53 protein-coding genes (2 of these 53 cut by a window edge) are annotated in these 57,671 nt (G+C 51.7%); 5 read left to right on the top strand and 48 right to left on the bottom strand.

The window, feature by feature from the left end; genetic code table 11:
- Together AC2TF6_RS21050 and fucU are read right to left on the bottom strand one after the other, a co-directional pair.
- Positions 1-42, bottom strand: the 5' end (the start) of a protein-coding gene (locus AC2TF6_RS21050) for an L-fucose isomerase (protein WP_491308340.1). It extends 1,749 nt beyond the left edge of the window; 42 of the gene's 1,791 nt are visible here — the first part of the coding sequence; it begins with the start codon at positions 40-42; its stop codon lies off the left edge, out of view.
- A gap of 64 nt (positions 43-106) precedes the next feature.
- Positions 107-532, bottom strand: coding sequence for an L-fucose mutarotase (fucU, locus tag AC2TF6_RS21055; RefSeq protein WP_491308341.1), 426 nt, complete (start codon positions 530-532; stop codon positions 107-109).
- A gap of 132 nt (positions 533-664) precedes the next feature.
- Between fucU and AC2TF6_RS21060 the strand changes: the two genes are divergently transcribed.
- Positions 665-1,675: a LacI family DNA-binding transcriptional regulator gene (locus AC2TF6_RS21060; protein ID WP_491308342.1), complete on the top strand. Its 1,011-nt coding sequence runs from the start codon at positions 665-667 to the stop codon at positions 1,673-1,675.
- A gap of 11 nt (positions 1,676-1,686) precedes the next feature.
- On the opposite strand, the gene AC2TF6_RS21065 is transcribed toward AC2TF6_RS21060, so the two are convergent.
- The 5 genes from AC2TF6_RS21065 to AC2TF6_RS21085 form a co-directional block, all read right to left on the bottom strand.
- Positions 1,687-2,742 carry a CotH kinase family protein gene (locus AC2TF6_RS21065; protein ID WP_491308343.1) on the bottom strand — a complete coding sequence of 352 codons (1,056 nt, stop codon included), beginning with the start codon at positions 2,740-2,742 and terminating at the stop codon, positions 1,687-1,689.
- Positions 2,743-2,862: 120 nt separating this feature from the next.
- Positions 2,863-3,357, bottom strand: a complete 495-nt coding sequence (locus AC2TF6_RS21070) for a hypothetical protein (protein WP_491308344.1) — start codon at positions 3,355-3,357, stop codon at positions 2,863-2,865.
- Positions 3,358-3,647: 290 nt separating this feature from the next.
- The gene (locus AC2TF6_RS21075) at positions 3,648-4,514 is read right to left on the bottom strand and encodes a MetQ/NlpA family ABC transporter substrate-binding protein (protein WP_491308345.1); all 867 of its coding nucleotides are present in this window, start codon (positions 4,512-4,514) and stop codon (positions 3,648-3,650) included.
- 59 nt (positions 4,515-4,573) lie between these two features.
- Positions 4,574-5,242: a methionine ABC transporter permease gene (locus AC2TF6_RS21080; protein WP_491308346.1), complete on the bottom strand. Its 669-nt coding sequence runs from the start codon at positions 5,240-5,242 to the stop codon at positions 4,574-4,576.
- The gene (locus tag AC2TF6_RS21085) at positions 5,239-6,024 is read right to left on the bottom strand and encodes a methionine ABC transporter ATP-binding protein (RefSeq protein WP_491308347.1); all 786 of its coding nucleotides are present in this window, start codon (positions 6,022-6,024) and stop codon (positions 5,239-5,241) included. The genes AC2TF6_RS21080 and AC2TF6_RS21085 overlap by 4 nt, the downstream gene beginning before the upstream one ends.
- A 277-nt stretch (positions 6,025-6,301) precedes the next feature.
- On the opposite strand from AC2TF6_RS21085, the gene AC2TF6_RS21090 reads away from it, so the two are divergent.
- A complete protein-coding gene (locus tag AC2TF6_RS21090; RefSeq protein ID WP_491308348.1) occupies positions 6,302-7,648 on the top strand; it encodes an LLM class flavin-dependent oxidoreductase in 1,347 nt (448 codons plus the stop codon).
- Between the two features lie 409 nt (positions 7,649-8,057).
- Here the strand turns inward: AC2TF6_RS21090 and cysK are convergent, their stop codons facing one another.
- The 15 genes from cysK to AC2TF6_RS21165 form a co-directional block, all read right to left on the bottom strand.
- On the bottom strand, positions 8,058-9,023 hold the full coding sequence (gene cysK, locus AC2TF6_RS21095; RefSeq protein ID WP_491308349.1) for a cysteine synthase A: 966 nt from the start codon (positions 9,021-9,023) through the stop codon (positions 8,058-8,060).
- A gap of 35 nt (positions 9,024-9,058) precedes the next feature.
- On the bottom strand, positions 9,059-9,622 hold the full coding sequence (locus AC2TF6_RS21100) for an OsmC family protein (protein ID WP_491308350.1): 564 nt from the start codon (positions 9,620-9,622) through the stop codon (positions 9,059-9,061).
- 187 nt (positions 9,623-9,809) lie between these two features.
- Complete coding sequence (locus AC2TF6_RS21105; RefSeq protein ID WP_491308351.1) at positions 9,810-11,135, bottom strand: LLM class flavin-dependent oxidoreductase; 1,326 nt, start codon at positions 11,133-11,135, stop codon at positions 9,810-9,812.
- Between the two features lie 25 nt (positions 11,136-11,160).
- Complete coding sequence (locus AC2TF6_RS21110) at positions 11,161-11,643, bottom strand: DinB family protein (RefSeq protein WP_491308352.1); 483 nt, start codon at positions 11,641-11,643, stop codon at positions 11,161-11,163.
- A gap of 12 nt (positions 11,644-11,655) precedes the next feature.
- Positions 11,656-12,816 carry an N-methyl-L-tryptophan oxidase gene (solA, locus tag AC2TF6_RS21115; protein WP_491308353.1) on the bottom strand — a complete coding sequence of 387 codons (1,161 nt, stop codon included), beginning with the start codon at positions 12,814-12,816 and terminating at the stop codon, positions 11,656-11,658.
- Positions 12,813-14,006, bottom strand: coding sequence for an amidohydrolase (locus AC2TF6_RS21120; protein ID WP_491308354.1), 1,194 nt, complete (start codon positions 14,004-14,006; stop codon positions 12,813-12,815). Before AC2TF6_RS21120 ends, solA begins: the two co-directional genes overlap by 4 nt.
- 86 nt (positions 14,007-14,092) lie before the next feature.
- Positions 14,093-15,154, bottom strand: a complete 1,062-nt coding sequence (locus AC2TF6_RS21125) for an LLM class flavin-dependent oxidoreductase (RefSeq protein ID WP_491308355.1) — start codon at positions 15,152-15,154, stop codon at positions 14,093-14,095.
- Positions 15,155-15,285: 131 nt separating this feature from the next.
- Entirely contained in the window at positions 15,286-16,038 is a 753-nt protein-coding gene (locus AC2TF6_RS21130) for an amino acid ABC transporter ATP-binding protein (RefSeq protein ID WP_491308356.1), read from the bottom strand.
- Complete coding sequence (locus AC2TF6_RS21135) at positions 16,035-16,745, bottom strand: amino acid ABC transporter permease (protein ID WP_009675286.1); 711 nt, start codon at positions 16,743-16,745, stop codon at positions 16,035-16,037. The genes AC2TF6_RS21130 and AC2TF6_RS21135 overlap by 4 nt, the downstream gene beginning before the upstream one ends.
- On the bottom strand, positions 16,735-17,517 hold the full coding sequence (locus AC2TF6_RS21140; RefSeq protein WP_369994812.1) for an amino acid ABC transporter permease: 783 nt from the start codon (positions 17,515-17,517) through the stop codon (positions 16,735-16,737). Before AC2TF6_RS21140 ends, AC2TF6_RS21135 begins: the two co-directional genes overlap by 11 nt.
- Before the next feature lie 33 nt (positions 17,518-17,550).
- Positions 17,551-18,420: a transporter substrate-binding domain-containing protein gene (locus AC2TF6_RS21145; RefSeq protein WP_491308357.1), complete on the bottom strand. Its 870-nt coding sequence runs from the start codon at positions 18,418-18,420 to the stop codon at positions 17,551-17,553.
- 207 nt (positions 18,421-18,627) lie between these two features.
- Positions 18,628-19,167, bottom strand: a complete 540-nt coding sequence (locus AC2TF6_RS21150) for a GNAT family N-acetyltransferase (protein ID WP_491308358.1) — start codon at positions 19,165-19,167, stop codon at positions 18,628-18,630.
- Between the two features lie 276 nt (positions 19,168-19,443).
- The gene (locus tag AC2TF6_RS21155) at positions 19,444-19,956 is read right to left on the bottom strand and encodes a GNAT family N-acetyltransferase (RefSeq protein ID WP_491308359.1); all 513 of its coding nucleotides are present in this window, start codon (positions 19,954-19,956) and stop codon (positions 19,444-19,446) included.
- 41 nt (positions 19,957-19,997) lie between these two features.
- Positions 19,998-20,789: a phosphotransferase enzyme family protein gene (locus AC2TF6_RS21160; protein ID WP_491308360.1), complete on the bottom strand. Its 792-nt coding sequence runs from the start codon at positions 20,787-20,789 to the stop codon at positions 19,998-20,000.
- Positions 20,790-20,850: 61 nt separating this feature from the next.
- On the bottom strand, positions 20,851-21,411 hold the full coding sequence (locus tag AC2TF6_RS21165) for an AAA family ATPase (protein WP_491308361.1): 561 nt from the start codon (positions 21,409-21,411) through the stop codon (positions 20,851-20,853).
- Between the two features lie 197 nt (positions 21,412-21,608).
- Between AC2TF6_RS21165 and AC2TF6_RS21170 the strand changes: the two genes are divergently transcribed.
- Positions 21,609-22,283: an SIMPL domain-containing protein gene (locus AC2TF6_RS21170; RefSeq protein ID WP_491308362.1), complete on the top strand. Its 675-nt coding sequence runs from the start codon at positions 21,609-21,611 to the stop codon at positions 22,281-22,283.
- Between the two features lie 578 nt (positions 22,284-22,861).
- Here the strand turns inward: AC2TF6_RS21170 and AC2TF6_RS21175 are convergent.
- From AC2TF6_RS21175 to AC2TF6_RS21190, 4 genes are all read right to left on the bottom strand, one after another.
- Positions 22,862-23,773 (bottom strand): TauD/TfdA dioxygenase family protein, encoded by a 912-nt coding sequence (locus AC2TF6_RS21175; protein WP_491308363.1) that lies wholly within the window; start codon positions 23,771-23,773, stop codon positions 22,862-22,864.
- Between the two features lie 78 nt (positions 23,774-23,851).
- Entirely contained in the window at positions 23,852-24,607 is a 756-nt protein-coding gene (locus AC2TF6_RS21180; RefSeq protein WP_491311699.1) for an ABC transporter permease, read from the bottom strand.
- A gap of 130 nt (positions 24,608-24,737) precedes the next feature.
- Entirely contained in the window at positions 24,738-25,754 is a 1,017-nt protein-coding gene (locus AC2TF6_RS21185; protein ID WP_491308364.1) for an aliphatic sulfonate ABC transporter substrate-binding protein, read from the bottom strand.
- Positions 25,755-26,047: 293 nt separating this feature from the next.
- Complete coding sequence (locus AC2TF6_RS21190; protein WP_491308365.1) at positions 26,048-26,641, bottom strand: TetR/AcrR family transcriptional regulator; 594 nt, start codon at positions 26,639-26,641, stop codon at positions 26,048-26,050.
- Between the two features lie 171 nt (positions 26,642-26,812).
- Here AC2TF6_RS21190 and AC2TF6_RS21195 point away from each other — a divergent pair, with 171 nt between their 5' ends.
- Positions 26,813-28,084: an ATP-binding protein gene (locus tag AC2TF6_RS21195; RefSeq protein ID WP_491308366.1), complete on the top strand. Its 1,272-nt coding sequence runs from the start codon at positions 26,813-26,815 to the stop codon at positions 28,082-28,084.
- A 113-nt stretch (positions 28,085-28,197) separates the two neighbouring features.
- On the opposite strand, the gene AC2TF6_RS21200 is transcribed toward AC2TF6_RS21195, so the two are convergent.
- The 21 genes from AC2TF6_RS21200 to AC2TF6_RS21300 all read right to left on the bottom strand — a co-directional run bounded on the left by AC2TF6_RS21200 (position 28,198) and on the right by AC2TF6_RS21300 (position 56,537).
- Positions 28,198-29,145, bottom strand: a complete 948-nt coding sequence (locus AC2TF6_RS21200) for an aminopeptidase (protein ID WP_491308367.1) — start codon at positions 29,143-29,145, stop codon at positions 28,198-28,200.
- Positions 29,146-29,235: 90 nt separating this feature from the next.
- Positions 29,236-29,907: an AroM family protein gene (locus AC2TF6_RS21205; protein WP_491308368.1), complete on the bottom strand. Its 672-nt coding sequence runs from the start codon at positions 29,905-29,907 to the stop codon at positions 29,236-29,238.
- 85 nt (positions 29,908-29,992) lie between these two features.
- On the bottom strand, positions 29,993-30,925 hold the full coding sequence (locus AC2TF6_RS21210) for a DUF1177 domain-containing protein (protein WP_491308369.1): 933 nt from the start codon (positions 30,923-30,925) through the stop codon (positions 29,993-29,995).
- Between the two features lie 53 nt (positions 30,926-30,978).
- Positions 30,979-32,040 (bottom strand): S-methyl thiohydantoin desulfurase family protein, encoded by a 1,062-nt coding sequence (locus tag AC2TF6_RS21215; protein ID WP_491308370.1) that lies wholly within the window; start codon positions 32,038-32,040, stop codon positions 30,979-30,981.
- A gap of 10 nt (positions 32,041-32,050) precedes the next feature.
- On the bottom strand, positions 32,051-33,661 hold the full coding sequence (locus AC2TF6_RS21220) for an OPT/YSL family transporter (protein WP_491308371.1): 1,611 nt from the start codon (positions 33,659-33,661) through the stop codon (positions 32,051-32,053).
- A gap of 387 nt (positions 33,662-34,048) precedes the next feature.
- Positions 34,049-34,972, bottom strand: coding sequence for a DMT family transporter (locus AC2TF6_RS21225; RefSeq protein ID WP_491308372.1), 924 nt, complete (start codon positions 34,970-34,972; stop codon positions 34,049-34,051).
- Positions 34,973-34,981: 9 nt separating this feature from the next.
- On the bottom strand, positions 34,982-35,641 hold the full coding sequence (locus AC2TF6_RS21230; protein ID WP_491308373.1) for an aspartate/glutamate racemase family protein: 660 nt from the start codon (positions 35,639-35,641) through the stop codon (positions 34,982-34,984).
- Positions 35,642-35,803: 162 nt separating this feature from the next.
- Positions 35,804-37,348: a PucR family transcriptional regulator gene (locus AC2TF6_RS21235; protein WP_491308374.1), complete on the bottom strand. Its 1,545-nt coding sequence runs from the start codon at positions 37,346-37,348 to the stop codon at positions 35,804-35,806.
- 617 nt (positions 37,349-37,965) lie between these two features.
- Positions 37,966-38,421, bottom strand: coding sequence for a hypothetical protein (locus tag AC2TF6_RS21240; protein ID WP_491308375.1), 456 nt, complete (start codon positions 38,419-38,421; stop codon positions 37,966-37,968).
- A gap of 74 nt (positions 38,422-38,495) precedes the next feature.
- Positions 38,496-40,148: a restriction endonuclease gene (locus AC2TF6_RS21245; RefSeq protein WP_491308376.1), complete on the bottom strand. Its 1,653-nt coding sequence runs from the start codon at positions 40,146-40,148 to the stop codon at positions 38,496-38,498.
- Positions 40,149-40,228: 80 nt separating this feature from the next.
- Complete coding sequence (locus tag AC2TF6_RS21250; protein WP_491308377.1) at positions 40,229-40,762, bottom strand: hypothetical protein; 534 nt, start codon at positions 40,760-40,762, stop codon at positions 40,229-40,231.
- Between the two features lie 366 nt (positions 40,763-41,128).
- The gene (locus tag AC2TF6_RS21255; protein ID WP_491308378.1) at positions 41,129-41,668 is read right to left on the bottom strand and encodes a hypothetical protein; all 540 of its coding nucleotides are present in this window, start codon (positions 41,666-41,668) and stop codon (positions 41,129-41,131) included.
- Positions 41,665-47,244, bottom strand: coding sequence for a polymorphic toxin-type HINT domain-containing protein (locus AC2TF6_RS21260; RefSeq protein ID WP_491308379.1), 5,580 nt, complete (start codon positions 47,242-47,244; stop codon positions 41,665-41,667). Before AC2TF6_RS21260 ends, AC2TF6_RS21255 begins: the two co-directional genes overlap by 4 nt.
- Before the next feature lie 15 nt (positions 47,245-47,259).
- Positions 47,260-49,986, bottom strand: coding sequence for a GBS Bsp-like repeat-containing protein (locus tag AC2TF6_RS21265; RefSeq protein WP_491308380.1), 2,727 nt, complete (start codon positions 49,984-49,986; stop codon positions 47,260-47,262).
- A 420-nt stretch (positions 49,987-50,406) separates the two neighbouring features.
- Positions 50,407-52,719, bottom strand: coding sequence for a M4 family metallopeptidase (locus AC2TF6_RS21270; RefSeq protein WP_491308381.1), 2,313 nt, complete (start codon positions 52,717-52,719; stop codon positions 50,407-50,409).
- A gap of 377 nt (positions 52,720-53,096) precedes the next feature.
- The gene (locus AC2TF6_RS21275) at positions 53,097-53,354 is read right to left on the bottom strand and encodes a hypothetical protein (protein WP_491308382.1); all 258 of its coding nucleotides are present in this window, start codon (positions 53,352-53,354) and stop codon (positions 53,097-53,099) included.
- A gap of 75 nt (positions 53,355-53,429) precedes the next feature.
- Complete coding sequence (locus tag AC2TF6_RS21280; RefSeq protein ID WP_454235619.1) at positions 53,430-53,948, bottom strand: hypothetical protein; 519 nt, start codon at positions 53,946-53,948, stop codon at positions 53,430-53,432.
- A gap of 1 nt (position 53,949) precedes the next feature.
- Complete coding sequence (locus AC2TF6_RS21285; RefSeq protein ID WP_491308383.1) at positions 53,950-54,618, bottom strand: P-loop NTPase family protein; 669 nt, start codon at positions 54,616-54,618, stop codon at positions 53,950-53,952.
- Between the two features lie 521 nt (positions 54,619-55,139).
- Positions 55,140-55,622 carry a hypothetical protein gene (locus tag AC2TF6_RS21290; RefSeq protein ID WP_491308384.1) on the bottom strand — a complete coding sequence of 161 codons (483 nt, stop codon included), beginning with the start codon at positions 55,620-55,622 and terminating at the stop codon, positions 55,140-55,142.
- Positions 55,623-55,643: 21 nt separating this feature from the next.
- Positions 55,644-56,159, bottom strand: coding sequence for an Imm64 family immunity protein (locus AC2TF6_RS21295; RefSeq protein ID WP_491308385.1), 516 nt, complete (start codon positions 56,157-56,159; stop codon positions 55,644-55,646).
- A gap of 87 nt (positions 56,160-56,246) precedes the next feature.
- Positions 56,247-56,537, bottom strand: a complete 291-nt coding sequence (locus AC2TF6_RS21300; RefSeq protein WP_491308386.1) for an immunity 53 family protein — start codon at positions 56,535-56,537, stop codon at positions 56,247-56,249.
- A 378-nt stretch (positions 56,538-56,915) separates the two neighbouring features.
- Between AC2TF6_RS21300 and AC2TF6_RS21305 the strand changes: the two genes are divergently transcribed.
- Positions 56,916-57,281, top strand: a complete 366-nt coding sequence (locus tag AC2TF6_RS21305; protein WP_491308387.1) for a hypothetical protein — start codon at positions 56,916-56,918, stop codon at positions 57,279-57,281.
- Between the two features lie 203 nt (positions 57,282-57,484).
- Here the strand turns inward: AC2TF6_RS21305 and AC2TF6_RS21310 are convergent, their stop codons facing one another.
- Positions 57,485-57,671, bottom strand: the 3' portion of a protein-coding gene (locus AC2TF6_RS21310) for an immunity 53 family protein (protein ID WP_372010366.1). The gene runs 104 nt beyond the window's last position; the window shows 187 of its 291 coding nt (coding positions 105-291); its start codon lies beyond the right edge, outside the window; it ends in the stop codon at positions 57,485-57,487.

Genomic DNA, 57,671 nt, shown 5'->3' on the forward strand with positions numbered 1-57,671 from the left:
TTTCGGAAAAGGACGGCTCCATCTGTGTTCGCGGTTGTTCATTTGATCTTCCTCCTCATTGAGTTATCGATAAACCATTTCGTAAAAAATATCCTTCACAGACACGTCACGTAACGACGCCTTTTCTCAAAATAACGTTGGCATATAAAGCGCTTTCACTTGTGGCGACAATGGCATAAGCTTCTTTAGCCCGTGCGTAGAAAGCGAATCGTTCCAGCTGTCCCATCGGGGCGCCAGGCAAATGCCTTCCGACCAATTCGCCATACGTTTCCCAAATCACCGGCTGAACCGGATCGCCCGGAACGACCGCCATAAGCGCAACCGGCTGATCTCCGTATGTATCGAGCGGGAACAAGGCAAGAACCGCCTCCAGAAGCTCGGGCACGCCGTGACCGTCGCAGCGGACCAGACGTTTGGCATGGCTCGCCGCCGGAAAGTTGCCGTCCCCCAGAACGATTTCGTCCCCATGGCCCATTTCCATCAGCACTTTCAGAAGCTCCGGCGAAAGAATGGATGGAATTCCTTTCAACATCCGCTTGTCTCCTCTCTGCAATTCAGGTAGAGTTAGAGTTACCGATAACACAAAATTAACAGCTGCCTCTCTTGCTGTCAACGGTTTTCTTTTATACAATAAACTCACTCAAGCATGAAAAGGTGATAACGATTGATTACCATCTATGATATAGCCGAAAAAGCAAATGTCTCCGCCATGACCGTTTCCAGAGTTATCAATAACTCCGGAAGAATCAGCGAGGCGACCCGCAAGCGCGTCCGCAAGGTGATGGAAGAGCTGAATTATATCCCCAACTCCATGGCCCGCGGCCTCGTTCTGCAAAAAACGAAGCTGTTGTCGCTGTTGATCACGGATATTACGAATCCTTTTTACACCACGATTGCGCGGGGAGCCGAGGATACGGCGAAGCGGTCGGGATACAAGCTTCTCTTCGGCAACAGCGACGAGGATTACGGCAAGGAAAAAGACTACGTGGAGATGATTCTCTCCACTCGGGTGGACGGCGTCCTGTTCGCGCCTACCGGAGACGCCTCCCTTGAGCAGCTCCGGCAGCTGCAGAAGCACGGGATTCCGTTCGTGATTCTGGACCGTGAAGTGCCCGGCATCGAAACGGATGTCGTCCTCGGCGACAGCAAAGAAGGGGCGAGAAAACTGGTCGAGCACCTGATCGGCCTCGGCCATCGGCGCATCGCCCTGGTCAACGGCTCGCCCGATGTATCTACGGCCCGGCTCCGGTATACCGGCTACCGGGAAGCTCATCTGCTCGGCGGACTGCCTCTCGACGAGAGCCTGGTTGTGTCGCTGAACTACCGCGAGTTTCAGGACGAGGCCTCGCTGCAGGCGCTGCTCGCGCTTCCTTCCCCGCCGACGGCGATTTTCGCGGCCAACAACCTGCTCGCCGTGGGGATTATTCAAGCGCTCCGTCAGAGAGGCTTGTCCGTTCCGGAAGATGTATCGGTTGTCTGCTTCGACGATTTCGGTCCCGCCGAGACCGTCAATCCTTTTCTGACGGTAGCCTCCCAGCCCGCGTATCAGTTCGGTGCCCTCGGCATGCAGCTTCTGATCGAACGGATCGAGAACGGCCCCGGTTCCGAAAGCCGCAAAATCATGCTGCCCTCCGAACTACTCATCCGTTCCTCGACCCGCACATGGGACAGGTAAGCCGGACTGACTTATAACAGCCGGATTCCTTCTTGGATGTCTTTCCGCCGGTCTTCGATATACTGCTCGATCACTTCAGGCTCCGACCGGAATAGGGACAGACTTTTTTGACGGCCGGTGTCCTTATATACATCCCGGGCAATGCGTCCGTGCATCTCGTACACTACGGGCATAATCCGGTCCTTCGTAAACGCCGTGCCCGTAAGGTGTTTCAAAAGAGCCTTGTACCGCTGGCGCGCCTCCTTGCTTTCCAGCACTTTTTCGGTCAAGTCGTTATACCCGGTGATCCTCACGAGATTACTGTTTACTCTTTTCCCGTAACAATTCCGCCCCCAAGTGCCTTCATAGTCCCACGGAATCATCCGGTACCTCCGGGTCGGTTTATGCTCGTAGATCGCATAGTTATGCTCGAAACCGTCATAATTCCCCGTCATCACGGCCCCGGCCAGCCACCGCAAGTAATTGTCGAGATCCACGTGCTTACCCAGAAAAGCCTTCAGCCGGTCTCCTTTAAGCGCATGCATGGATCGGATGAACGCTTTCATCTTGTCCCTGTCCTGACCCGTTCCGATCATGAGATCGTAGCCGGCAAACAAGGTCTTTTTTCGCTTGCGGGTATCCGGTTCTTTCAGTGAAAAATTCGCACGGTCGTTGCTTGCATACAGGAGAGACTTCATGAGAATCCCCCTCCGCCGGAAAAAAGACCGCTTAACCGCCTCGATCAGCACATACACGCCTTCGTTTCTGCCGTCGATCGTCAGTACGACATGGCGGGTATGCGGACTCGGCACGCCGATCATCCGGAAAAACCGGAACGACAGCGCATTGCGGATCAGCGAAGGATCGTCGTATTCGGCATTCAGATGATAGGTCCTGCCCTTCATCCGGATTTCATACGACTTTTTCGCATATTCGCGGGTATGCCCGCCCCGGTATCCGATCCGGATAGGCACGCTGCTGCTCCCGTCCGATAAAATCGCCGGTACGAAGCGGCTGCTCCATACGTTTTGCCGGAGTTTATGGTCCGCTCCGGAACCGATTGTCAGTTGAAAATGAGGAAGCGACATCAGATTCCTCCGCCTTTCGCTATAAGAAAACAGCCTATCCGTCAGGATAGGCTGTTCTTGTTACGTTACCTTATGCGAAATGCAGGCGCCGCGGCACAGCGCGGACCGACAAAGTTCAGCCTAACGTTTTCTGGTCGCTTTAGATACGGGAGCGGCCAGGCGTGCGGGGAGCCCGTGTGCCCGGCGGCCAGGCGTGCGGTTTTCTCCCGCACGGCCCCCTTCGGTTCGGTTTCCTCTCGTACGGCTGCCTTCGGTACGACTGCCTCCGGTATGCCTGTCCCCGGTGCGATCTTCCCTCGCGAACTCCCACTCCGGTCGATCCGCAGGTGCGTTCCAGGGATTCGACCAGATTCCTCCGGGATGGTTTTGCGGGTACTGCCCGCCGTAATAGTCTCTCCGCCCTTCCGTCCGGTTACCCCGCGTGCGATTTCCTTCGTTTCGGTTTCCTTCGCTCCGGCCACCTGCTGTACGATGGCCTAAGGTCCGACTGCCGCCTGTGCGGTTACCCGAAGTCCGGTGATCTGTGGAACGGCTTCCCCTTGTCCGGTGATCTGCGGAACGGCTTCCCCTTGTCCGGTTGTCCCTTGCCGGATCCCCTGTTGTACGCCAGTCCAAACGATCCCCCTGAAAACCGGGAGGTTCTTTTATACCTTCAACCGACTGAGCTCGTTCATCCTTTGCCCACCAACTTTCAAATAAATCGGGATACTCGCTCATTTGAACTACCCTCCATCTATCAAGATAGTATATACATATGAGCTTACTTGCAGATTGGTATGGTCAATGGTGTACCCTTATCCCGTTTTTGAAATATCCGCCGCTAAAAACCGAGCTAATAGACAAAAAAACGCCCCAGCCCGGAATTCGGTCTGTGCGTCTTTTTTTCGGACATACGATTAGGGCCTTTAAAAAGCCGGGACAACGGCAACGCCGTATTTGTCCTGGATAAATTTCTTCACTTCCGGACCGGTAAGCGCCGCATCAAGCTTTTTGATTTCGTCCCGGCTCTCATCGCCTTTGCGGACTACGATCACATTCGCGTAAGGAGAGTTGGCATCCTCCCGGAATAAGGCCGATTTGGGATCGAGCTTGGCTTCCAGGACTAGATTGGTATTAATAATCGCACCGTCCAAATCCGGTAGCGCCCTCGGCAGAGTGGCGGAGTCCGTTTCGAAAAACTTCAGGTTTTTCGGATTATCCGCGATATCCTTCGGCGTAGCCTCGTAGGTGGTTAGCCCCTCTTTCAGCTTGATAAGACCCTGCTGCTGCAGGAGGACCAGCGCCCGGTATTCATTGGAGGGATTGTTCGGAATACCGATCTTCGCGCCGTCTTTGATCTCGTCCTTGGATTTCAGCTTGCTCGAATAAAATCCGATGGGTTCCACATGAACCTTGGCGGCCACCGCAAAGTCAAAGCCTTTCTCTTTCTTGACCGAATCCAGATACGGCACGTGCTGAAAATAGTTCGCGTCGATCTGTTTGTCTTTCAAAGCCGGATTCAACTGGCCTTCGTCATCGAACACTTTAATGTCCAGGTTGATTCCCTGCTCTTTCAATTTCGGTTTTACGACTTCCAGGATCTCCGCATGCGGAACGGCCGCTGCTCCTACGGTAAGTTTCACCTCTTTGGCGGGTTCTTTGGACGCTCCCGGCGTACTGCCGGTTTTCTCCGAAGCGGTAACCTCGCCTTTGCCTTGACTTCCGCATCCGGCAGCCGTCAACGTGACAGCCAGCAGAATGGCCGCAAGTGCGCTTAATCGTGTCTGTGTCATGGAATACGCCTTCTTTCTTCTATGTAATGAATAAAAAACAGATAAAACGGACAGACCGTTTATTCCAGTTTGTAGCGTTTGCGGATGACCGATTTGGCGATGGAGTCGCCGGACCACTGGATAATCTGGACAATCAGAATAATAAGAATAACGGTGGCAATCAGGATATCTTCCCGGAAGCGCTGGTAACCGAACCGGATGGCCAGGCTGCCGAGGCCTCCCGCGCCGATGGCGCCCGCTACCGCCGTAAATTCCGTGATCGCGATGACGCCGATCGTGACCGCCCGAATCAGGGCCGGAAGCGCCTCCGGAATCAGCACGCGGAGTATGATGGTCCACGGCGAGGCGCCGACCGATTTGGCCGCTTCGATTTTGCCGGAGCTGACTTCTTTCAGCGAGTTTTCGATAATCCGTCCCAGAAAAGGAGCGGCTCCGATCGAAAGGGACACAATCGCCGCCGTTGGTCCCAGTGTCGTGCCGACAATGAGCCTGGCAAGCGGGAGGAGCAGCACGATCAGAATAATGAACGGCAGGGACCGTACCGCATTGATCGCGGTCCCGATCACTTTATTCAGCTTCGGGGCCGCAAGAATGCCGCCTTTTTCCGTAACCACCAGAGTGATGCCGAGCGCGCTGCCCAGCAGGAAAGCGAACAGGGAAGACCAGACGACCATGAAAAGCGTCTCCTGCAGCCCTTCGACCAGCAAATCGACCAAATCGTCTCTCATATGCCTGCCCCCGCTCCTTCCAGAACCGTCCGCTTGCTGCGGTAATGGTCGATAATGCTGACGAATCTTCTTGCGGTATCGCTCTCCGGCTGGAGAAAGAACTTATCCACGGTTCCGGTCTCTACAATTCTACCTTTTTCTATGACCGCCATATTGCGGCAGATGTGCTGGAGAACGTCCAGCTCGTGCGTGATCAGCACAATCGTCAAATTCAGCTGGCGGTTAATGTCTTTGAGCAGCTCCAGCGTGGAATAAGTCGTTTGCGGATCGAGCGCCGAGGTCGCTTCATCGCTCAGAAGCACATCGGGTTCGTTCACAAGCGCCCGGGCAATCCCGACCCGCTGCTTCTGGCCACCGCTGAGCTGGGACGGGTAGACGTTCTCTTTGTCCCCCAGCTGCACCAGATCCAGAATCTCCCTCACTCTCTCAGCCAGAAGCGGTTTGGGAACTCCCGCCACTTTAAGAGGAAACGCCACGTTCTGGAACACGGTTTTGGAATCGAGCAGATTAAACTGTTGAAAAATCATGCCGATTTTGCGGCGGGCCATCCGCAGTTCCTTCTCGCCCAGATCGGTGATACGCAGTCCCTCGATATCTACTGTGCCCGAATCGGGCTCCTCCAGCCGGTTGAGGCAGCGGATTAATGTGGATTTCCCCGCCCCGCTAAATCCGATGATGCCGAAAATATCCCCCTTTTGGATGCGCAGATTGATGTTTTCCAGGGCCGTTACGGGACCGCTGGCGCTTTTGTACGACTTGGTCAGATTTTCTACGAGAATCATGTGCCTACACCTGCCCGGAAATTTTTTCAATAAAAAAAACCAAGCCCATCTTACCGGCCGTCCGGTAAAGAGCTTAGTTTCCAGCTATCTGGTCAACTAACGACTTATGAAGTTATTTCCGACTAAACCAATGTCTTTTGTTTAATTTATATCAGCTTTCCCCTCTTGTCAACTGCCTTTTGAGAATAAAAAACGAGGATTGACGGCCTCCGGAGCTTGATGTTAATGTTTAACATATTATTCCTATGAAATAACTAGGTTATAAGGAGGAACCCCCTTGGCAGCCAACAGACAAATCAAGCTATCCGCCTACCTCGTGGGCACCGGAATGCATGTCGCCTCGTGGAAACATCCGAACGCGCAACGAAGCGCCAGCATCTCCATCGATTATTACAAAGCGCTCGCCCAAACGGCCGAACGCGGCAAGTTCGATATCGCTTTTATCGCGGACAGTCTCGCCATCAATGAGGATTCCCATCCGAATATCCTGAACCGTTTCGAACCGCTCACTCTCATTACCGCGCTTGCGGGCGCCACATCCAAGATCGGCGTCGTCGCCACCGCTTCCACGTCCTACATCGAGCCGTTCAATCTGGCGCGTTCCCTGCTGTCCGTCGATCAGATCAGCAAAGGCCGGGCAGGCTGGAATATCGTGACGACACGCGATCTGTCCGGCAGCACGGCCCGGAATTTCGGAGCGCAGGATCATCTGGAGCACGGCTTCCGTTACAAAAGGGCGGAGGAATTCGTCGAGGTCGTGACGGGGCTCTGGGATTCGTGGGAGGACGACGCCTTCGTGCAGGACAAGGAAAGCGGTGTCTTCTTCCATCCGGGTAAAATGCACCGCCTTAACCACCGGGGCGAATTCTTCTCCGTCGAGGGGCCGCTGAATATCGCGCGTTCACCTCAGGGGTATCCAGTGCTGGTGCAGGCGGGGACCTCCGAATCCGGCCAGCAGTTCGCCGCCAAGCGGGCGGAAGTGATTTTCTCCATCAAGTACAGCAAACAGGAAGCCCGGGAGTTTTACGACACGTTCAAAAGCAAAGTCGCCTCTTTCGGCCGTTCACCCGACGAGGTCGTCATTTTGCAGGGAATTTTTCCGGTAATCGGCCGAACCCAGGAAGAAGCGGACGAGAAATACAGGCAGCTCGAGTCGTATATTTCCGAGGAAACGGGTTTCAGCTTCCTGCAAGACTATTTCCCGGGTGTCGATTTCGCGGGCTTAACGCTGGAATCCCGTGCCGCCGATGCGGGACTGGACCGCCTTGAGCTGGACAAATCCGATTACTGGAAGCACCAGCCTGTCATTACCCGGGAGAATCCGACGCTCCGTGAAGTCTACTCCCTTCTTACGGGCTCCTTCAGCCGGGAAGACTGGGTCGGCACGCCGGAGAAAATTGCGGATACGCTCGAAGAGTGGTTTACGGAGCGCGCAGCCGACGGCTTTATGCTGATGGCCCCGCTGCTGCCGGACGGACTTCACGATTTCGTGGAGGAAGTCGTCCCGCTTCTCCAGCAGCGCGGGCTGTTCCGCACGGAGTATGCGGGGGATATGCTCAGAGAGCACCTCGGTCTGCGCGTGCCGGAGAACCGCTATGCCCGGGAGGAAGTATCCCGCCCGTAAACGGGCGCTCGCGAGCGCGCCGGAAGGCGGCCGCTTGCTTCGTGGCGGGCTTTTGCAGCGGGTATGTGCCGCCGCAAAAGCCCATAGAAAAGGAGCCCGGATTCCACGGGCTCCTTTTGGCGCGTGCGGGCTCGATGCGATCTTGTATACTCGCTTGGACGCGTGCGCACTCGCTCTGTGTTCTTTATGCTAGCTGGGCTTATGCTGCTTGCTACGCTCTTGATGCCGGCTTTGCCGCATACGCGCTTCGCTGCCTGGATGACCGTCGCATCGGCACGTAAGCGGTTCGCTGTTACGCTGGAGCGTGTGTGTTTCTCCGGGCCCCGCCCGGCGTGATGTCATTCGCTGCGCGTTCACGCCCCCGCTTCCCGGCGATGCAGTAGCTGCTAAGGTAAACGGAGACATGGCTTCAAGCATCGTATAGCCCCGTGCTTAAATATCGCTCCCCCGTATCGGGAGCGATGCAGAGCACCTTCTTCCCTCTTCCGAGCTTCCGGGCAATCCGCATACCCGCCCACACGGCCGCTCCCGAGGAAGGCCCGAGAAGCAGCCCTTCCCGGCGGGCCAGCTCTCTGGCCGTCTCATGCGCGTCCTCGTCCCCGATCTGCAGCACCTCGTCGTAGAGCTGCGTGTTGAGAACCGGCGGAATAAAGCTGGGACTGATTCCCGGGATACGGTGAGTCCCCGGCTCGCCGCCGGAGAGTAGAGGCGAACAGCGCGATTCGACGACATAAATGCGCAAATCCGGCAGTCTGGATTTAAGCGACTCCCCCGTGCCCGTTATCGTGCCTCCGGTGCCCGAGGTACATACGAATGCGTCCAGCCTTCCCTGCATCTGCTCCCATATTTCCGAAGCGGTCGTAAACCGGTGAACGTCGGCGTTGCCGGCATTCTCGAACTGGACGGGAACGAAGCTGCCGGGAATCCGCTTTTCCAGCTCCCTGGCCCTGCGGAGGCCGCCTTCGATCTTTTCTTCCGCCGGGTAGAGGACAACTTCCGCCCCATACGCTTGCAGAATTCCCGTACGCTCCGCCGACATGTTATCGGACATGATTACGATAAGCCTGTATCCCTTGACGGCCGCCACCATCGCCATGCCGATGCCCGTGTTTCCGCTGGTCACTTCGATGATCGTTCCGCCGGGGAGCAGCCTGCCGTCCCGTTCGGCCTGCCCGATCATGTGCCGGGCCGCACGATCTTTCACGCTTCCGCCGGGGTTGAACGACTCCAGCTTGACGTAAAGCTCGGCGTCGTTCTCACCCGACAGCCTCCGGATACGGACGACCGGAGTATCCCCGATCAGCTCCAGTACGCTGCCCGCCATTGCGGGACTGTGTCCGGCGCCTTCAACCTTTTCTCCGTCTCTTGCAGACATGAGAGCCGCCTCCTCCCGCCTCCCGGATCGTGATGTCAGCTTCCGATCGTTACTTCTCCCGCCTCTCCGTTGCCGGAAGAATGCAGGACCTTGCCCGTTATTTCCTGAGGTCTTTGAAGCAAATTTAAGATAGGGCAGACTTCCTCAACTCCCCGGTGAAGCTCGGCGATTTCTTCCTTGGAAGCGGCCGACTCGATGTGCAGGGTGTAGCGGATGTTGTGAGGCCAGAAAGGAATCTCCTCGTAGCCGTCTTTTCCGGCAAACTTATGCAGCTCGCCTTCGACCTCCACTTCCAGCGATTCCAGCGGAACTCCGCGCAGGGCGGCCTGAATCAGCGTGATGTGCGTCAGGCAGCTTCCGAGAACGCCGAGCTGAATCTCCGCCGAATTCGGCCCGAGGTCGAATCCGGCGAAATCCGGCAGGCTGTCGCTAAGAATTTGGAAATTCCGGATACGGATTTCCCTTACGCCGCTCCGGTCCTTGGCTCTTACCTTGGCCTTCAGCACGTCCGACGGCTGATTCGCGACTCGTTTGCGCTCCTCCTCGCGCTCCTCCAGAGACTTCTTTTTGGCGGCTAAATAATCGTTTAACTGGCTCATATCGCTCACTCCCGTTCCCATGGATTGAACTGCTGCTCCTTAACTAGCCCCGCCCGCCCTAAAGAACCCCTTCAGAACGGGTCAGGTTACGACCGCCCGACGAGCGGACTCCCCGCCCACGGCACTGATTCCACACGCATAATCTACGCAACAGCGCAGCAACGCAGCCAAACTCTATCAAACCGGTTCAAACTGTCTCCGGCTGTTTCGTATACCGGTTGGCCGGTATCGGCAGCCCGAGGTTGCCCCGGAGCGTATCGCTTTCGTACTCCGTACGGAAAATGCCGCGCTGCTGAAGGATCGGCACCACATGATCCACGAAATCCTCCAGCCCGCTCGGTACGGCGGCGGAAAGCATAAAGCCGTCCACGGCGCCCGCTTCGAAATACTCCTGGATAAGGTCCGCGACCTTCTCGGGCGTTCCGACGAAACGTCCTTTGGGCGTTGCGGCCTGCAAAGCTACCTGACGAAGCGTGAGGTTTTTCTCTTTCGCTTCCTGCTTGATTTTGTCGGTCCCGCTTTGGAAGCTGTTCTTGCCAAGATCGCCGAGATCCGGGAACGGCTCATCCAGGGGATACTGCGAGAAATCGTGATGCTCGAAAAAACGGCCCAAATAATCGAGCGCCGTCTCGATCGTCACCAGGTCCGCAACCTCCTGGTACTTGCGCTCCGCTTCCTCCTCGGTCGATCCGATAATCGGCCCGATGCCCGGGAAAATAAGCACTTCGTCCGGCGAACGCCCGTGCGAAGCGGCCCTCTCCTTCACTTCCTTGTAGAAACGGACGGCGTCTTCCAGGTTTTCGTGCCCGGCGAAAATGGCGTCCGCCACTTTAGCCGCATAGTTTTTGCCCACTTCAGAGGCTCCCGCCTGGAAAATAACCGGCTGCCCCTGTCTGGAACGGGCAATGTTCAGCGGTCCCCGGACGGAGAAAAATTCCCCCTGGTGATTCAAGGTGTGCAGCTTCTCCGGATCGAAAAATACGCCGGATTCCTTATCCCGTACGAAAGCGTCGTCTTCCCACGAATCCCACAATCCTTTCGTCACATCCAAGTATTCTTCCGCGATTTTGTAGCGCAGATCGTGTTCGGGATGCGATTTGCCGTAATTTAACGCGGACCCTTCGAGCGGTGAAGTGACGACGTTCCACCCCGCGCGCCCGCCGCTGATGGCGTCGAGGGAAGCGAACTGCCGGGCGACCGTAAACGGTTCGCTGTACGAGGTCGACAGGGTTCCGACGAGGCCGATGTGTGTACTCACGGCAGCCAGAGCGCTCAGAATCGTAATCGGTTCAAAACGGTTCAGGAAATGCGGGATCGACTTCTCGTTGATATACAAGCCGTCGGCAATGAAGATCAGATCGAACTTGCCCGCTTCCGCCTTCCGCACCCATTTTTTGTACAGCTCGATATTCACGCTCGCGTCCGGCTGCGCATCCGGGTGTCTCCACATCGCCGGGTTACCGCCGACCCCATGCAGAAGCGCGCCCAGCTTTAACTGTCTTTTTTTACTCATAATCGTTCCTCCCCTTCCGCTTTTCTTATACAGCCGCTACCCGTGATTTGATCCGTTCGATTTGCGCCAGATGAGTTTGCACGTGCGCCGTAAAAGCATTCACGACAGACGCCAGGGTGACGGTCTCCCCTTTGAAATTGACACCGGTTTTCTCCCAGTCTTCCTCCGTAAGCCGCCGGAACAATACCGCGTTGTAGTGCAGCAGTGCCGCATAAGCGTCCAATATATCGGAAGCGCCGCTTTCGTTCGCCCGCTGTCCTTCCACCCACGGGTCCTGGGCGAATCCCGGCAGGGTCTTATCCGAGCCCGCCAAAATTTCGCGGATGCGAAACGAGACCACGATATTGTGGTCGGCCAGATGCGCCAGCACCTCCGTAATGCTCCATTTTCCCGGAGCTTCTTTCCGCTTGAGCTGCTCTTCGTCCAGTCCCGCGACCGCCAGTTTCAATTGATCGTAAACCGATAAATAAAGTTGGATATCTACGTTTAAAATGCCGGAACCGCTCATTGTTCTACCTCCTTATGCAGTCGTCCGGGGACTCTGGGCCCCTTGTGTAAAACGCGTCAAAGCAAACGGCCGGATATCGAACGGCGTCCGTCCGTACAGTGTCAGATCGGCGAGAATCTCCCCGACGACACTGGCAAATTTGAATCCGTGACCGGAAAATCCTCCCGCCAGAAGAACGGACGGATGGGCCGGATGACGGTCGATCATAAACTGTTCGTCGGGGGAAAGCTCGTATTTGCAGACGGCGCCCCGGTTCAGCCGGCCAGCTGCCTGGGGCATATAAGCTTCCAGCGCCCGGCGCAGATCCCCTTCATCCTCTTCGTAACGGCCGAAAGGCTCCAGGGCCTCACCCGCCGTCCATTCCACGCCGGTGTCGTGTCTGCCGATTTTGACCCCCGCGCCGCCGATGTCCGGAAAGCCGTAGTAGCCCCCCTCGCCGCCGCCGATGGTGAAGCCCGGGAAGCGGCCCGCACCGAACAGGGGCTGTTTCGGCTGAAACCAGCCTACCGCTTTGCGGACCGCCCGGACGGGCAGCTTCACGAACGGCTCCAGCGTCCGGAACCAGGCGCCGGTGGCGAGGATGGCCTGCTGCGCATAGTACACGCCCTGGTCCGTACGAACGGCGACGCCGCCTTCCCGCGCGTTCAGCTGGCGCACGGGCGTATCCGTCAGCAGCCGGGCTCCCGCCTCTTCGGCCAGCCTCCGGTAGGCGGCGACGCACTTCTCGCTGAAGAGATAGCCGGCGTCCGGCTCATACATCCCGGCGAAATGCTCCGGCAGCTCGAAGCCCGGCCAGCGTCGGCCGATCTCGGCCGCGTCCAGCAGCTCGGCACGGACGCCGAACTTCCGGGCGTCTTCGGCCCGGGTGCGGAACGCGTCCGAACCCGCGATGTTGATCACCCCGGACGGGACCATCAGCTCCGCGCCGGTCTCCGCCTGGAGCTCCTCCCAGAGCTCCTGGGCGCGCAGCGCCATCGTGATGTAGGCGGGCCCTCCGCTGTAAGCGTGGCGGATAAGCCGGGGCTCTCCGTGATGGCTGCCTTCCCCGTGCGGCGGGTTGAAGGCGTCGATGAGCAGCGTCCGCACCCCCTGCTTCGCCAGGTGATAGCCTGCGCTCATGCCCATCGAGCCCGCTCCGACCACGATGACGTCATACGTCATCCCGCCGTTCATCCGTTTGCTCCGCCTGCGGGCTGCCCGGAGAGTTCCAGGAGCGCACGCCGGGCCAGCTCCGAGAAAAATTGCGCGCTCACCGGAAGGGCCGCTTCATCCAGGTCGAACGCCGGATGATGCCACTCGTGCTGTCCGTCCGTCCCGACGAAGACGAAAAGCCCGGGCACTTCCCGCTGATAGAAGGCGAAGTCTTCGCCTGCGGGAGACGGGAGCGGCGTAACCGCGCTGTAGCCGAGAGCGTCCGCCGTGGTTCTCGCAAGCTCGGCCAGCTCGGCCGAATTGTTCACGGGAGGCGGACCCTGGATCCAGCGAAGCGATGCTTTCGTCCCGCTGGCCGCCGCCACTCCCTCGACGACCTCGCGGAATCGCGCCAGCACACGGCTCCGTACGCCTTCGTCGAAGGTGCGGATCGTGCCCTCCAGCAGCGCTTTCTCCGGAATCACGTTCCAGGCGGTTCCGCTGTGCAGCTTCGTCACGCTGACGACGGCGCTGTCCAGCGAGCTGATGTTGCGGCTGACGATGGACTGGACCGCCGAAACGATCTGCGCGGACGCCACGATCGGATCGCTGCCGGCTTCGGGCAGGGCCGCGTGCGAGCCCCGGCCTTCTATCTCGGCGACGAAGCCGTCCGCGGCCGCCATCAGCGGGCCTACTTTGATGCCCAGCGTCCCGACCGGCAGATCGGGTTTGTTGTGCAGCCCGAATACGGCCCGCACGTTCTCCAGCGCTCCGCTGCCGATCACTTTGAGAGCGCCGCTCGCTTTCTCTTCGGCCGGCTGGAACAGGAAGCGGACTGTGCCCGGAAGCTCCTCTTCCTTTTGCTTGAGCAGATAAGCCGCTCCGAGAACGGCCGCCGTGTGAAAATCGTGGCCGCAGGCGTGCATTTTTCCCGGAATCTTGGACGCGTAAGGAAGGCCGGTCTCTTCCCGGATCGGCAGCGCGTCAATGTCCGCCCGGATGGCGACCACAGGTCCCGGACGCAGCCCCCCCACTTCGGCAATGAGCCCGGTCCGCAGGGAATAAGGGGCGATGCGGATGCCGGCCTCCTCCAGCCAGGCTTTAATAAAAGCCGTCGTTTCGAATTCTTCGTGAGACAGCTCGGGATTCTCGTGCAGATGACGCCGGACCGCGACGAGTCTTGCGGCCAGCTCTTCCAGTTGCTCTTGCTGTGTCAGCGTTTCGCTAGTCATGGCTTTCACCCTCCTTTTGACTGAGACTGCTTAAGGCTGCTTAAGAAGCGCGATGCGGCGGATTGCCGCCCGCCAATCGCGGCAGCTCAAGCCTCTACCGATACGCGCTGATCGGCCGTTTCCGCTTCCGTTTCAGCCGCCGTGTCCGCACCCGACAGCGCTTCGATCAGCAGCTCGAACGACCGCAGCCGCTTCGCAAAATCTTTGACCGCGGTCAAAACGATAAATTCGTCCACGCCGGTAGCCCGCTGCAGCTCCAGCAGCTCTTTCTTCACGGTTTCGATCGTCCCTTTCGTCACCGAAGGCTCCTTCACCTCGATCGTGAAGTTCTCGCTGCTCTGTTTACCGAATTCCTCCGCATGCTCCAAGGTGCTGACCGTAATCGTCCGGCCGCTCTCCAGATGGATCTTGACCAGCTTATGGTCCCCGGCCAGCTCCTCCGCTTCTTCCTCGCTTCCGGCCGCAATGACGGACAAAGCGAGTATGGCCGCCGGTTCGGCGCCGTCCGCGTAATTGAACTCGCTCCGGTACGTCCCGATGGCTTCCACGGCCGTCTGCGGGTCCCCGTTAATAAACAGCGAGAACACGTAAGGCAGACCCAGTTCCGCCGCAATCCGGGCGCTTCCCGTACTCGCTCCGAGCACGTAAAGATCCGCGGGCCGCTCAGGTACCGGATTCGCACGGAGACCGGCCAGCGGGTGATCTTCTTCCAGCCGGTTGTGCAGAAATTTGCGCAGCTCGACGATTTTGTCGGTCAGGGAATCGGCGTCCACGACGTTTTTTTGGAGCGCCTGCGTCGATCTCGGCAGGCCGCCGGGAGCGCGGCCGATCCCCAGATCGATCCTTCCCGGTCCGAGCGCGGACAGCACGTTAAAGTTTTCCGCGACTTTGTACGGGCTGTAATGCTGGAGCATGACGCCTCCCGATCCGAGCCGGATGCGTTCGGTTTTGGCCAGCAGATGGGAGATCAGCACTTCCGGCGAAGATCCGGCGACGTGCGCGGAATCGTGATGCTCCGCCACCCAGAAGCGGTGGTAGCCGAGCTCCTCCGCCCGCCGGGCCAGAGCGACGGTCCGCTTGAAAGCCTCCGTCCCGGTTTCGCCTTCGTAGATAGGGGTCTGGTCCAGAATACTCAGTTTAATGGCCATAACTTGGCTTCCTCCTTGTAAAAAAACGAATTCCGGCCGTGCAGACGGAACCGTTTTTGCAGTTGCGTTTTTTGCAGTTCCGTCTTTTACAGTTGCATCTTTGCGGTTCCGTCTTTTTCCGGCTCCGCGTTTTAAATGGAATAGCTCAGTTCAGGAGTGATCCGCTTCAGAAACTGCCGGGTCCGCTCTTCCTTGGGCGCGTTGAACAGCTCTCCGGGCGGACCCTCCTCGACGATTACGCCGCCGTCCATAAAGACCACATGGTTGGACACCTCTCTGGCGAATCCCATTTCATGCGTCACGACAATCATCGTAATGCCCTCTTTGGCGATTTTGCGGATGACCGCGAGCACTTCGCCGACCAGCTCGGGGTCCAGGGCTGAGGTCGGTTCGTCGAATAGAATGACCTCCGGATTCAGCGCCAGTGCCCGCGCGATTCCGACGCGCTGCTGCTGACCGCCGGACAATTGGCTCGGATAGGCGTCCAGTTTCCCGGATAATCCCACTTTCAAAAGCACTTCCGCGCTTCGCGCACGCGCCTCGTCTTTCGGAAGCTTCTGCGCGACGACCAGCCCTTCCATCACATTTTCCAGAACGGTCTTGTGTTTGAACAAATTGTACTGCTGGAACACCATGGCGGTTTTCTTGCGCAGCGTATGAATATCTTTGCGGCCCGAGCGCTTGCAGTCGACGGTAAAATCCCCGATCGTCACTTCGCCGGCGTTCGGCTTTTCCAGAAAATTGATGCACCGCAGCAGCGTCGTTTTGCCCGATCCGCTAGGCCCCAGGATAACGACGACTTCTCCTTTATGCACGGTCAGGTCGATGCCTTTCAGCACTTCCTGCTTCCCGAACGATTTTGAAATCCCGGTCAGTTTAATCATGCCACTCCACCCCGATTGTAAAGAGTAAACCGCTTCTCCAGAGCGGACGATGCCTTTTCCACCAGGACCGTAATCCCCCAGAACAGGAGAGCGGCCGCTATATAGGCTTCGAAAAACTTCCAGTTCGTAGACGCCACGATGTTGGCCTGGGCGTTAATTTCCACCACCGAGATGGTAAAAGCGAGCGTAGTCGCATGCAGCATGGAAATGACGGAGTTCGTCAAATTGGGCAGGCTGACCGCAAATGCCTGGGGAAAGACGATGCGCCGCAGCGCCTGCGCAGTCGTCAGGCCGACGGCGTAAGCCGCCTCGATCTGCCCCCGGTCCACCGCCCCGATGCCCGCCCGGACCACTTCGGACATATAAGCTCCCGCCGTGATGGAGAAAGCGATGATCACGAAAGCGACGAGCGGGATGGAGCCCGAGTTGAAGGACCATCCGTAACGGTCCGCGAGCGTATCCAGAACGGCCGGAAGTCCGAAATAAACGAGGAACAAGTGCATCAGCATCGGCGTTCCCCGGATAAAGGTCACGTACGCCACCGCCGCCGGATGCAGAACCGGCACCCGGTAAATGCGCGCCAGCGCGATGCCCGTACCGATCAGCAGCCCTCCCAGAACGGAGACAGCCGTGATATACAGGGTAACCGGCAGAGCCGACAGCAGGCTCAGAAAGGCCGTGCCGATGAAAGCAGGATCAAGGTTCATAGCCCGGCGCCTCCTTTTTGATTCCCGGCTGGAGCCGTCTGAAGATGTTCAGGCGCGCTGCCGTTTTGCCGGCCGTGTCCGCAAGCGGCCTGCTGTGGCGCAGCAGCCTTTTCTCGGCGGCATCGAAGCCTTTCTGCAAAATAAAGCTGACGACGAAATAAATCAGCGACAAGGCGATATAAATTTCGATAAAATGCTGCGTCGCCGTGCCCAGTGTCTCGGATTTGCCCGTCATTTCCATAACGCCCAGCGTGAAGGCGAGCGAGGAATCTTTCAGGTTCCCGATGACCAGGTTGCCGAAAACGGGCAGCGCAATCCCGAGCGCCTGCGGCATAACGATCCGGGTGAATGCCTCGTACCCGTTCATGCCTACCGCATAGGCCGCCTCCACCTGCCCCCGGTCAACGGCCGCCACCGCCGACCGGATCATCTCGGAGACATAGGCGCCGGTGTGCAGCGAATAAGTGAGAATGACGAACAGGAGCACCGGCGTTTTGGACACGTCCACCTGGACGATTTTCAGCAATTCCGGCAATCCGTAGTAGATCAGGAACAGTTGGATGAGAATTGGCGTCCCCCGGAAGAAGGACACGTAGACTTGACTGATCCGCCTCAGGACGGGCACGTTATACAGCCGGGGCAAAGCGATAAGAAACCCGATGATCAGCCCCAGCGCGATGGAGCTTCCCACGATCAGCAGCGTGATGTGCAGATAGGAAAGCAGCTTCGGAATAAAGAAGAAGATATAGTCCGCCTCGAATCTTCTGCCCATGATACCACCTCTCTCGTACGAACCTTCGGGTTCTTATTTCTTCTGCTTGCCCACGTGCGAGAAGTCCTGGCCGAGCCACTGAATACTCAGCTTGGACAGCGTTCCGTCCGCCTTCACTTCCTTGATGGCTTGGTCGATCCGGTCGGCCAGCTTTCCGTCCGTTTTGCGGAATACATACAGCACATCCGATTCTGTCAAAGGTTCGCCGACCGTTTTCAGCGCGACCTTGCCGTCTTTGTCCGTATAGTTGCGGAGGGCGAAATCCGACGTCACCGTGGCGTCGATGCGCCCTTTGCGGATTTTATCCACCAGATCGTTGGCCGTAGCGTTGTCGTACACGATCTCGATGGCGTTGTTGTTCTTCTTGTTGTACTCCTGGAGGATGTACGCTTCGTTGCTTGTCGCTCCGGTGCGGACTTTTTTGCCTTTCAGATCGTCGATGGTTTTGATGGTGTCGTTGTTGATCTCGACGGCGACTTTGTTCAGGAAAATGCTGTACGGCTCTTTATTGAACAAATATTTCTGCTCGCGCTCCGGATTTTTTTCCATTTGATGGGCGATCAAGTCGATCTTGTTCGTTTCCAGGCTGAGCAGCAGACTCTGGAACTCCATCGTTTTGAATTCGAACTCGTATTCCGGTATCCGCTTGTCGAGCTCTTTGATCAGCTCCACGTCAAACCCCGTCAGCTTGCCGTTCTGGTCGATAAAGCACACCTGCGGGAACTTGGTCCCCGTGCCGACTATGATCTTCTGGACCTTGCCCGCCGGGCTTTCTCCCGGTTTGTCCGTGGCCGCCGAGGTCGTCCCTCCGCCCGTTTCAACGGTTTTGCCACAGCCCGCAGACGCTGCCGCCAGTAATAAAATTCCTGCACCCGCCAACCATTTGCTAACCTGTTTCTTCATTAGACTTGCTCCCCCGCTTCATTATGGATAGTTGAGAATGTAAAGTGATCGTCCAGCCCTGATTAAGTCCGAACCCATGCGGTGTATATTTCTTGCGGCTGAAGGTCGGCCTGTTTCGCCTTGCTTTGTAAGCATGTCTCGTCTGATTCCCTGCCATGCTTCCCCTCTGCTGCCCGCCTTGCCTGCGCCCCTATGTAAAAACTTTCTCTATGAGGCCGTAAAAAAGGCGGATTCGCGCAGCTCCAGCCGGTAGCTTTTAACAAGTACCTCGCCGTTATGGAACTCCTTGTCAAACGCGCGCTGGAATCCCAGCCGCTCATACAGGCTCACGGCGGAAGCCATCATATCGGACGTATGAAGATGAAGCGTGGAGGCCCCGAGCTCCAGGGAGCGCTTCGCGCTTTCTTTAATAAGCTCCGTCGCGATGCCTCTGCCCCGCGCTTCCGGCGATACGGACAAATAGCGGATAATCGGCGTATAGATTTCCAGCTCCGGCCTGCCGTAAGCCGCCTCCGAGGAAACGAACAGCTGGACGGTTCCGACGATTTTCCCTTCCGCCTCGGCTACTAGCCGTGCGACGGGATTGCCTTTGTCAGCGGCGGCACCGATATCTTCGCGGTACTGCTGCCATCTTTGCGCGGACATGACGTCGGCATACTGCAGATAAGCTTCAAGCATCACCGCGCGAACCGCTTCGCGATCCGCCTCTGCCGCTTCACGGATGACGATGGAGGGTGAGCTTCCCATAGATCTGACACTCCTTTTTCTCCTAGGTGTGGAACTCCGCGTAACAACGCAAAAAGCCGGAGAGGTCACTAGAAGCGACTTCTCCGGCTGTCCGGTCGATACTCGACAATTCAAAGCGGAGTACTAAGTTTTTAATACTGTACCATTAAAGCGGGACGTTATCAACCATTTTTTGTTGTTTTTTTGGGGAAGCTGAACGGTAAAGGTATTATGAAGTTCCGGACCCCGCTCACGATAAACGGGCTGCACAAAAAAAGGCTGCATGCCGCAGCCGTCTTACAGCTTTTTCTCATACAGGTTGGCGCGCCATCCGTCTCCCTGCACGGTTTCCAGATAAACGAAGCCGGCGTTCCGGTAATACGCGTTGAGCCCGGAGTTCTCCGACATGCAGTCCAGCCGGAAATACGTTTTGCCCGCCCGCCTGATATAACCTTCCGCCCATTCGAGCAGCCGGGTTCCAAGTCGGAGTCCGCTGCGCTTGCGCGTCACAACGAGCCGGTGAAGATAGCCCGCATCGCCGCGGTCCCTCTCTCCCCAAAGAGGCTTATCGCTCCACTGGAGCGTGAAGCAGCCCACGGCCTCGCCGCCCGAATAAGCGATAAACATTTCATAATCGGCCATTAGGCCCGCGATATACTCCCAGGTGAACGTCTTCTCGTCCCAGAGCAGAATGCCCTGCGAAACTCTCCAGCGGGCCGCTTCCACATACAGCTCCTGCAAAAGAGCCGTTTCGGCCGAACCCGCTCTTCTGATTTCCAGGTCTGCCCCCGCGTCCGGACACGTACTCACCGGCAAAACCTCCTTTAAAGCCCCTTTAGCGAAAAAAAGATTTAAGTCCAGTCATTCTTATGTTCAGAGATGAATGTAATGTCATTTTGATAATGTTCGAGATGACCGGCATCTAGCATTTTTTGAAAAGCAAGGTCACCCTCACCCGCTCTTCTTGTTATTGTGTTACATAATCCTTCCAATCGCAGCAGTACCATTTCTATATAATTTTCCGCAAAACCTTCACCGTAAGAATCAAAAAACAATTTCACTCTGTTTTTAATGCGGGAAGCATCTTGAAAGGAATCATAATAAACGATTTCGCCTGTTTCAGTCAGATACAATCTGCTTAACGGCACACAAGTGTACAGAGTATAAGCTATGTCCCAAAGCCGCGGACCAGGTCCGGCTGCATCAAAATCAATAATACCTATCGGTCTTTCCTGCTGAAAAATAATGTTGTATACGGCAAAATCGTTGTGGCATATTACCTCCGCAGGTTGTGGAGTATTATCCAAAGATCGCCAACTGTCATCAAATGAAAAGTCGCTTACAGCATCATGATAGAGACGGAGCATTTTCGCAATTTCCTGTAAGACATCATCTGACCGCATATAGTTCTTCAGAGGATAATTACCGGCTTCTCCTTCGATAAAGGATAAAATTTCTCTTCCTTTTTCATCGATACCCAGGTATTTAGGGGCATACCCATATCCTTTGTTGTCAAGATGGTTTAACAGGTCATGAATTTGGGGGCTATTCGGCTTTAATTCCCGTCTAACTGTATGACCCGACCTATATACCTTTGAGACGTTGCCACCGGCTAACAATTCCTCATTTGAATGATTAGACATCTAAGCACCTCCTTTTTTGTTCGCATCCGAAAAGAAGTACACTCGGCAGATCCGGGCTTTCCTAATCCCGGACATCCGAGGCCCGGACAGTTCCTTCCTCCCATACGCGCTCCAGAATCGCATCCACGGTTTCCTCCGGCGTTAGATCGGTCGAGTCCAGCCACAAACCGACCCGCGGGGTTTCCGCGTGCAGCACGCCGTTCAGTGCGGATACGGTCCATACGCCGTATCCTTTTTTGACCCGGGCCGCTTCTCTGCGCGCGACTTCCTCTTCGCCGGGACACAAAACGATCACGTACAGGGGCTGGTCCTCCAGCAGCGCAAGGAAGTCGTTCAGCACGCGGCCTACCACGACATCCTGCATCACGACGGTGAATCCGGCGGAATAGTAGGTATCGGCGGCTTGAGCCGTCAGCCTGTACCGCAGTAGAAGCTGTTCCATCTGATCGGCTTCCGCATCCGGATGGACTTCCTTGCGGTCGTTGACGATCATTTTGCGGAAATGATCTCCCCGGAGATGAACCGATTTCTCGAATCGCTCCGCCAACAGCTGCGCGACCGTCGATTTGCCGCTTGCCATAATGCCGGTCACCAAAAACATCGCATGAATATCCCGAATCATGCCAATCTCCTCCTCTTGCGGACGATTTCTCATGTTTCCATTGTAGCCAATCGCCGGCAAGGCATCGTAAGGAGAGTTTCGTTATAATCAAACCGGCCGCTCGGAGAGCGGTGTATGCATTTTTCCTGCCGGCATGCGGAAGGCCCGGATTCCATACACTAAGATAAACCACTTCCGCATCAGAAAGGAGACCGGCCATGTACGGTTTTGCACCCCCGCCGCCGCTTCCTCCATCGCCCGGATACCGGGCAGGCAAACCGGCTGCCATTGAAGTTACGGGCGACGGAATCGTCTCCGTCATTCCCGACCAAGCCGTGATCGTGCTGGGAGCCGTCACGGAGGGAGAAGCCCTCTCGCCCTTGCAGGCCGAGAACGCCCGGATCATCTCGGCCGTGATCGACTCCCTGCTGCAGCTCGGAATCCCCCGCAGCAGCATCCAGACGGACGAATTCCGGATCGATCCCCAGTACGACTTTCAGGACGGCAAACAGATTTTTCGCGGCTACCGGGTCACTCATCTGCTGAAAATTACGACGGAACGGGTCGGAGAAACCGGGACGATTGTCGATACCGCCGTCTCCAAAGGCGCCAACTCCGTCTCCGGGATCTCCTTCCGGACGTCCCAGCCGCAGAAATACAGCAAGGAAGCGCTGACCCTCGCCGTCCGGAACGCCCGGGAGAAGGCGCTGACGATAGCGGCTTCCCTCGGGGTCACCCTGGCGGCGGTTCCGGAGTCCGTCCGGGAGCTCAGCCGCCAGAACGAGCCTGTCCCGTTCAAGGCCTCGGTGCTGGCCGCCAGTCCGGCAACCCCGATCCAACCGGGAGAGCTGCAGGTTTATGCGGCGGTGAGCGCGCGATACACCTTCAGCTAAGCCGCGGCCGGGCGCACCGAAAAAAGAGCGCATCCCGTCAGTTGGGGACACGCTCTTTTTGGGGCTAGGGCCGGACAGCACAACGAAGAGAGCGTGTCCCGTCAGCCGGGATACGCTCTCTTTCGCTGGAACAGGATCAAGGTAGATATCCGCCCCGCGCAATGCCGGAACGCACCCGGGATTCGCAGGCGGTCCCGGCGGCTCCGCGGAACGGCGTTTGCCTGATGCCGCCACGGCCGGGCCCGCTCTTAAATCGCGGGCCAAGTCAGGCGCACGCCAAGACCCGCGCTGTGTCCGCTCCGCTCTGGCGCGGCTCCGGCTACGCTCTGATTACGCTCCCTTGCGGCTCTCGCTTGACTTTGCTCCGTCTCCGGCTACGCTCCCTTTCGGCTCCGGCTACGCTCTGGTTTCGCTCCCTTGCGGCTCTCTCGCTTGACTTTGCTCCGTCTCCGGCTAGGCTCCCGTTCGGCTCTGCTTTGGCTCCGGCTCTGCTCCCGTCCGGCTCTGGCTCCGCTCCAGTCGGCGTTCCGGCTCCCGCCTGCGCCAGCCCTGCGCAGGGCTGAGCGGCCGCCGCCCGCTTACGACGCGCTCGCCGCAGCCGCAGGCTCCGAGACGATGCGCGTCACGCTCTTGCGGCCGTCCACGCCGACCGGGACTTCGCCGGCAATCGTGACCCGGCGGACGACCCGGTGCTGGTCGCCGTAATCGTTCACGGCGTAATGCTGCGTGGCGCGGTTATCCCAGACCGCCACGTCGCCTTCTGCCCAGCGCCAGCGCACGGTATTTTCCAGGCTTGTGATATGTTCCTGGAACAAGGCGATAAGCTTCTGGGAATCGGCGACGGAGAAGCCTTCGATTTTTTTGGCGAAGCCGCCCAAAACCAGTGTCTTCTCTCCCGTTTCCGGGTGAACGCGGACGAGCGGATGCTCCGTTTCGTAGACCGTGGAAGCGAAGCTCTCCCGGTATTTGCGTGCCGCTTCGCTGCCCAGGGCGTTAACCGTTCTGGCTGTGGCCGCATAATCGAATTCATTGGTGTGCAGCACCCGCAGCTTGTCGGCCAGCTCGCGCAGCTCCGCAGGAAGGAGTTCATAAGCGGCTGCCGTATTCGCCCACACCGTATCCCCGCCCGATTCGGGAATCACAATTCCCCGGAGGATGGAAGCGGCCGGATATGCATCAACAAACGTCACATCCGTGTGCCACACGTTGGCGCGTCCACCATGAGTCGAATCCAGCTCCAGAACGTAATCCGTGCCGTCTTTGGGCTTGATCGTCGGGTGAGCGATCGGACTGCCGAGCAGCTTCGTAAACTCTTCCTGTCCGGCATTGTCCAGGTGATTCTGGCCCCGAAAGAAAATAACCTTATGCTTTAGCAGCTTTTCGCGGATAAAACCTACCGTGCTTTCATCGAGACTGCCGGACAATGAAATCCCTTCAATAATAGCACCAATTCTTCCTGAAACCGGGGTTACCTTCACTTGTTCACTCATGTTCTTTTCCTCCTTTAAAATGGTTGATTTATCGTCAGCGGCAAGCCCGGACCGGCAGCTCGGCTGCCTTACCCGGGACTATCCCTTGTAATTGTCTCGCCACTTCAGCAGCCGCTCTTCCAGCAGCCGCACGACGGAATCCACAAGCTTGCCGACAACAGCGAAAATAAGGATGCCTACAAACACGGCGGTCGTTCTGGAAAACTGTCTGGCATCCTGGATCATATACCCGATGCCCTCACTCGATCCCATCAGCTCCGCAACGACGAGCCCCAGCCAGGCGACGCCCAGCGACAGCCTGAGCCCGAGCAGGACATTCGGCAGCGCCGAGGGGAGCACCAGCTTCGTAATTTGCCTGAAGCGGCTGAACTCCAGCACTTTGGCTACGTCAAACAGCTTGGAGTCCACGTTCCGGACACCGAGGAATGTATTCACATACAGCGGGAAGAAAGCTCCCAACGCGATCAGCAAAATTTTGGATAACTCGTCGAACCCGAACCAGAGTATAAAAAGCGGCGTGATCGCAAGATGCGGAACGGTGCGGAGCATCTGTAAAGTAGGATCGAGCATATACTCGGCTTTTTTCCTCAAACCGACCAGCATACCGGTCAGAAGACCGAGCGAGCCGCCGAGCAAAAAGCCGTAGGCCGCACGCTGCACGCTCACCCTCAGATGATGGAAAAGCTCGCCGGATTGAACCATTGCCGCGAATTCATCCGCAATGCTGAGCGGTGAAGGAAATAGCGTCGCGGAGACCAGTTTCAGTCCGCTTACCGTCTGCCAGACGGCAAGCGCCGCCAGCGGCAGCACGAGCCCGAGCAGGGCAATCTTCAGTTTGCCTCCGCGTCTGGCGGATGCTCTGCCGGCTGCGGCTTGTCTCTCTTCCCTCTCTTCCAGGCCCTTGGCGGCCGGAGAAGACGGATTTAATTGTCCCAAAGCTGACACGGACTTCGCCTCCTTCTCCTTATTTAGCCGGTTTCACGGCTTCAATCGCTTTGCTGTCCGTGTTTCGCGTCACGTCGATTTTCTTCTTGATAAAGCCCGCTTCCAGGAGGATGTCCGCCGAAGCCTGCTGGATGCCGAAAATCTCTTTCGAAATGGGAACGTTCGAATATTGGGTATTTTGTACCACCAGCTCGATCGTCGCCCGGTCCGCCTTCTTCGCCTTCGCTATGAACTCGACGACCTCATCCCGGTGCCCCTTCTGAAAATCGATCGCTTTCTCGAATCCTTTCAGGAAAGCTTCCGCCGCCCCCGGATGCTCCTTGACAAAATCGGTCCGGCCGATCGTAAGCACCGGCGCTTTGATGTTCAGGGCTTCCCCGCTCGTCAGGACGCGCGCGCCGTTTTTGGCGATCTGGATGCTCGTATACGGGTCCAGTCCGACCCAGGCATCCACCGCTCCCGATTCGAAAGCGGCGACAGATTCTTCCGCCTGGAGCTGGATAAGCTGGAAGTCGGATTCCTTCAGCCCCGCCTGCTTAACCGCTTTGATGAAAAAAACATGAAGCGTAGTTCCCTTGGCAATGGCGATCTTTTTCCCTTTCAAATCCGCAAGGCTTTGGGCGGTGCTTTTGGCCGGGACGATCACGATGTTGAGCCCTTTCAAGCCTTCGGAGAGCAGAGACAGCGTCGTGACCGGCAGGTTGTTCGCCTGAGCGGATATCGCCGCCCCGTCGCCGAGCCAGGAGAAATCGACGCGTCCCGCGGCCAGTGCCTCCAGAAGAGCCGGTCCGCTCGGAAACTCGGACCATTTGACGTCCCCGCCGATTTTGGCGAATTCCTCCTCGAACCAGCCTTTCTCCTTGGCCAGGAGAAGTAGCCCACCGCCCCCGTTGTTTGCGAGGTTGACGGTATATTTGCCTTTGGGCGCGTCCGTCCCGGAGGCGTTTGTCGCGGCCTGTCCGGCGCCGCATCCCGTAAGTCCGGCCAAGCCTATGGCGAGTGCCGCAGCCGCTAACGATGCTTGAAGTTTGTTCATCCGCCGTGCCCCTTTGCACAAAAATTTTGGGTACAAAAAAGACACCCGACAGCACGCGTTAAGCGGGCCGTGCAAGGTGCCACCAGTGGACCGGTAGGATACCAGAGTTATCGATTCACTCCTAAAAAATAATTAAACCTCATATTCATATAAAAATAGTTGGTTTTAAGGGCGGACTAACTGACTAGTCAGTCAGTGCTTGTTGGAATGATTCTATCAGCCCCTTTTTGGGAAGTCAATACTTTTTTAGCAATACTTGAAAAGAACGCGGCAACCCGTCCATATCCGCCTGCTTATTTGCAAAGCAAACCGACCAGTTGCTCTTCATCCGGGCTCGCTACGGCGCCAAGTCCTCTGCGCCGGGCCCCGCTGACTCCGTTGAGCAGAGCGAAATAAAGCACCGCCAAATCCTCGGGTCTTCCTTCCCGGAACGTCCCCTCTTCTTGTCCCTGCTTCACGATCGCGATAATCGGCTGGAGGTTCTCGACGGCCCTGCGCGGTATTTCCCGCTTTTCTTCCGCGGAAATACTGGCGATCGTCTCCGCATGCAGAACGACATGCATACCGTTCAACGCATTCTCGTCCTCCCCGATTTTCCGGGCATGCCAAAGAAGCTTTTCGCGCGCATTTCCTTCCCGGCGGCGGGCCTCTTCGCAGACTCTGCCGTATCTTTCCTGAAGCATCTTGACCAGGCTGACGAACAGCTCTTCTTTGGAGGAATAATAGTTGTATACATGGCCGTGGGAAATGCCCGCCGCTTCCGCAATATCCGATATTTTGGCCGCCGCAAGGCCCTTTTTCGCGAAAATTCCGATGGACGCATGAAGAATCTGCGACCTGCGTTCTTCTCTCTGCTGCATAACTTTTTCCGGGTTGTTCACAGACATAGCGGGTCCCCTTTCTCTGATACCGTGGATTATAACATATTTAAGGAATCTGAAAACTGAGGTTTCTCCCGGTTCCTGGAAATATTCATTTTGAACCCCAGGAATTCCCTCCTTCATGCCGAATAGTGTAGGGATCAGATGAATATAACCACGTCCAGAGGGTGAGCGATATTGGCACAGATCAAGGATCTTTTACTTCAGCTCTTTTTTTCCCTTATGCCTTTCGTACTGTACAGCTTCTATTACCGGGACAAAGACACCAATTACTCCAAGAAATTTATTCTGATTACCTCCATGATCTGCCTGTTTCTTTCCATGACATTCGCTTCCAGCGTCGAAAAAGGCATCCAGTTCGATGTCCGTTACGTCATCCTTTTTTTCGCCCTTGTGTTCGGCGGGTTTCGCATCGGCCTTCTGCTTGTGCTGGAGTTTGTTCTGTACCGCCTTTATTTGGGCGGACCCGGGACCTCTTCGGCTATGGGCATCTTGCTGGTTACGTTCCCCCTGTCGGTCTTGCTGTGCCATGTCTACCACAGGACAAGCCAGAAGTACCTGGTCGCCCTTATGGCCGGACTTTGCTACTCTATCTTTCCCCTGCTTCTTTTGTATATCAACCGGCCCGATTATATTCTGACTCATTGGACTTACCATATTCTGATCATACCCGTTCACAATTCAGTCGGAGTTCTGCTGCTGATCTACTTGTTTGAGAAATCCGCGACGGATAAGGACATGTACATGAGGTACCTGCAAAGCGAGAAAATCGAGGCCGTCGGCCAGGTCGCCGCATCCCTGGTGCATGAAGTGCGCAACCCGCTCACAACCGTGCTCGGTTTTTTGAAGCTGATCCGTCAAGATCAGGCAATGCCTCCCGAAAAACTTCACCGGTTCATTGACATCAGCATCGAGGAAGTGAAGCGAACGGAAGCGATTTTGTCGGAGTATTTATCCATGTCCAAGCCTTTAACGCAAAAGCGCGAAGAAATCGATCTCGTCCATGAGCTGGAGGCTGTCGCGGAGGTTATGACTCCCTATGCCACAATGAACAATGTGTCGCTGATCCTGCATGTCCCGTCCGAACCCGTACGACTAACCGCTAACGGAGCCGAAATGAAACAGCTCCTTGTCAATTTCGTAAAAAACGCCGTCGAAGCCTGTTCCGCCATACAAAAAGGTAACGTCACGCTGCGCATGCATACGGATGGGCACCTCGTGAAAGTACATATCCGGGACAATGGAATCGGGATGAACAAAGAACAGCTGAGGCGGCTCGGCTCCATCTATTATTCCACCAAAAATACGGGCACCGGCCTGGGCCTTACGTATTCTTATCAAGTGATCCGGTCCATGAACGGCACGGTCTCGGTGTTCAGCGAGCTTCATGGGGGGACGGAATTCACTCTCTCGCTGCCCCTTTCTTCCAAAGGCCCCGATGGAGGTTAAAAAAAATCGCCAGTCCTTTCACGCTCTGTCGGAGCATAAGAGGACTGGCGATTTGATTTATTGGCCGCGGACGGCCGGGATTGTACAGGGTGGGTGCTGACAGCGTATTACACCTAAAAAGCCAGCTTCCCCTTCTCCATGATGAGCTTGCCGTCCAGATATACGGTCGGCTCTTTAACGAGTCCGTCGATATGGACGCCGGCCGTGATCGTTCCTCCGAACGTATTGTTGCTGCCGAAGGCCACATGTATCGTGCCGTACACCTTCTCGTCTTCCAGGATGACGCCGGTGATTCTCGCTTTATCGTTCGTTCCGACTCCGAATTCGCAGAGAAGCCGGCCGTTTTTGTCTCCGAGCATGCCCAGGAGCTGCGGTCCGGCTTCGCCTTCCGCCTTTACGATACGGCCCTGTTCGATGGTAAGCAGAAGAGGCTCGCTCAGCTTGCCGATCCCGGCAATGGACCCGTCGATCAGGATTTGCCCTTCCGCCGTTCCTTCCAGCGGCGCGATGTACGCTTCGCCGGACGGCAAATTCCCCGACTCGCCGGGATTAAGGTACAGCCCTGTGCTCGGCACGCCGTTTCTTCCCTCCACGGGGAAGGTCAGCGTATAACCGCCCTTCTCGATGCGCACCTCACGGGCCCCGGTTAAGAGCTTCGTCACTTGCTCCGTCAGACGCTTAACCTCGGCATAATCGGCCGAGATGGCGCCGTGGAGGAACATATCCTCCGTAATGCCCGGCATCGTGGCCAGCCTTGCTCCGGCGGCCGCCGCATTTTTGCGGGCCTGCGTATGCGTGAGAGACTGCTTCGTGATACAGACGACCACGTTCGAAGTGATCATGGCGGCGGCAACTGCGGCAGGAGGCTCTTCCCCCGGTCTGTACCGGTCCTTCATGATCATAAGCACAGCCTCCGCTCCAAGCGCTTTTCCCGCTTCGTAAAGCGGCTCAGCGAGATGTCTCTTGTCCTCGTCCGAAACGACCAGGAAGGATTCCCGGGCCTGAAGGTCCAGACAGCTTTGCAGCACGTGTTTGCCGACTTCAATGAGTGATTCGTTCATTATCTTCATCCTTTCTGAATTGGAGAATGAGCCGAGAAGGGCTGACGTTCGAAGGATTCCCGGCAGCAGCCCGTCTCAACCCGGCTTCTTCTAAATCATTTCCGATACGAGCTTGCCCATCAGAGCATTGGACAGAACCACCGGCTTGCCCGAAGCCTCCGCCATGAACTGCCTTGCTTCCTCCGTGTACCCCATACAATCCAGCACGATGATGTCGCTCTTCTCTTTCAGTTCCTCGGCGGCACGCCGGAATTCGGCTTCGTCCAGTTTGTACGGCGACGCGACGGCAAAAACCGGGTTCAAGCCGTAGGGCTCATACTTCTGCGCGAGCGTTGCGCGCTGCTCCGCCAGCGGTACGAGCACGCCGAGCCTGCGGCCGCCGGCCATCGCTTTGACAGCGGGAGGGATAAGATGGTCGGGCTCGATCAAATACGACCGATCTGTAGTAAGGCCGGGGAATACGCCTGTGCACAGCAGCAAAATGTGCCGGATTCCGGCCTCCTCGAACTCGCTAATCCGCTTCTGCAGCAGAGGCTGCAGCTTCTCGCGCGACATCACGACGGATTCTCCGGTCGCCAGACGCGACGTCAGCACGTACTGCCCTTCTTCCGGAGAAAGGTCCCTCTCGATTTCCGCTTTGCTAAGCCCGTCTAAGGCACCGCCCTGAACGAGTTCTGCGCGCCCCTCTAGGCAGCGCTCCACAATCGGCGCCACGTCTGTCCTCGGCGCTTGGCCGATTGTGATCATTCCCAGTTTCTCCATGTTCTCCACCCCCATGAAAGATCCGCCCGAAGCGGCTGAAAAAAAAGGACAGGGGAAACTCCCCTGCCTGCTGTCCGTTCCCTGCTTACTTGCCGCTGGTCTGCAAAATTTTCATGGACCCGTACAGCTTCGTGATCCGGCCGAATTCTTCAGGGTCGTAGAAAGCGCACGTACCGGCCATCGTTTCCTTGGCCGCTTCAATGGCGAAACGCGCCGCCGACGCGATATCCGTCTCGTGGCTCGCTCCCGTTCCGCAGCCCGGTACGACGGATTGCGCCGTTACCGCAACACCGACGACGGGAGCATCCGTCGCTACGGCCGGCTGCAGAATGGAGTTGATGTGATACAGGTCGTTGCCGTACGGCGTGATGTCCTGCATCGTAACCGGGAACGTCACCGCATGCTGACCGGTCGTCATCTCCATAATGCGGAGCAGATCGTCGCTGACGCGGAGGATGTACCCTTCCTTCACAGTCGGCGAAATCGCGATGCCTTTGTGATTGATCACGCGGTTGCCCTTCGTCGTGTCGATGGACAGAATCGCGTCCATTTCGGGCACGACTTCCTCTTGGTTCATCGTCAGGATATCAACCGGCGAATCCATAAAATCGACCGGTTCATGCGGGCGGGTCGGCGCGTCCGGGCAAATGTGAGTCGTGACGACCACATCGCCCTGCAACGCGTCGCCCTTCGTCTGCATATCCGCCAGCTTCAATGCGGCGGCAACAGCCGCAACCGCTCCGTCGGCATCGGAGACGAGGCCGATGCGGCTAGGGCGTGCCCCGATGCCGCCGAGACGGCCGATAATGCCGAAAGTCGGCGCGCTGCCGCCCTTGCTTTTGCCGTCCGTGCCGGGGATCACGACTTTGACGAAATCCGTGCTTCCTTTTTCTCCGCTGACTTTGGATACGGTCACCGATACGCCGGGATAGGCGTCGAACAATTCTTTTACCTTCGCTCCGCTTGCATAAATGCTGTCGAGTGTATCGAGAACGATCATCGTTTGTTTAAGGGTCATGTTAATTTCCTCCGTATGAATTCACTTTGATGTCGAAATGAACGAGTCGGGATTTAATCCAGGTAAGAAAGCACCGGCTTCTTGATAATGTCTTCCACCGCTTGCAGCAGCTTGCGGTTTCTCATCGTCGTGCTGAGCAGCAGTTTCTCGGCGGGCACGGTAATGACGGCAATGTGCTGCCCTTTCGCGATGGCGGCCGATACGATCGGCTTCGCTGTTTTCGCGTCCAGCGTCATGATCAGATCCGGGAAGGTGCCGAAGCGCTCCCCGTCTTTCTCGAGCGTCATGTACTCGTTCCAGAAGGTCATCTCGTACGCGTCGTCGATCCGGACGGTTCCGGCATCGAAGCCGCCGGACGTTTCGAGAGAGAAGTCCGTTACCGTTCCGGCGGTCACGACTTTGCCTCCGAGCTGCGCGACCACGGCCTCGATAGCGGCCTCTCCCTTGGCGGAAAGCAGCGCCCGGCCGACTTCGATCGCCTGCGTGATGGCCCCCGCCGCGCCGTTGGCTCTCGCGTAAGCCGCGGTCACCGGGTTCCGCGCCACGGCCACGAGGCCGCCCGCTTCGATGGAAGCCTTGCGGATCATCGTCGACGCCTTGTCCAGCGTCCCGGAGATGCTCAGCTCGATGTAGCGATCGCCACGGCCGCCCACCGCCGCCTGATGGGACACATAGTCCTCCACCTCGGACAAGTTCATCGAGCCCATAGAGCCGGTCGGGTGAGCCCGGCCGTTGCAGGCGAAATCGACGAGCGGCACGCCGGTGATCGCCGACTGGAACCAGCCGTTGACCGTCGTCCCGGCCCCGTTCTCGTTCGTGTGAAGCCCCTGGATGGGCCGGCCGATTTTGGCCGCGAGCATCTCAAGCGCCTTCGCGTAGTGAACGGGCTTCACGAACTGTTCTTTGGCGGCCGGAGCGCCGACCATGGAGACGGTGACCAGCAGGTCGTCGTCCCCGAATTCGTCGAGAGAGATCAGCTCGGGCTCGCCGACTTCCAGCGCCAGGCGTCCGAGCTTCAGCCCCTCTTCGATCCAGCCGCCGCCACCGCCGCCTAGAACGGCGCCGCCGTATACGGCCTGTTCTACCATTTCGTCGTTCAGCTTGAGTCTCGTCATGGAAGTCACCTCATTTTTTCAGTTTGAATACAGAGCTAAAGAAGCTGTACAGGGCATCCCCCGCGATAAAGCCGGCGGCGAGAATGCTCATCGGCGTTTCGGCTTTTTTCTTGAAAATTTTCAGAACAACGATCCGGATCAGAATACCGGTGAGTACCGCCCAGCACGCATTCGGCGAAACGATCAGGAGACCCGTTGCGAAAAGCACCCCGATCTGACGGGACGGTCCTCCGAGCAATTGGACAATCGCGCCCGGAATCGCCCAAAGCAGCAGTTGGCGGGCAATATCGGCCGAAGCTCCGGCCTCGATCGTGGACACATACACTTTATCAATAGGCGGAACGAGATTTTGAGCAAAGTAGCCTTTGTACGAGAGCAGCACGGTCAGCAGCGCGACGCCGAAGGCGATCATCGCCGTGATGTACTGCTGTTTTCTCCCGTGAAGCTCCAGCTCGGGATCTTTGCCGTTGCCCCGGAGAATGTACCCGGCTTTCAAGTCGTAGCCCATATCCGCAAACGCCGGGCCCGTCGCCGCGCTGAAGCCGGCCAGAAGCGCAAGCGCAACCGGCGGAAACCCGATCAGCATGCCGAACAACAGCGTAATAAAAGCGACGGCAAACGCCGGGAACCAGCCGGAATGCATGGCGGCGATCCCTACGATGATCTCGTGCACGAAGGCGGCGAAAGCGGCGAAAATGATGAAGCCGATCAGCATGCCGAGCGACATTTTCGTCATAATCCCGCCGATGACGGCAATGAGCAGCGCGATGACCAGGTAAGCGGCAAAACCGAGGCTGAGGGTGCGGCGGGCTTCTTTATCCGTCCGAGTCAGCCTGCTGTCCGTGACTTCTTCCTCGCCTCCCGCTTCGGAGTCCGCCTGTTTCGGACGCTTGAAAATGAGCATCCCCGCCTGGATGAGCGCGACGATACCGGCGCCGATCATGACCCCGTGGGCGATGTACAGATGATTGACGTCGATATCGAACCACGGCACCGAATACTGCCGGATCATCAAACCGATGCCGAACATCGTGAGCGCCCAGATGTTTCCGATAAACGCGACGCCGAAAGCGGACATCGAGATTTTAAAATACGAGCCGATAAGCCCGATAACGGTTCCGACACCGAGCAGCAGCGCGCGTTTGCCGCCTTTATCCCCCGCCAGGATCGATTCCGCGGTAGCCACGCCGGGCGCCCAGGTTCCTTTTGCCGGGAAGAGTTTGGAATCGTAGAGCTTGTACAGCAGCGTCGCGTCGACGAACATCGCCAGCGCGGCTCCGATCAGCATCGGCACGATCAGTTCCGTCGCCCCCATCGCAAACGGAATCCCGATCGGAATAAGCAGGCTGTTGGCCGCTCCGAACGTAGCCGAGGAGATAGACGTCTGAACCAGATTCTGGCGGTGGATCGATTTGAATTTACGGAATACCATCATGGGAATCCGTGCGATCAGCATCGCGACAAGAGCGCCGATAATCGCGGTATTCGGGGTTACCCCCAGTGTCGTAACCAGCTGCATCCCGATAATGGCCCCGATTACACTCGTGACAATGTTCAAGATCAGTGCGAACGGCTCGAAAATACTCGGGTGTTTCTTTTCCTTTTCCTCTTTCTCTTCCATGGACAATCCCCCTAATCACTTGATGTAGAACCATTCTCCCGTCATCTGTTTCCTTCAGGAAACTTTTTTCTGTTACGGGAATGAAGCCGAAGGCAGAGGCGCAAGCATTTTTTGTACAAGTAGTATGCGCAAAATGGAATTATCCGACAAATAAAAGTGCAAAGCGGAAAGACCGGCTTGTAAACCAGGTGATAAATGCACCCGTCACAGACGTCCTCATGCAATATGCACATATGCACATCCTATACATACTAGGCGCATGTCCCATTCGTCACGTACACGGCATCCATCGCACACATCCCATCTCACTCACACCGCTTTAAAGCTTTACTAGAATATAGCTCGGAGGTATGACAAAACCGGCTCGCGGGCGCTTTCCGAAAGGAACTACTTTCCGGCCGTATCCGGCAAAACCTCCGGTAACGTCCGCTTCTTTTTCAAGGAAAATATACGCAGTTGAACCGTCCCGAGAAGAACCCCGGTAAAAACAAGCGCAGCTCCGAAAAGCTGCGGAGCCGTAACGGCGCGGCCGAAAAGAAGAAACTCAAGCAGCATCGCCATCAGCGGCTGCAAATTCAGCACGATGGCCGCTTTGGCCGCGCCGAGGGTCTGCATCCCTTTGTTCCACAGGACGCCCGTAAGCCCCTGCGCCACGATCACCGTCACGATCACGAGCGCCCACATTCCGGCCGGATGAATCCATGTGACCTCCCCGGCCGCCAGAACGAACGGATCGAAGAGCACGGCGCTGAGTGCGAAGCTGTAAACCGTCACGATAAAGGGAGACAGCCGCCTCGTCAGAATGCGGGCGAAAATCAGGTTGCACGAAAAGGTAAACGTCGCGCCCGCCATAATCCAGTCTCCCGCATTGAACTGCAAACCGCGGACATTCAAGGCGAAAGCCAGTCCCGAAATGGCAATCACGCTGCCTGCCACCATGCGCCAGGTCACCCGTTCTTTCAGGAAAAGAGCGGCCAGACCGGCCGTAAACAGCGGCGATAGCGTAAAAATAAGCGAAGCGTTCGTAGCCGTCGTGAGCTGGAGTCCCCGGAGCAGCAGGATCTGGTTTGCAATGAGGCCGATTCCGGCCGAGCAGCAGAGCCAGAGCGCGTCTTTACCCGTTATTTTCACAAAAGCGCGGGTTCCCCACGCCCACAGCAGAAAGGCGCCGGACACGATCGTCAGGCTCAGCGCCGAGAGAAACAAGGGAGGAAACTCCCGGAGCAGCACCTGGCGGACCATGTAGTTCAGCGCCCAGACGAAGACGCAGAAGATCAGAAGCAGATACGATCTAGCCGATGTCCAAGTCACGAGCTTGACTTAATTCGGCTCGCGGATATCAACGAGCTGCTTGTAGTAATGGGAGGCGAACAAGCCCTCCACTTCGACGGCGTCGACGACCGGAACATCCAGTTCGCTCCGGAGGACGGCGGCCAGGCCGATGGTCGAGAAGCCCGTGCAGGCGAACACGATGACCTTCGTCCCCGCATCCAGCAGGGCTCGGGCGGCTTCGATCGCTTTCTCGCGTCCGGCCGGTGTCATGAGATCCGTCGTGTTGGTGACGCCTTCGGGACGTGCGTAGCGGACGAGCTTGCCGCCGAGCAAATCGCGAATGACCGCGGGCGCTTCCTCCGTGATGCCCAGCACGCCGACGGGCCGGCCCATGGACAATGCCGCGTACGCCGCGGCGCTTCCCGCTCCGATGACCGGCACCGAGACGCTTTCGCGCAGAGGCTCGATCGCCGGGTCCGCCGCGCAGGAGATGACCAGCACCGTGCAGCCTTCCCGCTCCATCCGCTTGCCCAGCTCGACAATTTTCGGAATGGCGATGGCTTCCGTCTCCTCGTCAAAGATGCCAAGGGGCTGATCCGGAATGCATTTGCTCACAACCGGCAGTCCATACGTCTCATTCAGTAACTTTCCGTGCTGCTCGAGAACCTTCGTATCTTCCGTCGTTAATACGCGGATCACTCCGATCATGGCTTCCCATCCTTCCTCGTTTTCGTTTGCTTTTTGTAGACTTCGTGTAGCTTATTAAAGTTGGATTGGTAATATTGTATTCGTTTCCAAAGAGGCGGACCATGTTCCCTGCTGCCAAAAATAACGAAGGCCTTTTGTGCTCGGAGCACAAAAGGCCGATTTTCATTCCAAATTTTTCAATAAATAAAACGACGTGCACAAATAATACATCAGCCGTTTCGACGTATCTTCCATGTCTATGTCAGCTATGTCTTTGATGCGATCCAGCCGGTATTTTACGGAGTTCCGGTGAATGTACAGCTTGTTCGCCGCTTCGATCAGACTGCCCCCCGCCGCCAGGTACGCATGGAAGGTGGGCACAAGATCGGTTCCGTTGTCCCGGTCATACTTGGAGAGCCTGCCGATCTTCTTCTCCATGAACGCATCGAAGCCTACATAGGCGGAAGATTCCAGCAGCAGATCAAACATTTCGATCTCCCCGTAGCTGAACGTACGGCGTTCTTTGTCCAGCCGGCAGCCGATGGTCATCGCTTTTTTGGCCTTCACGTAGCTGCGGTACACTTCCCAGAGCGGAGCTTTGCCGCCGAAACCCGTCCGGATGTGGCTATGGGAGTCCAGCAGCGGGGCCAGAACATCGGCCCACTCGGCCGTTTTGCCGCTGACCGGCTGCTTCGTGCCTGGCTCCGATGCCGCCGGGGAAGCGAGCAGAAGGACAAACCGATCCCCCTGCCGGAGCAGATGGGACTTGACTTTGCGAGCCGCCGATTCGCTTTCCACAAGCTCGCCCAGCGCGACCGGAAGGGCGGCATGCTCCTCGAACAGATGCGGCTCGCCCTCGGCGATGCAGACTTCCCAGCACCAGTCCGGCTGAAGGCCCAGCTGCCTCCCCTTGTTCTCCGCGTCCTGCTTGGACAGCGGCAAGCCCATCAGCAGCTCCTCGAAGAAGTTGCCCTGCAGCCGCTGCTCCGTGTCGTAGGTGATCTTGCGGCGCATCAGCTCCAGGGAGAACACCAGCCGAGCATGTTCGATGCAGACTAGTTCCAGCTCGTCGAGCTGCTCCTTCCCGATGATGAGGCGCCCGGCGAACTGCTTGTCCACCGACACGTCCCAGCTCTTCGTCCGGCCGGTCGGCGGATCTCCCGCATCAGCCGGCGACGCAACGATGACGCGGCCGTGCTTGTGGATCACCCAGATGGGCGCCTGGACCAGCTCCGCCACGCTGTCCGCCACCACCTGGATGCCTTTGTTGTGCAGCACTAGACCGGTCAGCGTCTTGTTCACTTCCTCGGATCTGCGCAGCAGAGCCGCTTGTGTATTCAAAATCTGCTCCATCACCGTATGCGTGATATCGATATACGGAATTCCCGGCGGAATCTGGATCACCGGAATCCGGTACCGGTTGCTCAGCTCCACCATCTTGGCGGGAATGCCGCCCATGAACCGCTCCGGCTTGATCGCAAGCGCCGCGGCATCCGCTCTTCTCAGCTCTTCCATCAGCTCCAGTACCAGACCCGGATCGTTGCGCATGGAATAGCCGGTGGTCAGAATGAGCTCGCCTTCCCTCAGCCAGCCCTTGATATCCGGGACCTCCATAATGTCGATATACCGTACGACGCGGTCCAGCCCTTCTTCTCCGCTGATCAGCGACGCGTCTTTCAGTATCGGAAGCTGGAGCAGCTCCCGGACCGTCATCCCTTTGAGATTCATCGTGTTCACCCGATTTCAGACAGTTTGTGCGTTTCTTGGTGCGTGGGGCAAAGATAAAGACTTCTGCGTCTATTGTATCATTTCTTTGTTTTTTGTGGAGGAAGGGGGAGTGGCAGGAAAGGGAAAAGAAGGACGCCTGTTAGGAGGCTCCTTCTTTTGGAGGTAGTCGGTTGGATTTTATTGGGATCAGAAAAGGGGCGATGGTCCGCATCACCTTATCATGTTGAAATACTATTTTTGAAACTAATCATAAAGCTCCCTCGATATTTAATTCGGCCTTTATCTTGTTCTTGCAATGCATTAAAAGATTGATGATCTAATACTCGTAGCTCAATAATTTTATCATCACATAAAATTGAAATGTAACATATGTGGACCATCTTTCCATTCATACCTGCAAACTTTTCAGACTTCTTCTCCAAAATCTTGCAATCACAACAGTGAGCAGGATTCTTTTTAAACCAATAAAGTAAGAGTTGAATGACAACACCAATGATGAGAAGTAGTAATAAAACATTAAGTAAAATTTGATTCATGTTAATTTACCAAGAAGAGCTTTTTCAAATGTATTTTGCTTTCTCATTTTTCTCCGACTCTCCTAATTAAATTGAATAAAATCATGCTTTTCCCTTTATTATAGGAGGTAAAAGCTCAGAACGGCTGTGGATCATGATCAAATCATCCAAAACCGTTATTTCATGCAAAGCGGATTCATGCTGTAAAGAGGTACTTTCGGCATCACCATGAAAATGGCTCACTTCCATATGCTCAGGCAGGCACACAAAAACAGCGCGGCAAACCGATAACGAGTCCTCCAGCATTTCCTCTATTTCCTTAAGAGATAGCCAGAGAAAACCTTCTTCTTGGAATCTTTGGATCGACGTAAGCGAAACCCTCTGCGGCGGTTCGACTTTCCCGCTTGGGTGATAATCCCCGATGTAAGTTGGAACCAACTCCAGATCTCCTATCAGCCAAGATACATTCCGGCTTAAATTCGTATAAAATTGCAGCAATCCCAAAATTTCTTCGCTGTTATTATTGGAATCTTTTGATTCATAAGTAAACGAATGCATAAGTGTCCTCCTATATAAGAATGCGGGGATCAAGCTGAGACTATGAACATACAAATTGCCATGGATTTCGTTTCCTAATAAAGCAACCTAATATCATTTTCAAAGCGTGATTCTATATTTTTTAATTTTTCAGCCAAAATTGAATAAGGATGACTACCATCATTTTTAATTGCAACAAAATCTCCGATATCTAAACAAATAATTGTCCTTCCTGAAAAATATTGATTATCAATCTCTTTATCTGCTGTTTTCGTAGTACCTGATCGGGTGAAAAAAATTACAGAGTTAATACCCTTCGACTCCATAATTGGGATTAGATTTCTAATGTCAGAAACACGTAGTTTATTTTTTCTATTTTTACATTCAACTAAAACAAGAGGTCCCATCTTCCACAAATTGGAGTCAAACGAAACATTACTACAACATATATCTATTTCCTCTCGTTCAAGCAAAATTCTTGTTCCTGTTATTAATAAACCACTAATTGAACCGATAAAATAATGTGCAAGAGCCTCAAGATTAACCCCTCTGGAAAAGTGGTTTCCATCGTCCAAAGATAAAATTAACTCTCCCCATCTTTCTTTTTCAAACACTTCTGATTTCAGTCTATTTTCAACTTCCAAATTATAATAGTTAGAAATAATGCCGTATACTTTTGGCAAATAAACCTGTCTGTTTCTCATCATGAATATAATATTTTTAGAAATTCCTGTGTCTTCAACACCCGTAAGATATTTTTCAATATTTCTTATATGCCTAATAAGTACATTTATGAAGGTAGTTCTGTTTGTCAGCGTATCCTTAACGAGTTCAGCAGGGCATATGTAATTATGTATGAAGCTAATGAATTCATCATAAAGTTCCTCAAATTTCTTGATTTCATAATGATCAATTTTCAACGTAGCCAATGCATACAAGAAAACATATTGCCATTCTAAGAATAATTCTAATGACTCAAACCAATACCCACATCCATAAATTGGGTTAATCATTATTTCTTCAACTTCTCCAATTGTCCACTGTCCTATGTGTCCACTATTCAGTTTTGTTTTTTCTGATGCATATTTGTCTAATGGAAACACAATACCTCCTTCTAGCAAAAGGCACCACGTTCCATCGGATGGATTAGGGAAGGTCGTTATGATTCGTCTCCCTTTCAAATCATTTGTTAGAAACGATTTAATCAATACCTGTTTCCCTCTTACAATAGGACACTCTCTTTCTAACCAGAAGTCCATCGCATGATCAACCATATCAGAAATATTTTCCTTTGCAGATTCAGTTCCATAAAAAATTGCTATCCCACAATCTTCATCTATGCCAATGAAATGACTATAAGGATATTTTAATGTTGCTGAAGTAAACAAATGATAGATGTATAAGTATAGAAATTGCTCTAATGAAGGTAACTCATCCTTGTTTATTCTAGCAGCAAGCATCTCTAACGTAATTTTTCTTTGAACAAAAAGATTAAATACCTTCTTAATTTCATCGACAAACGATTCTTTTATTTCATTTATTCGTTCTTTACTTCCCATAATAGTAAACAGTTTCATTTCTTCTTGTCCCTCATTAAATACCCTATCCTCCGTAAGGATAGTTTGTATAAAATCAGAGAAGGGATATTTTAAGTTATCGACTGTTTTGGTATAAACAAAATCATTTTCGGTATCTATGGTTGCTTTAATATATGCCATAACCAAACCTGCATCTTCAATATATTTCACAGATATATCCCCCTTAGCACAAAAAATTCTCCATCCGATGTTTGATTGTCCCTTTTACCATCCCCAATGAGATCCCAAGTTCATACCTTCCATTCTTTTAACATTGGATCATGAATTAAATTGCTGCACAAAATTTCGCCAACTTCAAGAAACTGATTATACAAATCCTCAAATATCCTTGAAATCTGTTCTCTCTTCATATGAATAGAAACCGGATCAGGAATCCACTGAGTGCGGCTTGAGCATGTGAGCATTATTGCATCCTTATCCTGGTTGAATGCTACCTGTCTCTCCATTCTTTGCTCGTAAAAATCCAAAATAAAATCATACTGGTTTAATTCAATTTTCTTAAGGATTTCGGGTACTTGCTCCATAACTGTCGCTAAATCGATTCTGCAATCCACTGGCCATTCGTTCTGGCCAAACCCCGAAACTTTAAATCTGACAGCCCCGGAAATTTCGAAAATATCGCAGATCATGCTAATAACCACCTCTGCACAATCCTTTTCCAGATCAAATACAAGTTTTTCTTTATTTAATTCTTTTGTTGTTAAAGGCTCATTTACGAGCAATTTCAGATCAAAAATAGGAGCAAGCCCTTTTTTAATATTCAATAATCTAAGCTTGTCTATTTACCTATTATCTACTTTATTACTAATATATCCAGTGAATTTCGCAAAACGAACTACTTTTCCTGTAAAATAAATCAATATTTCTTATCGTTAAAGAGCCACGTGTTCACAAAACAAAAAGCAGCATGTGATGGGCTAAGGTAGCGATTCATGCTCGAAAGTGAGTAGGTTAAAAAAGAAAGACCATGAAAGATATCTTCATGGTCTTAAAAATCACTTTTTCTTATTTAGTCTTTCCATAGCTTTTTCAAACTTTTATTTTCAGTGAATAGATAATTTTGGTTAGACTGAATTAAAAAAAACACAAACGAAAAATTTCACTTGAGGGACTCCCCCAAGATCTTATCATTAGGTTATATTTAATTCTGTTTTCATAACCTCAAGTGATTCAGTAATGTCTTTTATTTGTTCAGACGATAGTTCAAAAACATTAGCACTATAATGTTCAAGAAATTCACTAAAGGGCGTAATTTTTTCATCTTCAGTAGGCTCTACATAATGCCATCTGTAACTTGGACTAATTTCAATATATAATTTTTCATTTTTTCGATATATCCATGTTTGGAAATCCCTAGTTGACCACATCCAATAGTTGCTAAATATATCTTCCTCATCATCTTCTGCCATATCCGCTAAGTTATTTGTCCAAATATTCCATGCCCTTCCTAGACTACCCACCTTCATATCAGAATGCAGTTCAACTTGATTTTTCATCCCGTTGTATAAAGTAATTATCGCTTCTTGAACTACATCTTTAAAAACACATTGTTTCCCATGATTATCATCAAAGAACACTATTATATTATCAAATTTAGTAGTTACGGGTTTCTCTGATAGAAAATGAAAACTAGCATTGTTAGTAAAATAAACTGAATAATAATTATTCATTTAATATTTCCTTTCTTATCAACCAATCCTGCTTTTCTAAGAATAGCTTGCATTTTTTGATCAAGTTCGCCCCATGACCTGACGTGACCATGATATATCCCGTCAGTGGTCTTATCTAGTACAACAAACTCTCCATCACTTATCCCTATTCTTCGGTCAGTATTTGGTCCTATTGATATAGATTTGTCTAATGCTGTTTGACCATCATTCGGCGCTTTATTTTTTTTACCACTATTTGTTGTTCCATGATAAGGCGCATTTTTAAATGTTCCATTTGGGCCACACTCACTATTATGAACCCAAATCCCTAAATTAGTCACATAATAGGTATGGAAGTCTGCAACCGTGAAGTTATAAACTGTGACCTTTTCATCAAGATTAATAAACTCAACCTTATCAATCGTCAGATTGTTTCCATCAGCCTGTTGGAGTTTATCCCCATTCTGCAGTTCATCCGCAAACACCCACCCTTTACCTTCAACCCAAAACGGATGGTTATCTGTGGTCTCGATGATTTGCTCTCCTATATGCAATTTAATAATATCATCACGTTGGTTGCGGAATAAAGCTGTTACTTCCTTGTAAGCTAGTTCTCCTTTAGAATCATTCTCGGGTTTGGCGAGAACCTTATCTCCGACTTCAATGTCTTCGATGTTTTTCTCCCCTTCGTCTGTAAGCACTTTGGTACCAGCACTAAAGCAATTACACATAAACTTTAAGTTTCGTGCCATTCCTCTAGTAGCGAAAGATGCTATAACCTCAACAGTAATGTTTCTTTTGTAAGCATCCCATATTCCTAATAACTCCTCGCCGGCCCATACGGCATTATCAAGGTTATTCAATTCTTTGTATGGACTTTGCATAGATGCCACATCGAATAAAAATTGAAATTGGTTATTATTTTGATCTCTTATTATATCTCTGTACATTGTTCCTAAACTACTTCTTAACGCCCAATATCTTGCATTACCATTGTCCATCCTAGCTTCAACAATGAGGCTTTGCATTCTTTCATTGGACATATTGAAGTCAAAATTAAAAAGTTTAAAATGCCCACTCGGATCTCTATACTTCAGTGGATTATTCTCCACATACGTATACAAATTCAAGCTCAGCGGATTATCCAGTTGTCCTTCATACGTATCCTCGTTAATAAACCGTCCCATATTGGGGTCGTACCACCGGGCACGAAGATACTGAAGCTTGGTCGTATTATCCCAGTATTCACCTGAGTACCGGAAGTGATTAGGTACGGTCTCTTTCTCGGTTACCGGATTGCCCCAAATATCATAGGTGTACTCATTCAATACGTTGCCGTTCGAATCTCTTAAAGCAACGACATCACCGTGACCGTTTAGCGTATAGTATTCGAGTCCTGTATTTGCTGTCATCGGTTTACGCGCCAAGATGCTTCCCGCCGGGGAGTAAATATATTGATACACGGGAGTTATTGTGCCATCTGTCCCCACTTCCGCTTCGCGAATCAAGTGCTGGGAATCGTCATAATAATAACGGACGGTTTTACCGTTTTCCGTACGCTCATAGAGGAGCCCGTCTCCATTATACCGGTAGCTGACTTCTTTTCCGTCAGCAGTCACTACTTTCTTCAACCGGTCCCGATCATCGTAGGTGTACGTAGATCCACTCTCGCTCAATTCACGGTCCGTCATGAGAGATGCACGGTTGCCGCGGTTATCGTACTCGTACGTTTCATTAAACTGGCTCGATGTTTTGACCCGGTTGAGTGCATCATACGAGAAGGTGGAGGTACTTCCCAGTTCGGTTTTCTCCGTAATATTGCGGTTTGTATCATATTTATAACCGTACGCACCCAGAGTCGCACTTTGCTTCTGATTCTGCAATCCCGTCATATTAAACCCATCATAGGTGTATACGGTTTGCAGACCGTTACTCAGATTGGACTGCTCAAGAAAACCATTCTTCTTGTATTGGTATTGAACGGTGCCGGCTATCGTTTCGTTACCGGAAGTTTTGTCCTTAATCTGGAGGCCGATGATGCGGTTGCGTTCATTATAGGTGTAGGTCTGTCCGACATCGCTGACTGCATCGGTCCGTTGGCCTTGAATATCGTAAGCATAGTCAATTTTATATGCATCCGGATACTGAATTGAAACTAGTTCACCCTTAGGGGAGTATTGGTAAGATGTGGTCCCCGTCGCATCGACCAAGCTTTTACGTTTCCCGGCTTTATCGTATGTGTATGAGATACTTTCTTCCGGCGTCTGATCTTTAATAAGCCAGTTTCGGTTGTTGTATTCATACTCCCTTACAATCCCTTTAGGATCGACTTTTTTAATCAGATTGCTGTTTAAATCGTAGTACGTTGTTTCGGTCTGGCCTTGCGGTTGAATCTTTTGAATCTGCCGTCCGATCTCGTCGTATTTCTTCCGCTGCACGCTGCCGTCCGCGTAACGAAGCTCTGTAAGGTTACCGGCCAAGCTGTAGGTATACTGTGTGCTGTTCATATCCGGATCCGTTACCGCGACCAGTCGGCCCAACAAATCGTATTTGCACGTGCTTTGTTTACCGTTCCCATCCGTCTTGCTGACTAGATTTCCTGCAAAATCGTAGGAAACTTTCCCCAACTCTACAGCACCACTGCTTTTAACTTCTTCGCTCTTGATCACTCTTCCGAGAATATCGTATGTTTCTTTTATGGAGTTACTTTCCTCATCTGTGGATGTCTTTGTCCGACCCACATCATCATACGATGTTACAGAGCTTGATCCGTCAGGGAAGCTCGTTTTTATGTTTCTTCCCCATGGATCATAAGTATAGCTCGTCTGATTCTCCTTGGCATCCTTACTCCAGATCGTTCTTCCAAAAAGATCGTAACCATACGCAGCGAATCCTCTGCCGAGTGTTTCACGAGTCTTTAACCCGAGGGGGTTAAATTCCTGAATACTTTGTTCTCCATTAACGTCGGTCAAAGTAATTTTGTTGTTCGCGTCGTCATAAGCAATGCTCGCTTCACTTGAATCTACACCGGTCTCCCTTGTAATCCGTCCCAGCTTATCGTACCGGTATGTTGTTGCATACCCTTTGGGGTCGGTCAATTTCGTTAATGCGCCCGTGGATTTGTCATATTCCATTTGCTGAACAATCGTGGAAACTTCACCATCGGCATTCGTAACGTTTACGGACTGCTTGGTAACATAAGCACCGTTATATTGGGAGCCGAATTCTTGCGTAATGACACTGTCTTTTTCCGTATCTTTAACGGTCACAGTCGTCATATTTCCATATCCGTCATACCCGTAATTCACTTGCTGCTTCAGGGCGCCAGTGGCTTGATTTTCTTTAACCGTTAGCTGAGTCACGCTGCCCTGTGTGTTTCGGAGGATCTCCGAATATGCATTCAAACCGCTGCTGACAGGAACCAGACTTGAGACTAGAAGATGAGAAGTCGCATCATAACTATTGGTAGTCGTGTTATTCAGCGGATCTGTCTCTGTCAGGACATTGCCGTAATCGTCATAGGTCCGTTTAACGGTAACCGGGGAGCTGGAACTGCCTCCGTTTACAACTGTTGTGGTCACCTCGATCGGGACGGGTAAATTACGTTTCTCATCAAAGGTTTGTTTGGTGACACGTTTTTCCGCCCCTGCTTGAGAACCAACTTCCGTGTTGTAGAAAACATCCGGCAGCAGATCGTTCATGTATTTCTTCTTATAGGTGAAAGTCGTTTCAGTAAGAGCATTTTTTACAGTGGTGGAGAAAATGTTATCGCGGGAATACCTGCCTCTGTAGTTCCCATCATAAATATACGTACTTGCATTTGACTTCTGGGACGTTCCATCTACATAATCCACAATATCTTCCTTGCTGGTTGCCCGGAAAACATCTTCGGCAGCAGTTGGACCGGTATAGCCCCAGAAATTATTATAATCGTAAACGGACCTCGCGCCGGTAGGATGGATAATTTGTTTCAAGAGGGCAATATAATTCTCTCCCTCCTTGTATTGCACATAATCAAAACGACTGGCTCGGATGTCATAGGAGTAACGCGTGGTCCTACCTTCGGGATCAACCACCGCGTTCAATAAATCTTTGTTTCCCTTCGCATCCTTGCCCTTAATTAGTTTTACCTGCCTATCTCCATAATGAACGATAACTTCGGAAGAAGAGTAAGAAATGTTAATTTCGTTGGCAGCAGCGTCTCTGACCTTCGTTAATACTTGGCCGTATGGATCAACGTACGTATATTCAAATTGCGTTGAATTTTTATAACGATCGGAAATTTGGATGAGTTTTCCGTCACTGAAATAATATGAAATACCATCCAAGGTAGTGAGTACATCTTCGGAAGTTTTACCCCCTACAATCACCGAAACATCACGGGAAAGTGTAAGATCTTTCCACGGGTAACCTTTAAGCGTTTTATCTTCGTTAATTTCATAAGACGCTCCGCCGGGTATGTGCATGTACCGTTTATCACCCTTTGTTTCAATGAAAGGAAGATCCCAGCTCCACCCTTCGCCCAGAGGTTCCAATGGTTTATCGGACGGTTTATTATAATACCCACCATCCAAATAGACAGGTATCTCATCATAAGCGTTATTAATTCTCCCAGTAGGGAAAAGCTTGGCTCTAAACGGAGCTCCATTCAGTTCGAAATGGTAGATATGAATAGGTTCATCCGTGTCTTTATTTCGTTTCGGAAACTGAAGCTGCAAAATTTTTCTTTCTTCATCTTGTCCGTACTCTATTTTATCTTTTTGAACAAAAGGAGAATACCAAGTTGTCGTATCACCGCGATATTGAAAATTCGCCACTTTATCAAATGTAAACTCGTAAAGATAATCAATCTGATTCCCTTCTATTTTTTCCACAACAGCAAGTAATTCCGGGTAGTAATTTACTTGATAAAATGCCGTATAAAAAGGTTCGGACTTATAATACAATGCCGATGAGCTATCGTAAATTCGTCTCAAAGGAAATGAGAGACCGTTTCTTCCAGGTAAAGTGAAATCATTCGCCTGTAGTTGTAAGGCCCCTGTTAATGTAGATACGTCTGCACTGCCCGAAGAAACCAGATAAGGAGCCTGATCCGCCTTCATTCCCTCTCGTTGTACCGCAATCTTGTCATAGGTTGTAGGAAGCTTGCCAGTAGCCATCAACCTCAGCCCATAGGTATCCGTCGTTACCGTAGGAAGCTCCTGGTAGGTAGCATCCGTCACGCTGTAGGTATCGCTCGTTACCGTATCTTCGATTGGCCTGCTTTCATAGTTCAGCTCGTCAAGACGCTGTTTCACAGCCGGATTTAACTCGTCAATGATGTCCGCATAAGCTCTTCCGGTCTCTTGCTGCATCTGCAGAGCTTTATAAATCTCCGTTAACTGGTATCCTTTGTTCAGCTCGGCCATCAAGAAATCTTCGGTTACGCCAAAACGGTCCCTCAGCCAAGAAACCGTGAGAACTTGTTGTCCAACCGCAGCCCCTTGCCCTTTAGCTTGTACATTGCCTGCAGAAACTGCCGCTGAAGCGTAGTAAGGAAACAGCGTACTTATAGTTATTACAATTATCATAATTTGACTTAATATTTTTTTAGCCACCATACTCTCTCCTTATCAATCTGATGTTACTTTTACTTTTACCCTCTCGAAGATCGTACCCATATTTCCATCTTCATCAAAAACATTCACGTTGGTTACATAAATCCCTCTCTCGTAACGATGATCTTTGAACGTTACAGTAACTTTCCAACTGGTATCGGAAACTTTAATTCCTTCCGAATAGACGATGTCATCCGTTCCGTCGTATTCGGTCCAAGTAGGAAAGCTGACTCTTTTGATATCCGGGCCGAGCCCATCCACGTAAATATCGTAAGAAATCTTATAAACGCTTATGGATTCAGGTGCCCGGACTGTCGCCGTGGATGGAGCTACCTCCGTAATACTTTCAGCCATTTTGGTCCCGTCGACGAAAATATCGGTTAAATACTTTCCTGTCTCATTTTTGTGTGGATAAAAAGGTACCGTAGTTTTCCAGACGCCGTTGGATATTTTTTTACCGAGAACTGTCCTCAGATCATCCTTCCCATTGCGCTCGGTCCACGTCGAAAATTCAACTTTTTGTGTATTTTGAGGAACGCCGTATACAACAATCGGGTAAGCAGGGCTGGAAAGATTAGTAGTGGGTGGGGCAGACACAGACAGCTTCGCTTTCGTATTGCTAAAAGCGAACAAAATTTTATTGCCTTCGGTATCCACGGAATAAATATGCGTAATATAGTTCCCCGTATCGTTGTTGTGTTTATCGAACGGAACCGTGATCTTCCATGTATGAGCGGATACTTTGGTTCCTTCCGGCCAAGGATTCTCCAGATCATCCTGCCCGTTGTTCTCGCTCCAGGTAGGGAAAAGCACTTTGTTGACCTGATCGCTTACGCCATCCACAACAATTTCATAAGATCCGGCTGTTATATTTACATCCGAAGGAGCGCGTACGACTGCTGCCGATGGACCCACCATTGTCGCGCTTTGTCCGAGAAGGTTGCCGTCCGCGTAAACGTCGGTTAGATAATTCCCAGCTTCATCACTATGACTTGCGAACGGAATGATACCTTTCCAAACACCATCGGCCAGCCTTTTCCCTTGTACGGTTTTGAGATCATCTTTGCCATTTTGTTCCGTCCAGGTTTGAAATTCTACCTTCTGAGTGCCGTTTGGAATATCGTAGACCAGAACTTCATAAGAAGGATCTGAAAAATCCACTTTTGGCGGCGCAGCAATTTGCGAAGTTTGTATTATTTTCACGTCATCCACATCCAGACTAATGCCTTCTCTACCGCCGATAGCGAACCGGATGATCACATCTTTTGTATTTTCTTTAGCCGTAAATGAACTGGTGTTCTTATGCCACAGCAAATCACCGTTCGTATATGTTTTATGGATTTCATTAATAGTGGTTCCGGCTGCATCCAACTCAAGTATGGTGAATTCTGCACGCTCTCCGGAAGATGCCGCCTGTTCCTTGCCGATTAAGTTACCGTTCTCGTCATGCTGATATTTCTGTGATTGGCCATTGGACAAAATCACATTGTTAATTCTTCCTGAAGCATCATACACATAAGTAGTTGCTCCCTTTTTCATTCCGTGCCGCATAAAAGCCTGCACTTCATAGGAAGTTTTGCCGACCACGCTAATTTTGTCGGAAGCCGCATATTGAATAGAACTTGCATCACCCGTACCATTGTTTAGACGGTATATATATTTGCCGTTTATCTCTTCGTTAGGCGTGCGGTTAGCATACGGGTTCTTGCTGTTTCCGTTTCGCCAGTTATTTTCCCAGAAATCCGGAACATTGGTTCCGTTCACATCATCTTCAAAGCTTCCATTTAACACATAAGGCTTCTTCTCTATATCGATTTTTCCGTTGTAGGTTGTACCTACGCTTCCCCATTCCCCGTTCTTGGCAGTGACGTTAATCCCCGTGTACGTTCGTGAAGGAATTTTGTCGGAAACAAGCCCCCATTGTAATTTCCAATTCTGTGTGGTCTTGGTATTCGTTAAAGTAACGGATTTCGTTACTCCCTCGATAGTGGCACTGACCGTAATCGCATCGTTATCCGGGTCGTTTACCGTTCCCGATAAAGTGATGGCAGAGGTCCCGTCATTTTTTACGTATTGATCGCTATTATCGACAGATAAAGCGGGCAGCACGTTCAACATAGCCGAGTAATAAAAACGGCCATTATATGCAATGGCTCTGGAATTCGTCAGATCAGTGAAATAGGCGGTGATGTTCTCATCTCCTAACGCTCCTTTAGCCACTACGGAATTATCGTTATATTGTGTTAGCTTGTAATTTTCGCTAAGAGCAATGGATTTGGCGTTAGCTGTGCTCGGAAAATAAGAAGTTCTATCTTGGATCCCGTATGGGTTTCCTTTAACGTCATTAATATAATAAGATTTGCATAAAACCGTTCCATCTCTATAGAGTACATAAAAATACGATCTGTCTGTGGCGATGGAGATAGCGTCGGTCAAATCCGGAAATTTCCACGTCCAGTCTTCAATTCCGCCGGGGTTTCCTTTGGCGTCATTAATGTAATAAGATTTCGCATGGACAGTTCCGTTACTATATAATGCTAGAAAATAGCCGCCATAGGCCGTAATCGTTTTAGCGTTTGTTAAGTTCGGAAATTTGTCTGTATGGTCCTCAATCACCCCTGTATTGTATTCTTTCCCGATCACTTGAAGCGGGATGATGGCATGAGTTTTTACCGGAAAACTCAGTAAAACTAAAAACAAACTCAATAGCAATCCGCTAGTCAACCCTATTATTTTTCTCATTTTGAATTGATCTCCCCAAGTTATTTTTGAGTCCGACAATCTGAACCTAAAACTTTAGCGCTTTCAAACTCAATTTAAATTCCAATTACTACTAATATAATCACTACTTTCTCTTCAAAATGCACATACCAGGATATTATCGGCTGTAAATACATCGAATTGCTTAGCTTTTTTTGTCGTAATTTGTTAATTAATGACGTAATACATAAATATAAGTTTATTAATGAGTTATTTAACGTTTTACATAAACACTCTGAACATGACCATTTTACTAGGTGAATTTCCCGAATCCGAGGCAAGCCAGAAACCCGCCAAAAAAAGGCGACCTCTCCCCGGTTGGATTCCGAGAAGAGGCCGCCTCTAGACGCCGTATTCTAAATTATAAACAAAACATGACCTCGATATTGCATGTGGACTTCATTAACTAACGACTGCCCACAAAGCCGGAACGTTAGCCGGTTCCCAGCCTGGCATAGCCGTGTGACCCTGGAGAGCTCTGTAAGTCTTGCCTTGATAAGTGACGAGATCGTTGACTTGGTAAGTGGTATACGCGGCCCAAGCGGCAGCACCAGAACCTGTATCCGTCGTAACGGTCACCGCGTTGCTCGCCGGAGATACGTTGCCTGCAGCGTCTCTCGCTTTGACGGTGAAGGTGTAGGACGTTCCGCCCTGCAGACCGCTTACGGTCGCGCTCGTGCCTGTCACTGTAGTAGCAAGCGTCGAGCCGTTGTACACGTCATAGCCGGCTACGCCCACATTATCCGTCGACGCGCTCCACGACAGGGATACACTGCTGGACGTTTTGGCTGTCGACACCAGGTTGCCCGGAGCCGTAGGCGGCTGCGTATCCGTCGGGTCGGTCGACGAGCTGGTCGTCACCGTCACCGCGCTGCTCGCCGGGGATACGTTGCCGGCCGCATCCTTCGCTTTCACCGTGAAGGTGTAAGCCGTGCTCGGGCTCAGACCGCTGACGGTTGCGCTTGTGCCGGAGACGGATGCCGCCAGTACGGAGCCTCTGTACACGTCATAACCGGTCACGCCCACATTATCCGTCGACGCGCTCCACGACAAGGTTACGCTGCTCGAAGTTTTGCCTGTCGAGACCAGATTCGCCGGTGCCGTCGGTGCTTGGGTATCTTGAGCCGGCGGAGGACTTCCGATGCCGACAGCGGCATAGGCCGCTTTTACCGAGTTAACCTGGGCCGAGTTGGCACCGAACAGATCGGTGGCGGAGCTGATCGCCGCTTGACGCATGGCCGCAAAATTGGAAGTGCTCGTCAAGTAGTAAGTAAGCGCTTTATATACAATCTTGGCAGCATCGCCGCGGCCGATGCCGGTTACGCTAACGCCGCGGTGCGTGCCGCCCTGGGCAAGCAGGTAAAACGCTTTGTTAGGAATGCCGCTGTTTTTATGCACACCGCCGTTATCGTCGGACCCCCGGTAAATGTTGCTGTAATGGTCCGGCTGATTGAACAGAGGCGGATTTTCCATCGAGCGCAGCGCATCGCCTGGGATGGACGGCGTATAGATGTCATCCCCGATCAGCCAGTTCGTTCCTTGGATGGTGTTGCCGAATACGTCCGAAATCGACTCGTTAAGCGCACCGGACTCTCCTTGATAAATAAGCCCCGCCGTTTTCTCGGTAATTCCGTGCGTCAACTCATGGCCGATGACGTCGAGATCGCCGGAGAACGCGCGGAATGTCGTGCCGTCGCCGTCACCGTATGCGATTTGCGTTCCGTTCCAGAAGGCGTTGTTATAGCGGCTTCCGTAGTGCACCGTCGACTTGATCGCCATTCCTCTGCCATCCAGGCTGTCGCGGTTAAAATTATTTTTAAAATAGTCATAAACGACTGCCGCATAAGCATGCGCATCGACTGCCGCCGGGTCCGTCCACACGTTGTCCGCATCCCTCATCAGCGTTCCCGGAAGCGATTGGGTGTTGCCCGCCGAATAAGTAATGATACCGCCGCCGCGTGTCGTATCCTGCATCACGTATTGGGTGCCACTTTGCGTTGTTGTAAACGTTTTCGTGTCGCCAAGCACGCCGACGCCCGTACCGGTCGCATGGTCCAGCATGCCGTACTGGTTCACGATTTTGCCCGTTGCCGCATCGATAAAATACGTCTCGCGCTGCGGGGAAGGCTCAAGCACATTCACTTCCGTGATGTATACCAGCACGTTCTGCCCGTTGACCGGATAGAAGTTCAGCTCCGCCTGCTGCTCCCGCTCCTGGGCGCCCAGCTTGCCGATCCGCTTCTCCATATCTTTGTTCGCGATCGCGATCGCCTTCTCTGCGCTGATCTTCGGCGCGATTGCGGTGAGAGACTGCTGGCCGTTGTCGGCAACCGTACTGCCCAGATACGCCGAGACGTTGCCCTGCTTGTCAAAATGCAGCGTCTGATCCGTGCCGAACACCGGAATTCCCTGGATGTACTGCTTCAGACGCACGTGCTGGGTTCCTGTCTCGGCATCCGTCGCCTGATCCGTGATCCGGATGCTCTGCTCCGCATCGCCCGTCAGATTCAAAATCCCCTTCTTGGCGTTCAGGTAGGCCCACACCTTCGCTTCCAGCGACGCCCCCTGCGGCGCAATCCACTGCTCCCCGATAAAACGCGGGGCTACCAAATCAGCCGGCGAACCCGACGCGGAATTGCCGGAGGCTGCGCCTACCGGAATTGCGGACAGCGCCATTATCGTACTCAGTACAATTACCGATAAACTCTTTTTCATTCATCATTCATCTCCCATCATTTTTTTACTTGCAAGGCTCTTCAACCCTGTGATGATAACGCTTTCAAAACACTCCCCTTTCAATACCCATAGTCTTAAATCTCTATGTTAGTTAAACCGGATGCACGCATGGAATGGCACAAAAAAACAGCCCTTTTCAAAACGTTAGTTAATCTTGGCTGCGATTTCACTGGTAAATATGTAATTATTATGTTATTTTTACATTTTCATCATACTATCGGTTTTGCGAGTTGTCAATTGACCGTCGGTTAGTTTTTACGAAAAAATTTTTGAGGTGAGGAGGAATAATTTTAAAAGAGAGCTGCCGTTTGAGGTTGTAGAACCTGCCAGATCTAGAGGATATACGCTTAACTGGCCTACAAACATAAATTCATGATCTTTCTGGCGACTTCTAGTGTTTGTTCGCTTTGTGTAAAAAAGCGTTCAAATTCTTTGTTGAATACTTCGTTTATTTTATCTCTAAGTGCATGAAAGGTCAGATCGGTCTTCTGTTCATTTATAAATTCGATAATGTATCTGATTTCTAAAGTATATTCATCATCCAGTAAGGGTTCAATCTCAATGGGATTCCATTCATTAATGATCTCTTGGATTTTGTAAAAATTCGCGGTCAACAGTTCTCCTCCTTAGGAAAAAGATAGCAAGCGAAAATAAACTCTCGTTCAAGATGCTTAATTGCTATTTTTTGTTTATATGTAAGGTGCGTAATCTTCTTCGTAGGACAATTTTGTCTCTTCGTATGTCGGAATTTCTAATATCTCTATTCTGTCAATATTCATATGCAAAAAATAGCTGGCAAGTATTTTCACGCTTTTTTCAATCTCATTTACATCCCAACCTTTTGACAACTTCGACCACATATAAATGTAAATCGGTTTATGCCCTTTATCATTCAATGGAGCATAGTGGTCGACTTGACTCGAAATATCCCTATTATCTCTAGGATATATATAACTGTAACTTATATCTTTGTTGCCGCTTAAGAACTCTTCCATTTCATCAAAGTATTCTTTATCCTCTACTTTATCAAGTTCGTTGTTTAATGAATAAATGAGGCAAGGCTCAGCTAAAAGGTCAAAATGCCCCAGAAATTTTGTTTTTTCCTTATCCGAATATAGGGTAACTTCATCATTACAGCTTTTAGCGCATAATCCATAAACCCCGTACCAGAACAGCCAATGTCTAACATGAACATATATCGTATCCATTCTAAAGCTTCTCATCTTCCAGAAAAATATCAACAGAATAATCAGCAATATTATTTAGGGCCTCTGTCTTGGCAGTAGGAATTATAGTGATAGCCCCTTGATCTTTCAGTATCTTAACACTTGCTGTAATTCGGCTTCTTAAAGAATGGATCCACGCTGTATTCAACCAGGGAAAACAAAATATGGTTTTTCCGTGCGCGAGTCCAATAGCTATGGACGCATTCCATCTCTCGTTGCTGATATGTTCTATGTTTCGATCTAAACGTGAGGACGACAATTCAAACCATTCTACGAGCTCATTCAAGGTGAATTGGTTGGTTTGTTTTAACCCCTTTTCGATTTGCTGCCGTACTGTCATGCCTCCAAATAGTTTTCTTGAAATAGTACCTTCACCAACATAACATCCATATTCGGCAAGTACAGACGAGTCCGCGGCAAGAATGTTATTCAAGTATAAGGTCCCGCTCTGCGCTTTTTCCCTCCCCGTTAAAAAAAAGGATAGCGCCCAGCCTCCCGAACCGCATTCGCCGATAATTCCGTATACATGCCCGCCTCTAAACTCATAGGAAAAATTTTCGCAATAATCCCGCATCTGTCCATAGTTAGCTAACTTGGGATCGCCCAAAACCGTCAAATCCTTTACTCGAACCGTGTCGATGGATTGTGCCAATGTTTTAGAGCTGCCTCTCAAGAGTCATTTATTATGTACCAGCTCCAATGTGACAAAATTAATTTTGAGACCTAATGCAGCCAAGGATTATCATAAAGAATTGGATTACTAATACTTTAAACATGCGTACAAACCAATTAGGGAATTACTAAAACCAAGCTGAGAAGTAGGTTTTATTGTTGGTAGCCGCTTGATTCATTCGGTATTTGCTGAAGTAGGTTCTCATGGGGATAAATCTGCTCTCAGTCCTTGATGAATGGATATTAAATACTATCTAATTCATATAATAATTCAATAAATCATGGCGCAGCTCATCAATTAGTTCAGTCTCATTTAATGAAATCGGGTATAAATCACAATCTTCAAAAATATTTTTAACTGCTTTTTCGTAACTATCAGCACATTCAATAACGTATGATTTTAATCCTCTAACCAAGGTTATTCTGTAATAAAATCCATCATGAAATAAAAGTGGAGTACCGCTCACACTAACCTTCTCGAAATTCAATTCCTGAAATTAATTATCTGTCCATCCCCAAATCATTTTTCAGTTCATCAAACTGTTTGATATCAAGGATCATTTCGACTTTTTTAAATAAAGATACTAACAGTGAAACCTCTTCTTTACCGATCATAATATCCGCATCTGCGCCGCGCGTTAGAGATACTACGAGAATAATAGAATGTTCAAAAACATTGACTAATATAAATCCCTGTCTTTTTAATGACGGCCCGCTTACGTTTATAAAATCGACTCCATACCTTTCTTGATGAAAAATATCGCCTAAAAGGATGTCATTTGCTTTATCTACTGCTTTTAATACTCTCTCATACTCTTCGAAAGTTAAATCTATCTCAGCAGTCATTCCATGCTCATGGGTCTCAGAAATACTAACCTCTACATAACCCGTCTCGTTCAAGGATACTTTTAAAACTCCAGAGTCTTCTTCAAGAACAGAATGAATGCTTAAAGAGCCTATTTCTTTGTACGGTTTCTTTGTCATTGAGCACCTCTCGCCTGATAATTACTCGTGTCTTTCCGTTAATCCGTTAATATGCCAGCTACTTTTTGCTATCTTCAATTCACCGTTCGATAAGTCCGGCCAAAAAGATAACGAGTATCTTTCCGGTTTGAATTCTCGTGGAGAGAAATCGATATGTGCCTCATGGTCACAAAACGCATAATCAAATCGCAATGCCGGGTAAATTTGTGCAACAAGCTTTACAATGGTTTCGGTAGCTTTCTCTAACGACTCTTCTGAGTAATCTGGAAGCATTTCACTCTCTCTAAAAGAAACCAGAAACCCAGAATACCCCTCACACTTTTCTATCTCTATTTCAACATTCAAACCTTTAAATGGAACCAGATCGGCAAACAAATAAATGTGCCCATAATACGATCGTGTAAGTTTCTCAAGGATTGCAGGATCATTATGTGGAAAATCGTACTGAATCCACCGTTCGCCATCCACATCCTCACAGAACTTTACATTTTCAATTCGACCTTCATTCTCAGTCAGTAATTCAATCAGCTTCTTCAAATAAGTCGCACTGGCTTCAGAACAACTGTAGACTAAGCCGACATTGATATAGCTGCCCAGATAATCCCTCCTGTTCCGTTGTGAAACTTAATCGTTAGTTGCCCAGTGATAAAAAGTCCTTAAGATCTCCTCAAGATTTCCTGGACCTCCGGCACCCGAAAAACAACCATCTTCTATTTTACAGTGAACCCAATCGTCATCTGTTCGTTCAATCTGAACCACATCTACTTGCCTGCTCGCCAATTCTGTCTCCCTCAGATTTATGGAAACATGCCATCCGGGATTATCAATGGTAGTTATTCGAATGCCACTTTCATGTTCCCAATCTCCGTTACAGTGTGATGTGTACCACTCTTGTAACCATCTCAAAATCTCCAATGGTCTACACTCCTATGATTTGTTTGATTTCGCAAAAGAAAAATTTCAATAAAAAACTTTGTTTAATTGCTTTAACCAATCCGATAATTGAGTAACATTCGTTTCTAATTCGCTATAAGTAAAACATTCATTACCAAAACATAGTAATTCAATTACCATTTTTGGTAAATAGATGACAAATCACCTAGAAATCGTAGAAATATAAAAATTGTAATCGTATAATCTAATTGTAAAACATTCCAAATATAGGAAGGAGTGAAAGTGGTTAAAAGAAAATAGTAGCAGCCTCTGTAACCACTATTTTTCATCAACCTTGGCAACATCTGAGAATTCGTAAACTTAAGTTCATTCCAATAATATCTTACAGGAGGTTTTTTTATGAGAAAAGCATTTCGCGTCTACGGACTTGCGGCAGTGATCTTAACTATGACTGCAACCACTGCATATGCAGCCAACCAAGAAAGTACCGCTTACGCTAAGAGCGGAGGAAATGATGCCAAATCCTCGTATATTACCGGTCAAGGTAAAATGGGTAAAATGAAATTTAATTCATCCGGCGGTGGCTCTGGCTTCTATGAGAAAGTTTGTTCAGGAACTACCACATATGGCCCTGCTTTCTATATCCCGTCTAGCGGGGGTTCAATTGATGAACTTGTGCCAATGCCATCCAACTGCCAGTTCAAGTTACACATTACCAGCGGATTGTATTTTCCGGTAGCCGGCACCATTCAAAACTACGAATAATACACATGCAAGCGCTCTTCCCATTAGGAAGAGCGCTTAGACTGTCGCGGAAGCCTCGGCAGTCTATTTTTATACCGTCTCTTTTAGTTTTATGCTTCGCTCAAACAATGATAAGCAGAATACCCAGTGGCTTCAGAACTGCTGTAAACTAAGCCGATATTGATATAGCTGTCCAACTAGTCTCTCCTGATCCGTTGTGAAACTTAATCGTTAGTTGCCCAGCGATAAAAAGTCTTTAAGATCTCCTCAAGATTTCCTGGACCTCCGGCGCCCGAAAAACAACCATCTTCTATTTTACAGTGAACCCAATCGTCATCCGTTCGTTCAATCTGAACCACATCTACCTGTCTGCCCGCCAACTCCGTCTCGCTCAGATTTATGGAAACATAC

This window comes from Paenibacillus sp. JNUCC 35, from assembly GCF_058269095.1.

What these genes read in the sequence shown, in the direction of transcription:
- fucU (WP_491308341.1), bottom strand. Translation starts at nt 532, where the DNA reads ATGTTGAAAGGAATTCCATCCATTCTTTCGCCGGAGCTTCTGAAAGTG.
- AC2TF6_RS21065 (WP_491308343.1), bottom strand. Translation starts at nt 2,742, where the DNA reads ATGTCGCTTCCTCATTTTCAACTGACAATCGGTTCCGGAGCGGACCAT.
- AC2TF6_RS21075 (WP_491308345.1), bottom strand. Translation starts at nt 4,514, where the DNA reads ATGACACAGACACGATTAAGCGCACTTGCGGCCATTCTGCTGGCTGTC.
- AC2TF6_RS21080 (WP_491308346.1), bottom strand. Translation starts at nt 5,242, where the DNA reads ATGAGAGACGATTTGGTCGATTTGCTGGTCGAAGGGCTGCAGGAGACG.
- AC2TF6_RS21085 (WP_491308347.1), bottom strand. Translation starts at nt 6,024, where the DNA reads ATGATTCTCGTAGAAAATCTGACCAAGTCGTACAAAAGCGCCAGCGGT.
- cysK (WP_491308349.1), bottom strand. Translation starts at nt 9,023, where the DNA reads ATGTCTGCAAGAGACGGAGAAAAGGTTGAAGGCGCCGGACACAGTCCC.
- AC2TF6_RS21100 (WP_491308350.1), bottom strand. Translation starts at nt 9,622, where the DNA reads ATGAGCCAGTTAAACGATTATTTAGCCGCCAAAAAGAAGTCTCTGGAG.
- AC2TF6_RS21105 (WP_491308351.1), bottom strand. Translation starts at nt 11,135, where the DNA reads ATGAGTAAAAAAAGACAGTTAAAGCTGGGCGCGCTTCTGCATGGGGTC.
- AC2TF6_RS21110 (WP_491308352.1), bottom strand. Translation starts at nt 11,643, where the DNA reads ATGAGCGGTTCCGGCATTTTAAACGTAGATATCCAACTTTATTTATCG.
- solA (WP_491308353.1), bottom strand. Translation starts at nt 12,816, where the DNA reads ATGAACGGCGGGATGACGTATGACGTCATCGTGGTCGGAGCGGGCTCG.
- AC2TF6_RS21120 (WP_491308354.1), bottom strand. Translation starts at nt 14,006, where the DNA reads ATGACTAGCGAAACGCTGACACAGCAAGAGCAACTGGAAGAGCTGGCC.
- AC2TF6_RS21125 (WP_491308355.1), bottom strand. Translation starts at nt 15,154, where the DNA reads ATGGCCATTAAACTGAGTATTCTGGACCAGACCCCTATCTACGAAGGC.
- AC2TF6_RS21130 (WP_491308356.1), bottom strand. Translation starts at nt 16,038, where the DNA reads ATGATTAAACTGACCGGGATTTCAAAATCGTTCGGGAAGCAGGAAGTG.
- AC2TF6_RS21135 (WP_009675286.1), bottom strand. Translation starts at nt 16,745, where the DNA reads ATGAACCTTGATCCTGCTTTCATCGGCACGGCCTTTCTGAGCCTGCTG.
- AC2TF6_RS21140 (WP_369994812.1), bottom strand. Translation starts at nt 17,517, where the DNA reads ATGGGCAGAAGATTCGAGGCGGACTATATCTTCTTCTTTATTCCGAAG.
- AC2TF6_RS21145 (WP_491308357.1), bottom strand. Translation starts at nt 18,420, where the DNA reads ATGAAGAAACAGGTTAGCAAATGGTTGGCGGGTGCAGGAATTTTATTA.
- AC2TF6_RS21150 (WP_491308358.1), bottom strand. Translation starts at nt 19,167, where the DNA reads ATGGGAAGCTCACCCTCCATCGTCATCCGTGAAGCGGCAGAGGCGGAT.
- AC2TF6_RS21160 (WP_491308360.1), bottom strand. Translation starts at nt 20,789, where the DNA reads ATGTCTAATCATTCAAATGAGGAATTGTTAGCCGGTGGCAACGTCTCA.
- AC2TF6_RS21165 (WP_491308361.1), bottom strand. Translation starts at nt 21,411, where the DNA reads ATGATTCGGGATATTCATGCGATGTTTTTGGTGACCGGCATTATGGCA.
- AC2TF6_RS21170 (WP_491308362.1), top strand. Translation starts at nt 21,609, where the DNA reads ATGTACGGTTTTGCACCCCCGCCGCCGCTTCCTCCATCGCCCGGATAC.
- AC2TF6_RS21175 (WP_491308363.1), bottom strand. Translation starts at nt 23,773, where the DNA reads ATGAGTGAACAAGTGAAGGTAACCCCGGTTTCAGGAAGAATTGGTGCT.
- AC2TF6_RS21185 (WP_491308364.1), bottom strand. Translation starts at nt 25,754, where the DNA reads ATGAACAAACTTCAAGCATCGTTAGCGGCTGCGGCACTCGCCATAGGC.
- AC2TF6_RS21190 (WP_491308365.1), bottom strand. Translation starts at nt 26,641, where the DNA reads ATGTCTGTGAACAACCCGGAAAAAGTTATGCAGCAGAGAGAAGAACGC.
- AC2TF6_RS21200 (WP_491308367.1), bottom strand. Translation starts at nt 29,145, where the DNA reads ATGAACGAATCACTCATTGAAGTCGGCAAACACGTGCTGCAAAGCTGT.
- AC2TF6_RS21205 (WP_491308368.1), bottom strand. Translation starts at nt 29,907, where the DNA reads ATGGAGAAACTGGGAATGATCACAATCGGCCAAGCGCCGAGGACAGAC.
- AC2TF6_RS21210 (WP_491308369.1), bottom strand. Translation starts at nt 30,925, where the DNA reads ATGACCCTTAAACAAACGATGATCGTTCTCGATACACTCGACAGCATT.
- AC2TF6_RS21215 (WP_491308370.1), bottom strand. Translation starts at nt 32,040, where the DNA reads ATGACGAGACTCAAGCTGAACGACGAAATGGTAGAACAGGCCGTATAC.
- AC2TF6_RS21220 (WP_491308371.1), bottom strand. Translation starts at nt 33,661, where the DNA reads ATGGAAGAGAAAGAGGAAAAGGAAAAGAAACACCCGAGTATTTTCGAG.
- AC2TF6_RS21230 (WP_491308373.1), bottom strand. Translation starts at nt 35,641, where the DNA reads ATGATCGGAGTGATCCGCGTATTAACGACGGAAGATACGAAGGTTCTC.
- AC2TF6_RS21235 (WP_491308374.1), bottom strand. Translation starts at nt 37,348, where the DNA reads ATGAATCTCAAAGGGATGACGGTCCGGGAGCTGCTCCAGCTTCCGATA.
- AC2TF6_RS21240 (WP_491308375.1), bottom strand. Translation starts at nt 38,421, where the DNA reads ATGCATTCGTTTACTTATGAATCAAAAGATTCCAATAATAACAGCGAA.
- AC2TF6_RS21255 (WP_491308378.1), bottom strand. Translation starts at nt 41,668, where the DNA reads ATGAATAATTATTATTCAGTTTATTTTACTAACAATGCTAGTTTTCAT.
- AC2TF6_RS21265 (WP_491308380.1), bottom strand. Translation starts at nt 49,986, where the DNA reads ATGAGAAAAATAATAGGGTTGACTAGCGGATTGCTATTGAGTTTGTTT.
- AC2TF6_RS21270 (WP_491308381.1), bottom strand. Translation starts at nt 52,719, where the DNA reads ATGAAAAAGAGTTTATCGGTAATTGTACTGAGTACGATAATGGCGCTG.
- AC2TF6_RS21280 (WP_454235619.1), bottom strand. Translation starts at nt 53,948, where the DNA reads ATGGATACGATATATGTTCATGTTAGACATTGGCTGTTCTGGTACGGG.
- AC2TF6_RS21290 (WP_491308384.1), bottom strand. Translation starts at nt 55,622, where the DNA reads ATGACAAAGAAACCGTACAAAGAAATAGGCTCTTTAAGCATTCATTCT.
- AC2TF6_RS21305 (WP_491308387.1), top strand. Translation starts at nt 56,916, where the DNA reads ATGAGAAAAGCATTTCGCGTCTACGGACTTGCGGCAGTGATCTTAACT.